The sequence below is a fragment of the Coralloluteibacterium stylophorae genome (genome assembly GCF_018122625.2).
Taxonomy (GTDB): domain Bacteria; phylum Pseudomonadota; class Gammaproteobacteria; order Xanthomonadales; family Xanthomonadaceae; genus Coralloluteibacterium; species Coralloluteibacterium stylophorae.
On the sequence record NZ_JAGQFT020000010.1, the window covers coordinates 111,640 to 167,954 of the forward strand.

Below are 56,315 nucleotides of genomic sequence, written 5' to 3' on the forward strand. Positions count from 1 at the left end.
GGCGGCGCGGCGGCGATCAGAGATCGCCGAGCGTCGTGGCCAGGCCGTTCTCGTCGACCTCGAGCAGGCGCAGCGTGTTGGTCGCGCCGAGCAGGCCCATGTGGTCGCCATTGGTGAAGACCAGGCGGTCGCCGACCTCCAGCAGCCCGGCCTGGTGCAGCTGGCCGACGGCGGCGCGCGCGGCCTCGCGGATGCGCATGCCGCGCGACTCGAAGGCGATCGGGAACACGTCGCGCATCATCGCCATGCGCCGGCGCGCCGGCGCCTCGTGGGTCATGGCGTAGACCGGCGCGGTCGAGCGGAAGCGTGACAGGAAGCGCGCGGTGCCGCCGGACTCGGTCAGCGCCACGATGGCGCGGACGTTGATGTGCTCGGCGAGGAACATCGCCGCCATCGCGATCGCCTGGTCGGCGCGCTCGAGGTTGCGCGGCGCGGCCTCGAAGTCGGTGTCGCGCTTGAACTGGCGCTCGGCGCCGAGACAGATGCGGACCATCGCCTCCACCGCGCGCACCGGGTACTGGCCCGCGGCGGTCTCGGCCGAGAGCATCACCGTGTCGGTGCCGTCGATGACCGCATTGGCGACGTCCAGCACCTCGGCGCGCGTCGGGATCGGGTTGTCGACCATCGACTGCAGCATCTGCGTCGCGGTGATCACGATGCGGTTGCGCTCCACCGCGTTGCGGATGATGGTCTTCTGCAGGCCCGGCAGCTCGGCGTCGCCGATCTCCACGCCGAGATCGCCGCGGGCGACCATCACCACGTCGGACGCCTCGATGATCTCGATCAGGTTCTCGATCGCCTCGGCGCGCTCGATCTTGGCCACCAGCCACGGCGAGCCGCCGGCCTCGTGCGCGAGCCGGCGCGCCTCCTCGATGTCGGCAGCGGTGCGGCAGAACGAGACCGCCAGGAAGTCGACGTCCAGGTCCGCCGCGACCTTGATGTGCGTGCGGTCCTCGTCGGTCAGCGCGCCCAGCGAGAGGCCGCCGCCGAGCTTGTTCAGGCCCTTGCGGTTGGACAGCGCGCCGTCGGTCAGCACGCGGGTGCGGATGCGCTCGCCCTCGATCGCCTGCACCTCGAGGGTGACCAGGCCGTCGTCGAGCAGCAGCGTGTCGCCGGGCACGACGTCGTTGACCAGTCCGAGGTAGCTCACCCCGACCTGGGTCTCGTCGCCGGCGGGCGCGTCGGCACGGGCGATGAGGTCGAACTGCTGGCCGGCCTTGAGCGCGACCTTGCCGGCGGCGAACTTCTCGATGCGGATCTTCGGCCCCTGCAGGTCGGCGAGGATGCCGACCTCGCGCCCGACGGCGGCGGCGGTCTCGCGGATCAGGCGTACGCGCTCGGCGTGCTGCTCGGGGGTACCGTGGGAGAAATTCAGGCGCACCACGTCGACGCCGGCGCGGAGGATGCCCTCGAGCACGCCGGGGGCATCGGTGGCCGGGCCGAGGGTGGCGAGGATCTTGGTACGACGCAACGCGAGACTCATCCGTCAGGAATCCGTGAAATCGATCGCATCGGACGCTAGCACAGCATCCGGCAATGCGGCACCGTACGGGACGTACCTTGTGCGGAAAGGCGCACCGATGGCGCGGCCTTCAGGGCTCCAGGAGCATGCGCCGGAGCGCCTGCGGCGATTCGGCGATCGCATCGGCACCCGCGTCCTCCAGCTCGACGCGGTCGCCGAAGCCCCAGAGCACGCCGATGCCACGCAGGCCGTGCGCCCTGGCACCGAGGATGTCGTACCGGCGGTCGCCGATCATGACGGCGTCCGCGGCCTGCGCGCCGAGCCTGCGCAGCGCCTCGGCGACGAGGTCGGGCTTGGCCCGCCGGCTGCCGTCGGCGCTGGTCCCGCAGATCGTCCCGAAGCGCCCGCCGAACGGCAGGCTGGCCAGCACCTTCTGCGCGAAGGCCTCGCCCTTGGAGGTCACCACCGCCATGCGGTGGCCGGCGTCGGCCAGCGCCGCGAGCAGTTCCGGGATGCCCTCGTAGACGTGGAACATGCACCAGCCCTCGCGGTCGTAGAGGTCGCGATAGGCGGCGAGCGCGGCGGCGGCGCGTCCTGCGTCCGCCTCGAAGTGCAGGTGGAAGGTGTCGCGCAGCGGCGGGCCGATCCAGCTGCGCAGCACCCCGGTGTCGGGCACCTCGGCGCCGACGCTCTCCATCGCATGCCGCGCGCAGGCGTAGATGCCCTCGGCGGAATCGATCAGGGTGCCGTCGAGGTCGAAGAACAGCGTCGCCGCCATCAGCCGCGCGCGTCCAGCGCGGCCACCGCGGGAAGGGTCTTGCCCTCGAGGAACTCGAGGAAGGCACCGCCGCCGGTGGAGATGTAGGACACCTGGCCGGCGATGCCGTACTTGTCGACCGCGGCCAGGGTGTCGCCGCCGCCGGCGATGGAGAACGCCTTCGAACCGGCGATCGCCCGCGCCAGCGCCTCGGTGCCCGCGCCGAAGGCGTCGAACTCGAACACGCCGACCGGCCCGTTCCACACCACCGTGCCCGCGCCGGCGATCAGCGCGGCATAACGCTTCGCCGTCTCCGGGCCGATGTCGAGGATCATGTCGCCCTCGCCGACCTCGTCCACCGCCTTCACCGTCGCCGGCGCGTCGGCGCTGAATTCCGGCGCGACCACCACGTCCACCGGCAGCGGGATCGCGGCGCCGCGCGCCTCCGCGTCGGCGACGATCTTCTTCGCGGTGTCGACCAGGTCGGCCTCGACCAGGGACCTGCCGACCGGCTTGCCGGCCGCGAGCAGGAAGGTGTTGGCGATGCCGCCGCCGACGATGAGCTGGTCGACCCGGGAGACCAGGTTGCCCAGCAGCTCCAGCTTGGTGGAGACCTTGGAACCGGCGACGATGGCCAGCAGCGGGCGCTCGGGGTTCTCCAGCGCCTTGGCCAGCGCGTCGAGCTCGGCCATCAGCAGCGGCCCGCCGGCGGCGACCTTCGCCGCGCGGATCACGCCGTGGGTCGAGGCCTGGGCGCGGTGCGCGGTGCCGAAGGCGTCCATGACGAACACGTCGCACAGCGCCGCATACTTCTGCGCCAGCGCGGCATCGTCCTGCTTCTCGCCGGGGTTCATGCGGCAGTTCTCGAGCAGCTTGATCTCGCCCGGAGCGACGTCGACGCCGTCGACCCAGTCGCGCACCAGCGGCACCTCGCGACCCAGCAGCTCCGCCAGCCGCGCCGCCACCGGCGCCAGCGAATCGGCTTCGCTCCACTCGCCCTCGGTGGGCCGGCCCAGGTGCGACATCACCAGCACCGCGGCGCCCTTCTCCAGCGCCAGCCTGAGCGTCGGCAGCGCCGCGGCGATGCGCTGCTCGGAGGTCACGCGCCCGTTCTTGACCGGCACGTTGAGATCCTCGCGGATCAGCACCCGCTTGCCGGCGAGGTCGAGGTCGGTCATGCGGAGCAGGCTCATGGGCGGCGGTTCCTCGTGTGATGGAGCGTGGCGTGGGACCGGCATTGTCCCGGCTGCCCGTCACTTTGCAAAACGCCGCGCGCGCCTTCAGTCGAAGCGCGGCGGGCCCTGACGCAGCAGGTGCACGGCGAACACGATGACCACCAGCGCGCCGGCGACCAGCACGCTCCACAGGATCCATGCGGTCCAGTCGCGCGGCCGCTGCAGCGCCCGCGCGCCGGCGAGCTCCCGGTACGGACCGGGCTCGGCCACGGCGGGCTGCCAGTCCGCGCCCTCGCGCTGGCGCAGCTCGGCGATCAGGCGCGGCAGCGGCGTATCCGCGCGCATCGCGGTCGCGCTTCCTGCCGCCAGCGCGAACGGCGCTGGCCCCTGCGCCAGGAACACCAGCACCTCCGGCCGGTAGCCCAGGCGCAGCTGCGGCGTGCCGCTCACCGGCCCGCGCGCGCGCAGCCGCCAGTAGCGATCGCGCACGACCCCGTTGATCGCCTGCGCCCCCGACGCCTGCGCATCGCCGGCGCGCGCGTTCAGGCGGTAGGCCACCCACGGCGCCAGGCGCTGACGCCAGCTCGCGTCCTCGCCGTCGCGGCTCTCCAGCGTCCACTCCACCGCCGAATTGCCCGGCAGCAGCACGTCGGCGCGATCCACCGGGAAGCGACCGCCGAGTTCGAAGTCGAAGGTCGCCGCGTCCGGGTCGCTGCGCGCGGCGTCGAGCGTCTCCCACTCCCGCGCCTCGGCGACCGGTTCCGGGGCCAGCCCGGCGCTGATCGTGGTCGGCGCGAAGCCGGTGCCGAGCGCGGCGGGGGTCAGGCGCAGGTAGCGCGTGCGCACCGGCTCCAGCTCGAGCCGGCGCTGCACGAGGTTGCGCCCGGCCCGCACCGCCTCGACCAGGCGTCCGTGCACGCTGACCGGATCCCAGTGCTCGAGGTCCTCGCTCGCCTCCACCCGCATGCCGAGATCCAGCGCCGCCTCGCGCGGCGGCCAGTCGATCTCGAGCGCGGTGATCGGGGCGCGGGTGCGGCTGGCATCGACCAGGTAGACCACCGCCTCGCCGCGGCCGAGGCGGCCGCCGCCGCGCGTCTCCACCCGGCGCAGGCGGCCGTCGGCATCGACTTCGCCGACCACGGCCCAGGCATCGCCGTCGCGCGCGTCGGGCGCGGGCAGCGTGAACCACGGCAGTTCCAGCTCGCGCGCGGGCCGCGCCAGCGGCGCCTGCGGCGGGAAGACCTCGGCGGCGACCGCCTCGTCGGCGGCGTTGAACACCACCAGGTCGCGCAGCCGCGGGTCGCTGGCCTGGGCATAGACCTCGCGGGCAAGGGTGACGCGGTAGGCGCCGCCGTCGGCGTCCTGCAGCACCAGCGGCCATTCGCCGACGAAGGCGTCGCGCGGCGCGGCGGCCGGCGCGGGCGTCGCCGAGGCGACGAGGACGAGCAGCAGGGCGAAGCGCAGCATGCCGCTCATTGTGCCGCCCCCGCCGCCCCGGCGTCCGCCGCAGCGGCCCGCGGCGGCGCCGGAGCGAAGAAACCGACCGCCGTGCACAGCACGCCGAAGCCGATGAAGGACACGATCCCGAGCAGGTTGCCCAGGTGCTGGCGGTCGACGAGCACCAGCTTCAGCAGCACCACGCCCATCAGCAGCGCGCCGGCCAGCCACACCGTGCGCAGGCCGCGGCGCGAGCCCACGATCCAGCCGGCCACGCCGAGCACGCTCCACAGCAGGGTCAGCGCGGTCTGCACCAGGCTGGTGGAGAACATCGACGTCGACCAGATCACGCCGGCCCAGTGGTGCAGGCTGCGCAGCAGGCTGGCGTTGGCGAGCGCGAAGGCACCGAAGGCCAGCACCGGCACGCGCCACCGCCCCAGGCGCGGCGTCGTCGCCGCCAGGTGCACGGCGAGCGCGAGGATCGCCGCCTGCATCAGGTCGAGCGGATTGAGCAGCGGCAGCCACGGCAGCGGCGCCGGGGCGCCGGCGGCGAACAGGGCCGGCAGCCAGCCCGCGACCAGCACCGCCATGTAGCTCGCCAGCAGCGCCCGTCGCCATGCGCCGAAGCCGGCGGCCAGCGGTACCGCCAGCCATGCCGGCCGGGCGGCGGCGAGCAGTGCCGCGATCCACCACGGCAGCAGGACCGCCACGTGGCGCCAGCCGGTGCCGACATCGGGGCCTGCCAGCAGCCCGTGCAGTCCCAGCGACGTGGCCAGCGGCCATGTCCACAGCCATGCCGCGTGGGCGGCCACGACCGCCCGCGACGCCGGTCCGCGCAGGGCGACGAGGCTGCGTGCACCGAAGGCGGCGAACGCCAGCCACGCCCAGCCGGCCGGCAGCGCGAACGGCTGGTCGACGCGCCACGCCTGCACCAGCGCGAACGCCACGCCGGCGGCCAGTCCCGCCGCGGTGGTCCAGGCCAGTGCGACGGCCGGGCGCCGGCGCGCGACCTCGGCGGCGAGCCAGCCGCTGGCGACGGCGAAGACGAATGCGGCCGCCGGCTGCAGGTGCGGCGCGACGAAGTCGGCGATCTCGTTGAGGGCGATGCCGGCCCACCAGGCCAGGCCCCACACGTACCAGGCCAGTGCCGCCCGTGGGCGGGCAGCCGCGGCGTAGCTCCAGGCGCTGGCGAAGCCGGCGAGCGCGACCAGCAGCCCGCTCGTGCAGGTGGGATTGACGAGCGGCGTGTGCTCGGGGCCGGAGAACAGGACGCCGAGCGCGAACGCGCAGGCCGCCAGCGCCTGCAGCGCGGTGCCGCTGACCTGCGGCAGCAGGCGCGCCTGGCGCAGGCCGAGCCAGACCAGCGCGGCGCCCTCGAGGGCGAAGGCGCTGGCGGTGGCCTGCGCCGACAGCGCGAGCGGGATCGCCAGGGTCGCGAAGCCCACCGCCAGCAGCGCATGCGACTGCGCCAGCAGTGCGCGCCGTTCGCGTCCGCGCAGCGTCCAGGCGAGCGCGGCGTAGAGCGCGGCGAGGCCGAGCGCGCACAGCGCCAGCGGCATGCGGGCGCCGTCGAGCAGGGCGGCCTGCAGCGCGAAGGCGACCAGCGGCGTGCCGAACACGAGGCTGCCGTCGACGAGGTCGCGCCCGCCCGCGCGCCGCCGCGCGTACAGGACCGGGATCGCAAGGTAGAACGCGAAGAACAGCAGCAGGAACGGCTCGGTGCTGGCGAAGTCCGTGGGGGTATACGCGAGCACGCCCCAGGCGGTGCCGATGCCGAAGGTGAACACGAAGCCCAGCAGGTTCAGCAGCCGCCACGCGCGCCACCAGGCGATCGCGAACACGCCCGCGTTCAGCAGCGCGTAGTAGGAGAACAGGGCGACGTGGCTGCCGCCGCCGGTCGACAGCCACAGCGGCGCGAGGAAGCCGGCGAGGATGCCGAACACGGCCAAGGCCAGGGCATCCTGCAGTACCGCCAGCACGCAGGCACCGGCGACCAGCACCACGCTCAGCGCGAATGCCATCCCCGGCGGCAGCAGGCCGTAGAGCCGGAACGCGCCGAACACCGTCAGCAGCAGCACGCCGACGGCGCCTCCCTGCAGGCTGAGCGCGAAGGCGCGCCGCCGCAGCCGCTGGCGCCAGGCGAAGACCAGCGTCGCGGTCGCCGCCGCGGCGATGCCCGCCAGGCGCAGCTCGACCGGCACCCGCAGCAGGCCCTGGTCGCTGGCGTACTTCAGCAGCGCGGCGACGCCGGCCAGCAGCACGAGCACGCCGATCTTGACCGGCACGTTGCCCTCGGTGAACCAGCCCCGGATCGCGGCGACCCCGCGCTCGACGGTACCGGGCCCGCGCGGCGGCGACGGGGGCAGCGGCACGGTCGCAGGCCGCGGTGCAGGCGCGGCAGGCGGCGGCACCGCAGCGGCCGGTGGCGGCGCGGACTCGACGAAGGCAGCTTGCGCGGGGCCCTCCTGCGCGGCCGCGCCGGCACGTGGCGCGGACGCGGGCGCATCCGCGCGACGCACGCGAAGTGCCTGCACGTCGCGTTCGAGGTCCGCGACCCGCCGCCGCAGGCCGGCGACCATCACCAGCGCCACGACGATGGCCACCGGCAGCGCGAGCAGCACGAGTGCGACGAGCACGAGCAATGACGACATCGGTTCCGCATCCCCTTTCGATGTGGCGCGCACTCTGGCGGCAAGTGCGCGCGAGCGCCAGCAGGGCGCGGTACATCCACCTGAACCGCACTCGCGCTCCGACACTTCGTTTGCGAACGCTTGAGGCCGTCTTAACGGGGCGGCGACCAGCATCGACCCCGTATCCGACGCAGTGGATGCACGCCCCCCACAGGAGTAAGACCGATGACCAAGACCACCCTCAAGGCCACCGTTTTCGCCGCCGCGTTCGCCGTCGCCGGGTTCGCCGGCGCCCAGACCGCACCCGAGACCGCGCCGCCGGCCGATCCCGCCACCGACACCATGTCGGCACCGAGCAACCCGGCCCCGGCCGCCGCCCCGTCCTCGCAGCAGCTCGAGACCGCGCTCAACACCGCCGGCTACAGCGACGTCGCCGACCTGTCGCAGAACGGCGAGGTGTGGACCGCGCAGGCCACCAATCCGCAGGGCGCTGCGGTCATGATCGAGGTGGATCCGACCGCCGGCACCGTGCAGGAGACCCCGGTCGAGACCGAGGAAGCCGAGTAAGCGACCTCCGCCCGCACGTTCCGGAGCGCCCCGGCCCATGCCGGGGCGCTTTCGTTTTCCGACGTGGTGAAACGACGACGCCCGGCCGAAGCCGGGCGTCGGGTGCAGCGGACGGCGCGCTTACTTCGCCGCCATCAGCGCCCTGGTGGTGTCGAGCATGCGGTTGGAGAAGCCCCACTCGTTGTCGTACCACGACAGCACCTTGACCAGGGTGCCGCCCATGACGCGGGTCTGGGTCGCGTCGTAGATCGAGCTGCGCGGGTCGTGGTTGAAGTCGATCGATACCAGCGGCTGCGTGTTGACGCCGAGAATTCCCTTCAGGGGGCCCTCGCTGGCCTCGCGGATCGCGGCGTCGATTTCCTCCTTGGAGGTCTCGCGCGCGGCGACGAAGGAGAGGTCGACCACCGAAACGTTGATCGTCGGCACGCGCATCGCGAAGCCGTCGAGCTTGCCGTTGAGCTCCGGCAGCACCAGGCCGACCGCGGCGGCAGCGCCGGTCTTGGTCGGGATCTGCGAATGCGTGGCCGAACGCGCGCGGCGCAGGTCGGAGTGGTAGACGTCGGTCAGCACCTGGTCGTTGGTGTAGGCGTGGATCGTCGTCATCAGACCGTGGACGATGCCGATGCGGTCGTTGAGGACCTTGGCGATCGGTGCCAGGCAGTTGGTCGTGCACGAGGCGTTGGAGATCACCTCGTCGCTGGCCTTGAGGGCGCCGTGGTTGACGCCGTAGACGACGGTGGCGTCGACGTCCTTGCCGCCCGGCGCGGAGATGATCACCTTCTTGGCGCCGCCGGCCAGGTGCGCCTTGGCCTTCTCCTTGGAAGTGAAGAAGCCGGTGCACTCGAGCACCACGTCCACGCCGATCTCGCCCCACGGCAGCTTGGCCGGGTCGCGCTCGGCGAACACCTTGATGCGGTCGCCGTTGACGACGAGATCGCCGCCCTCGACCGCCACCTCGCCCGGGAACCTGCCGTGCGCGGTGTCGTGGCGGGTCAGGTGCGCATTGGTCTCGGCGTCGCCCAGATCGTTGACCGCCACCACCTGGATGTCGCCGGTGCGGTTCGACTCGTACAGCGCGCGCAGGACGTTGCGGCCGATGCGGCCGTACCCGTTGATCGCGACCTTGATCGCCATGTGCTCGACTCCTCGTGGACGGTGGTGGACTGCGGTGCGGGGCCCGCAGAGACCGCGTATCTTAGCCGGTCCCCCGTAGCGGCTTCATCACGGCACCGGCCTTGGCACGTCTCGTCCTCTTCCTGGCGACGGTTCTCGTCGCGCTTCCCCGTCCGGCCGCCGCCTGGAACGAACTCGGCCACCGCCTGGTGGGCGAACTCGCGCAGCGGCAGCTGTCGCCCGCCGCGCAGGCCGAGGTCGGGCGCCTGCTCGAGGGCGAGCCCGAACCCACCCTCGCCGGCGTCGCCGCCTGGGCGGACGAGCTGCGCGGCAGCGACGAGGCCGCCTACCGGCGCACCGGCGGCTGGCACTACGTGAACTTCCCGCGCGGCGACTGCCACTACGTCGCCGCCCGCGACTGCCCGGACGGCGACTGCGTGGTCGGCGCGATCCAGGCCCAGCTCCGGCTCCTCGCCGACCGCAGCCGACCGCAGCCGGTGCGCCGCGACGCGCTGAAGTTCGTCGTGCACTTCGTCGGCGACGTGCACCAGCCGCTGCACGCCGGCGACCGCGCCGACCGCGGCGGCAACGACTACCAGATCAGCCTCGCCACCGACCTCGCCCCCGCTGCGTACGCGCGGATGGCCTACAACCCGGTGACGCAGGTGCAGGGCACGAACCTGCATGCGGTGTGGGACGGTTACGTACTGCGCTCGCGCAGGCTCGACGTGGATGCCTACGCGGACGCGCTGGCCGATGCGGTCCCGCCGGCCGATGCCGCCATTCCCGGTCCGGAGCGCTGGGCCGAGCAGTCGTGCGCGCTGCTGGACAGCGCGGCGATCTATCCGGCCGGACACAGGCTCGACCACGACTATCTCGAACGCATGCGCCCGCTCGCGGAGGCCCAGATCGAGGCGGCCGCGGCGCGCCTCGCCGCGGCGCTGGAGCAGGCCCTGGTCGCCACACCGGAATCCGCCGCGGCGCATTGATCGCCGTCAATGCCCGCGCGCCGCCGCGCGCGCAGCCTGTCTCCACCCTCCAAGGAGACAGAGCATGTTCCGCCCCACCCCGCGCCACCTGGCCCTCGTCCTCGCCGTCCTCTGCGCCGCTCCCGCCGCCCAGGCGGCCGAATGGTCGCTGCGCGCCGGCCCCACCCACGTGTCGCCGAAGTCCGACAACGGCAGCCTCGCCGGAGGGGCCCTGGCCGCCGACATCGACGACGAGACCCAGCTCGGGCTGACGCTCAACGCGCGCTTCACTCCGCACTTCGCGCTCGAACTGCTCGCGGCCACGCCGTTCCACCAGATGGCCAGGCTCAACGGCGCCGAGGCGGTCGACTTCCGCCACCTGCCGCCGACCCTGACCGCGCAGTGGCACTTCCTGCCCGGGTCCAGCGTCAGCCCCTTCGTCGGGGCCGGCGTGACCTACACCTGGATCTACGACGAGAAGGAGATGGGCCCGGTCGCCGGCGCCGACGTCAAGATCGACAACACCTGGGGCGCCTCGGCGCAGGCCGGCCTGGTGTTCCGGCTCAACGACCGCCTCGACCTGGTCGCCGACGCGCGCTGGATGGACATCAGCCCGGACGTGCGCGTCGACGGCGCCGACGTCGGCTCGGTCGACGTCGACCCGCTGGTCTACAGCGTGATGCTGGGCTGGCGTTTCTGACCACGCCGGGGAAGGCGCTGCGCGCGCCTTCCCTCTTCCGGAGATCGCACCATGTGGTCGCTGGTCAACCTCCTGCACGCCGGGCTCGCGCTCGGTGCGGCGCTCCTGATCCTGGGCTTCGGCCTGCGCAGCCGCAATCTGGGCGCGATGCTCATGGGCATCGGCTTCCTCTGCGCCCTCGTCGCCGGCTCGCTCAGGCTCTACGCCGCGCTCTACTGAGCGGCCGCCACGCGGCCGCCGCTATGCTGGCGCGGAGCCCGCCGCCGCCAGCCCCCATGTCCGCGCCCCGCATCAAGCTGCGCCTCGTCCTCGACGACGACCTCGTGCTCGGTCCGGGCAAGGCCGACCTGCTCGACGCGATCGCCCGCACCGGCTCGATCTCGGCGGCCGGGCGCGAGCTCGGGATGAGCTACCGCCGCGCCTGGGCCCTGATCGAGGCGATGAACGCCGGCTTCGCCACGGCCGTGGTCGAGACCGCGACCGGTGGTCGCGGCGGCGGCGGCGCACGCCTGACCGCCACCGGCGCCGAACTCCTGCGCCTGTACCGGCGCATGCTGGACCGCTGTACCGCCGCGGCCGGCGACGAGATCGCGGCGATCGCCCGGCTGCGGTGCATCGCCTGAGTGGCCGCGTTTGCCGGCCGGGCCGCGCTTCGTTATGTTTCTTCGGACATAACGAAGGAGAAGCCATGGGACCGCCCCGGTCGCGCGCGACGCGTCTGCTCGCGTTGCTGTTCGCCGCCTGGCTCGCGACGGCACCGGCGGCGGCAGCGCCGCCCACGGTCGATGTGGTGGGCTTCGGCGCCCACACCCGGCTGACCGCGGCCGAGCTCGCCGCCCTGCCGCGAAGCAGCGTCGTCGCCGAGGACCACGGCGCCCGCGGCCGCTGGGAGGGGGTGGCGGTGACCACCCTGCTCGCGCGGCTCGGAGCGGCCCAGGGCGAGTCGCTGCGCGGGCCGCGCCTGGGCGACGTGCTGCTGGTGACCGCACGCGACGGCTATCGCGTCGCCTACGCCCTGGCCGAGTTCGATCCGGATCTGGGCGGCGCCCGCGCCGTGCTGGCCGACACCCGCGACGGCCAGCCGCTGGACGCGCACGAGGGCCCGTTCCGCCTCGTACTGCCCGACGAGGCACGGCCGGCGCGCTGGATCCGCGGGATCGAGCGCATCGAACTGCACCGTCTCGCCGCACCGACCGCGCCATGAGCACGGATCGCGATCCTGCGGGCTATGCTGCCGCGCCGCCTGCTCGAGCCGAGCCCCCGATGCGTCCCCGTTCCCGACTCCGCCGCCTCCTGCTGGGCAGCCTGCTTGCGCTGTGCACGGTGGCGCCGGCGTGGGCGCAGGACGATGCGCCGATCACCGCGTTCGCCGCGGCCAGCCTGCGCGGCGCGCTCGACGAGGTCGCCGCGGCCTGGCAGGCCCAGGGCGGAGCGCCCGTCCGCATCTCCTATGCGGGCTCGTCGACCCTGGCGCGGCAGATCGAGGCCGGCGCGCCGGCCGACGTCTTCATCTCCGCCGACGTCGACTGGATGGACCGGGTCGAGGCGCAGGCCGGCCTGCAGCCGGGCTCGCGCCGCGACCTGCTCGGCAACAGCCTGGTCGTGATCGCACCGCGCGGACGTGGCACGGGAGAGGTGCTGGAGTCCGCCGGGGCCATGCGCGAAGCGCTCGGCGCCGATGGCCGCCTGGCGATGGCGCGGACCGCCTCGGTGCCCGCGGGCAAGTACGGGCGCCAGGCGCTGGAATCGCTGGGCTACTGGGACGCGATCCAGCCGCGCGTGGTCGAAGCCGACGACGTGCGCGCGGCACTGATGCTGGTGGCCCGCGGCGAGGCGCCGCTCGGCGTGGTGTACGGCAGCGACGCCGCGGCGGAGCCGAGGGTGCGGGTGGTCGCCACCTTCCCCGACGCCAGCCACGCGCCGATCGTCTACCCGGCAGCCGCGCTGCAGCGGGCCGATGCGCATGCGCAGGCGCGTGCCTTCGTCGACTGGCTGGCACGGCCGGACTCGCTGGCGGTGTTCGAGCGCCACGGGTTCGTCGCCCGCCGATGAGGCCCCCGGACCTTCGTCCCATGCCCGTCCTGACCCCGTCGGAAGTCACCGCCGTTGCGCTGAGCCTGAAAGTGGCGGCGACGGCCGCCTGCGCCAGCCTGCCCTTCGGCATCGCCGTGGCCTGGCTGCTGGCGCGGGTCGACTTCCCGGGCAAGGTGCTGGTCGACGCGCTGGTCTACCTGCCGCTGGTGCTGCCGCCGGTGGTCACCGGCTACGTGCTGCTGGTGCTGTTCGGGACCCAGGGACCGCTGGGCGGCCTCCTGCAGGAGCAGTTCGGCATCGTGCTGGCATTCCGCTGGACCGGCGCGGCGCTGGCGAGCGCGGTGATGGCGTTTCCGCTGATGGTGCGGTCGATCCGGCTGGCGATCGAGAACGTCGACCGCCGCATCGAGCAGGCCGCGGCCACGCTCGGTGCGTCGCCGTGGCGGGTGTTCCTCGACGTCACCCTGCCGCTGGCGTGGCCGGGCGTGGTGGCCGGCCTGGTGGTCGCCTTCGCCAAGGCGCTGGGCGAATTCGGCGCGACCATCACCTTCGTCTCCGCCATTCCCGGCGAGACCGAGACGCTGTCGGCGGCGATCGACGGCCTGCTGCAGGTGCCCGGCGGCGAAGCCGGCATCTGGCGACTGGCCGCAGTGTCGGCCGTGCTCGCCTTCGGCGCCGTGCTGCTTTCGGAGTGGCTGGTGCGGCGGCCGCGGAGGACGCGGTGAGCATCGACATCGACGTCGAACTGCGCCGCGGCGCATGGCAGCGCCGGGTCCGCCTCGCCGCCGACGCCCGCACGCTGGCGCTGACCGGGCCCTCCGGCATCGGCAAGACCTCGCTGCTGTACGCGGTCGCGGGCCTGCTGCGGCCGGAGGCCGGGCACATCGAGATCGGCGGGCAGCGTCTGTTCGACCGCGCACGCGGCATCGACCTGCCGCCGCACCGGCGCCGCATCGGCTACGTGTTCCAGGACGCGCGCCTGTTCCCGCACCGTGACGTGCGCGCCAACCTGCTCTACGGGCAGCGCCGGCGCGGCGGCAGGCCGGCCCCGGGCGACGAGGTCTTCGACCTGGACGAGGTCGTCGCCCTGCTCGGCATCGGCGAGCTCCTCGCCCGCCGCCCGGCCGGGCTCTCCGGCGGCGAGGCGCAGCGCGTGGCGATCGGCCGCGCCCTGCTCTCGCAGCCGCACGTGCTGCTGTTCGACGAGCCGCTCTCGGCGCTCGACCGCGCCCGCCGCGCCGAGCTCCTGCCCTGGCTGCGCCGGGTCCGCGACGAGACCCGCATCCCGATCGTCTACGTCAGCCATGCGCCGGAGGAGATCGCCGAACTGACCACCGAGATCCACCGCCTCGACGACCCGCCCTCGGCCTAGGCGCGGAGGATCGACCCGAGCGTCATCGCGGCGCCGCCACACTGGGCGGTGCAAGTCCACGGAGAAGCGGATGCAGCAGGTCACCACGCTCGACGCCGCGGTCGAGGCCATCCTCGCCCACGCAGGCCCCGCGCTGCGCATCGGCGCACCGCTGGGGATCGGCAAGCCGCACCGGCTGCTCAACGCGCTGTACGCGCGGGTCAGGGACGATCCGACGCTGTCGCTGCACGTCATGACCGCGCTGTCGCTGTCGCCGCCGAAGCCCGCCCCGGGACTCGAGAGGCGCTTCCTCGCTCCGTTCCTCGACCGCCATTTCGGCGCCGACTTCCCCGCGCTCGACTACGTCGCCGACCGCGCCCGCGATGCGCTGCCGGCCAACGTCGAGATCGAGGAGTTCTACATGCAGTCCGGCGGCCTGCTCGGGTCCGCCCAGGCCCAGGCCGACTACGCCAGCCTCAACTACACCCATGTCGCGCGCGACGTCGCCAGCCGCCGCCCGAACGTGGTGGTGCAGAAGGTCGCGCGCGAACCCGGCGGCACGCGCCTGTCGGCCAGCAGCAACCCCGACCTGAGCTTCGACCTGCTCGACGAGATCGCGCGCCGCGGCCTGCCGCGGCCGCTGCTGGTGGCCGAGGTCGACCCGGCGCTGCCGTGGCTGGACGGCGACTGCGTGATCGAGGCCGCCTTCGCCGACCTGGTCGTCGAGCTGCCCGGGCCGGCGCCGAAGCTGTTTGCCCTGCCGCGCCAGCCTGTCTCCGATGCCGACTACGCCATCGGTCTCTACGCCAGCGCCCTGGTGCGCGACGGCGGCACGCTGCAGATCGGGATCGGCGCGCTCGCCGACGCGCTCGCCCATGCGCTGGTGCTGCGGCACACGCGCAACGACGAGTATCGCGCGCTGCTGGACGCATTCGCGCCGGGGCTTGCGGATTCGGAGCTGGTGCGCGGCACCGGCGGCACCGCCCCGTTCGAGCACGGCCTCTACGGCGCCAGCGAGATGGTCAACGACGGCTTCCGGGTGCTGGCCGAGGCCGGCGTGCTGACCCGCAGGGTCGTCGACGACGAGCGCGCGATGCGCCGCATCAACCGCGACGAGGCCACCCATGAGGACCGGCTCGCGCTCGAGCGCGAGGGCCGCTGGCTCGACGGCGCCTTCTACTTCGGCTCGAGCGAGCTCTACGACTGGCTGCGCACCCTGCCGCCGGAACGCGCGCGCGGCCTGCGCATGACCCGCGTATCGCAGGTCAACCAGCTCTACGGCCGCCACGAACTGCTCGAGCGCGAGCAGCGTCGCCATGCGCGCTTCTTCAACACCTGCATGATCGCCACGGCGCTGGGCGCGGTGGCCTCGGACGCGCTGGAGGACGGGCGCGTGGTGTCGGGCGTCGGCGGCCAGTACAACTTCGTGGCGATGGCGCACGCGCTCGACGACGCGCGCTCGGTGCTGATGCTGCGCGCCACCCACGGCGGCGGCGGCAGGCTCACCTCCTCGGTGCGCTGGAACTACGGCCACACCACCATCCCGCGGCACCTGCGCGACATCGTGGTGACCGAATACGGCATCGCCGACCTGCGCGGCGCGCGCGACGCCGACTGCGTGGCGGCGATGCTGGCGATCACCGACGCTCGCTTCGGCGAACCCATCGTCGAAGCCGCGCGTGCGGCCAGGAAGCTGCGTCCGGGCATGACGCTGCCCGACATCCGCGGCAACACGCCCGGGCGCCTGCGCGACCGGCTTGCGCCGTACCGCGGTTCGGGACTGCTGCCGGACTATCCCGTCGGCAGCGACTTCACGCCGGTCGAGCAGCGCCTGCTGAAGGCCCTCGCCTGGCTGCGCGGCGAGACCGCGACGCGCGCGGGCAAGGCGCGTGCGGTGCTCGCGGCGCTCGGCAACCGCGCTGGTGCCGATGCCGAGGCGATGGCGCGAATGGGGCTGGAGCACCCGCAGGGTCTGCGCGGGAAGCTCGAGGCCGCCCTGCTGCGCCTGGCCCTGGTGCGCACCGCGCCGCGCCGGTAGGCGCGGCTGTGACTCCTGCCCCCGCTCCGCACCCGTAGCCCTCGCGGCCGGAGCCGCTCCTGCGGGACACCGCTGCCCCGGGCGCGCGGCCTGCGGGTCCCGGGTCCCGGGTCCCGCATTACCACCATCGCCTCATGCCACCGTCGGTCGCGGCTGAAGCCGCTCCTACAAGGGGCACCGGGCAGCGGGCGCAGTCGTCCTGCGGATCAGCCCAGCGCCTTCGCCGTCTCGACGATGCGCTCGACGCCGAAACCGAAGTGCTCGAACAGCTGGTTGGCCGGACCGGAGGCGCCGAAGCCGTCCATGCCGATCACCGCGCCATCGAGGCCGACGTATTTGCGCCAGAAGTCGGCGGTGGCGGCCTCGATCGCGATCCGCCTGCGGCACCACGACGGCAGCACGCCCTCGCGCCACTCCGGCGGCTGGCGGTCGAACACGTCGGTCGACGGCATCGACACCACGCGCACCCTGGTGCCCTGCTGGTCGAGCGCGCGCGCGGCCTGCATCGCCAGCTCCACCTCGGAACCGGTGGCGATCAGGATCACCTCGAAGGTCGCCTCCGGCGGGTCCAGCAGCACGTAGCCGCCGCGGGCGACGTCGGCGAGCTGCTGCGCGTCGCGCTGCTGGTGCTGCAGGTTCTGGCGCGAGAACACCAGGCAGCTCGGACCGTCGCGGCGCTCGATCGCCGCGCGCCAGGCCACCGCCGTCTCCACCGCGTCGCAGGGACGCCAGACGTCGTTGTTCGGGATGTGGCGCAGGCTCGCCAGGTGCTCGACCGGCTGGTGGGTCGGGCCGTCCTCGCCGAGGCCGATGGAGTCGTGGGTGTAGACGTGGATCGCGTGCGCCGGGATCAGCGCGCTCATGCGGACCGCGTTGCGCGCGTAGTCGGAGAACACCAGGAAGGTCGCGTCGAACGGCAGGAAGCCGCCGTGCAGGGCGAGGCCGTTGGAGATCGCGGTCATGGCGAACTCGCGCACGCCGTAGAACACGTAGTTGGCGTCGCGGTCGGCGCCGGCGACAGACTTGCTGGCCTTCCACAGGGTCAGGTTGGAGTGCGCGAGGTCGGCGGAGCCGCCGACCATCTCCGGCAGCAGCGGCGCGTAGGTCTCGATCGCCAGCTGCGAGGCCTTGCGCGTGGCGATGGTGTGGCCCTCCTCCTGCATGCGCTGCACGTAGGCGTCGGCGGCGTCGGAGAAGCCGGCCGGCAGCTCGCCGTGGGAGCGCCGCACCAGCTCGGCCGCCTCCGCCGGGAACTGCGCGGCGTAGGCGTCGTAGAGCCGGTTCCAGTTCTCCTCGCGGACGATGCCGGCGTTGATCGCGCGCCAGCCGTCCTGGATCCCCGCCGGGATCTCGAACGGCCCGTGCGCCCAGCCGAGCTGCTCGCGCATCAGCGCGATCTCGTCCTTGCCCAGCGGCGCGCCGTGGCTGGATTCCTTGCCCGCCTTGTTCGGCGAACCGAAGCCGATGGTGGTGCGGCAGCAGATCAGGGTCGGCCTGTCGCCGGCCTTGAGCGCGGTGTCGATCGCGGTCTTGATCTCGCGCGCGTCGTGGCCGTCGACGTTGCGGATCACCTGCCAGCCGTAGGCCTCGAAGCGTGCGGCGGTGTCGTCGGTGAACCAGCCCTCGACCTTGCCGTCGATGGAGATGCCGTTGTCGTCCCAGAACGCGACCAGCTTGCCCAGCCGCCAGGTGCCGGCGAGCGAGGCGGCCTCGTGCGAAATGCCCTCCATCAGGCAGCCGTCGCCCATGAACACCCAGGTGCGGTGGTCGACGATCTCGAACTCCGGCCGGTTGAAGCGCTGCGCGAGCAGCTTCTCGGCCAGCGCGAAGCCGACCGCGTTGGCGAAGCCCTGGCCCAGCGGCCCGGTGGTGGTCTCCACCCCCGGGGTGTGGTGCGCCTCGGGATGGCCGGCGGTCAACGAATGCAGCTGGCGGAACTTCTTCAGCTCGTCCAGCGGCAGGTCGTAGCCGGCCAGGTGCAGCAGCGCGTACTGCAGCATGGAGCCATGGCCGTTGGACAACACGAAGCGGTCGCGGTTGAACCACTTCGGGTTCTTCGGGCTGTGGCTGAGGTAGTCGTTCCAGAGCACCTCGGCGATGTCGGCCATGCCCATCGGCATGCCGGGATGGCCGGACTTGGCGGCCTCCACCGCGTCGGCGGCGAGGAAGCGGATGGCGTTGGCGAGTTCGCGGCGGGAAGGCGTGGTCATCGGGATTCCGGAGGAGGCGGGCGGCGGCGCCGTCGTCACGACGGCATCGACACATTGTCGCCGACCCGGTGGCGGCGGCCAAACCCGCAACCTGCCGTGCCGCTCACACGCGGTCGGGCGTCGCCGGCGGCGCCTCGGCGTGCCCGCCGGCGATCTCGCTGCGGCCGATCACCACCGCGCCGGCCATGTCGCCGGTGACGTTGACCGTGGTGCGACACATGTCGAGCAGGCGGTCGACGCCGAGGATCAGGCCGATGCCCTCCGGCGGGATGCCGAACATGGCCAGGATCATCGCGATCACCGGCAGCGAGCCGCCGGGAACGCCGGCGGCGCCGACGCTGCCGAAGATGCACAGCGCCAGGATCATCACCTGCTGCGCGATCGTCAGGTCCACGCCGTAGAACTGCGCCAGGAACAGCACGGTGATGCCCTCGAACAGGGCGGTGCCGTTCATGTTGGCGGTGGCGCCGAGCGTACACACGAAACGTGCCACCGAGCGCGGCACGCCGAGCGCCTCCTCGCTGACCTTCAGCGTCGTGGGCAGCGTCGCCGACGACGAGGAGGTCGAGAACGAGGTCAGGATCGCCGGCTGCGCGCCGCGGAAGAAGGCCAGCGGCGACATCCGCCCGAACACCCACAGCAGCAGCGGGAACACCACGAAGAAGTGGATGCCCAGCGCCAGCAGCACCGTGCCCACGAAGCGCGCGAGCTGCAGCAGCACGTCCACGCCCAGCCGTGCGGTGACGGTGAACAGCAGCGCCGCCACCGCGTACGGGGCCAGCCGGATCACCCAGCCGATCAGCGCCAGGCAGATGTCGTACATGCCCTGGCAGGCGCCGACGAAGGTGCGCGTCCCGTCGGTGCGGACCACGGTCGCGGCGATGCCGACGAACAGCGCGAACACCATCACCGCGATCAGGTCGCCACTGGCCGCCGCCGCGACCGGGTTGCGGGGCACCAGGTTGAGCAGCACCTGGATCCCCGACACGCCCTCGCGCTGCGCGGCGATCTCGCCGCCGCGCTCGCCGGCCTGCGCCATCAGCGCGGCGCGCGCGGCCTCGTCGAGGCCGGCGCCGGGCTGCAGCAGGTTGACCAGGACCAGGCCGAGCGTCACCGCCACCGCGGTCACCGCGACGATCCACAGCAGCGTCTTGAAGCCGATGCGGCCGAGCGAGTGCGGCTCGCCGATCTCGACCACGCCCAGCACCAGCGCGGTGAACACCAGCGGGATCACCAGCATGAACAGCAGGCGCAGGAAGATCTGCCCGATCGGATCGGTGATGTAGGTGGTGACGACGTCGACCCAGCCGGCGTCGGCGGCGAACGCGTTGACCAGCAGGCCGGCGGCCACGCCGACGACGAAGCCGATCAGCATCTTGGTGTGCAGCGCGAGGCCACCGGACGAGCTCATGCAGACTCCTGGCAGGGCGCCACCCGCGCGGCGCCGGAACGGAACAAAGCTGCGCAGCCTACCGCAGCGCCGGCACGCGGGGGCGCTTCAGCGCCGCGGATACAGCGCCGGCAGGACCCCTTCGTTGACTGCCGGCGACGCGCGCCAGCGCGGGCCGCCGCGGAACGCCGCGCGCAGCGCCTCGCGCGCCGCGGCCGGGTCGCCCCGCCCCCACAACGCGCGCGCCAGCGCGTCGACGGCGTCGCGCTGCGCGGGGTCGTCCAGGCGCGCGGCGACCTGCTCGAGGTTGCCGTGCGCGCCGGCGCCGACGCCCACCGAGGCGGCGAGCGCCGCGGCCACCGCCTGCAGGTCGCCCTCGCGCAGCGCCCGATCGAGCGCGACGCGCGGCGCCGCCGGGGCCGCCGTCGGGGCGGCTCCCGCAGCGCGCGTCCGCCCGTTGTCCGCGGTCGCACCGCGGCGCCACCCCCACGCGCCGAGCGCGAGGCAGCACAGCGCGAGCACGGCCGTCGCCAGTTGCCAGGGCCATGCCGATGCCATCGGCATGGCGCCTGCGCGGTCCGCGGCCACCGGCGCGGCGACCGGTGCCGCCGGGACGCCCGCGCCGGCAGCCACCTCCAGGTGGAATCCCGGGACCTCGGCGCTCCGCGCGCGGTCGGCGCCGGTGTCCCACCAGCCGACCTGCAGCGCCGGCACCTCGAGCGGGCCCGGGCGCTGGGGGACGATCGCGAAGCGGCGGGTCAGCGTCGACTGCACCCGCCCGTCCTGCCACTGCTCGCGCGTCTCCGGGGGTTCCGGGAACACCTTCGCGCCCTCCACCTCCGGGTACTGGAGGTCGGGCAGCTGCGAGGCGGTGGCGCCATCGACGCGGAGCGTGACCGAGACCAGCGCCGGCTCGCCGGAGCGCCCCTCCTCCGGCGGCGCCTCCGCGCTGATCTCCAGGCCGCGCGCGGGCAGCCACGGCTGCGGCGCACCGGTCGGCTGCGGGCGCACCTGCAGGGTCTGCGGCGAGCCCGCGGTCACGGTCACGCCGCCATTGCCCATCAGCGAATCGAAGCCGCCGGACAGGGTGCGGCCGCGGAAACGCGGCGCCGGTACCGCGATCTCGCCGCTGCGCTCGGGGGTGAGCAGGAAACGCCGCTCGACCACGTTGTAGCGGCGCCCGGCGACGCTGCGCTGGTAGGTCACGTCCTCGCCGATGCGCTGCAGGGCGACGTCGTCCGGCGTCGGCGTCTCCAGCTGGCCGTCGAGCAGGGTCACCGCGTAGTACAGGCGCACGGTGTAGGCCACGCTCTGCTGCACGTAGGGGCTGTCGGTCTCCAGCTCGCCCTCGATGAACACCGGGTCGCCGGCACGCGCGCTGTCGATCCTCTCGGGCACCACGGTGAGCGCCAGCGGGTCGGTGGTCTCGTCGCCGACGGTGAGCCGCGGGATGCTGATGACGCCCTCGCGGCGCGGTTCCAGGGCAACGCCGTAGAGCGTGCGCGAGGTGACCTCGCCGTTGATGATCGAGGTCTGGCTGCTGTTGGTGACGCCGCGACGGATGAAGTCGGCGTCCAGCGGCGACAGGTCCGGCGCGCCACCGTTGCGGTCGGTCTCGATCGTCAGGGTCACCGTCTCGCCCATCGCGATGCGGTCGCGATCCAGCGAGGCCCGCGGCGCCGCGAGCGCCGCTCCCGCGCCCAACCCCAGCCATGCGGCCGCGATCAGCAGCCAGCCCGTCCACCGCTTCATTCGTTCTCTCCCGACTGCTGCCGGCGCCGGTACTCCAGCTCGAACTTGCGCCGCAGCAGGCCGCCCGGATCGTCCGGCACGCGCCGCAGCCACTGTTCCAGCGCCTGCCGTTCCTCGCGCTCGCGGCGCGTGTCCTCGTCGATGGCCGCGGCCTGGCGGTCACCGGCCTCGCCGCCGACGCCCTGCCGTTGCTGCAGGGCGCGCTCCATCTGCTGGCGCGCGGCCTCCTCCGCCGCGCGCTGCGCCTCGGCGTCCGCCTGCGGATCCTGCGGCCCCTCGCCCTCGTGCTCCTCCGGCTCGCGCGATCCGGGCTCGCCGCCGGGGTCCTGGCTGGCGGGATCCTGCGGGGACTGCTGCGGCCGGCCTTCGCCCGGCTCCTGCTGTCCGTCCTGCGGGTCCGCGCCAGGGCGGGATTGCTGCTCGTCCCCGTCCTGCGGGTCGCGCTGGTCCTGGCCGCCGTCCTGCTGCCGGGGAGGCTGCTGCGCCAGCCAGTCGGCGACGGCCTTGCGGTTGGCGGCGGCGTCGGCGTGCCCGGGCTCGGCCTGCAGCGCCTGGTCGTAGGCGGCCAGCGCGTCCTCGTAGCGGCCGGCGGCGGCGAGCGCGTTGCCGCGGTTGTAGTCGGCCTCCGCGCCCGGCAGGCCCGACCAGGTCTCGGCTGCGGTCGCGTAGTCGCCGGACCGGTAGGCCGCGGCCGCGGCCAGCGCCGGATCCTGCGCGAGGGCCCGGGCGCGCTCGGCATCGCCGGCGTCGAGCGCCCGCCGCGCGCGCTGGTCGGCGCGCAGGAAGGCCCCGTCCAGTCCCTGCGCCAGCGCTGGCCCCGTCGCCGGCAGCAGCATCACGCATCCCAGCGCCAGCAGCCAGCCGCGCCGGAAGCCGAGGAGCGCCAGCGGCAGCAGCACCAGGACCAGCCAGATGCCGTCGTCGCTGCGCGAGGCAGCGGCGGCGGCGTCGCGCGCGAGTGCGGCCTCGCCCTGCGGATCGAGCACGCCCAGCGCCTCCAGGTCGCCACGGTCGCCGCTCATTCCCGCGTAGCGGCCGCCTCCCTGGGCGGCCAGCCGCCGCAGCGAGCCGGCATCGAGCCGCGGCATCCGCAGCCCGCCGCCGGCATCGGCGATGAAGCCGCCGCGGTCGGCGACGGGCGCGCCGTGGGCGGTGCCGATGCCGAGCGCGGAGACCCGGAAGCCTGCTTCCCGCGCTGCTGCGGCGGCGGCCTGCGCATCGGCGTCGGCGCTGTCGGTGATGAGCAGGATGTCGCCGGCGCCGAAGCCCGCGTTCTGCAGCAGCTCGACCGCGCGGCGGACGGCCAGGTCGGCGCGCTGGCCATCCGCCGGCATGACGTCGGGGGCCAGCGCATCCACGAACGCGCGCACGGTGGCCGCATCCTCGGTCAGCGGAGCTACCACGAAGGCGTCGCCGGCGAACGCCAGCAGCGCCACCTGGCCGCCGCGGCGCGATGCCAGCAGCTCGCTGACCTTGTAGCGCGCACGGGCGATGCGCGAAGGAGCGACGTCCGCGGCCAGCATCGACGAGGACAGGTCCAGCGCCACCACCAGCGGCGCCTGCGGCCGGTACAGCGGCTGCGGGTCGCGATGCAGGCTCGGCCCCGCCAGGGCGATGGCGGCCACGGCGATGGCCAGCGCGGCGAGCACGGGGGCGCCACGCTCGGCGCGCGCGCCGCCCGCTTCGAGCAGGTGCGGCAGCAGGTGCGGATCGACCGCCGTGCGCCATGCGCTGGCTGCGCGGCGGCGCCGGTGCCACAGCCAGGGCACGACCGGGACCAGCAGCAACAGCCAGAGCCAGTGCGGGCGCAGGAACTGGATATCGGCGATGGCATCCGCGAATGTCATGCCCGCTCCTGGCGCTGGCGGCCACCGGCGACCGACCCCGGGTTCCAGCCCCGCGACAGCAGCGCGGTCGCGAGGCCCAGCAGCATGCACAGTGCCGCCGCAGCCAGCGGGACGACGTACAGCTCGCGCCGCGGCCGCTGCACTTCGCCGGCGCGCTCGACCGGCTCGATCCGGTCCAGCTCGGCATAGATCCCGGCCAGCTCGGCGGTATCGCGCGCGCGGAAGTAGCGCCCGCCCGTTTCCGCGGCCACCGCCTGCAGCGTGGCCTCGTCGATCTCGTCGCCCCCGGCGCCGGCGCCGGGCACGCGCATGCCGAACAGGCTGGCCAGGCCGCTGCCGTCGCCGCCGAAACCGATGGTGTGCACGCGCACGCCGGCGGCCGCCGCCAGCTCGCCGGCCTTGCGCGGCTCGAGCGCGCCGACGTTGTTGACGCCGTCGGTGAGCAGGACCAGCACGCGCTGTCCCTCGGGCTGTTCGCGCAGGCGCTTGACCGCGAGCCCGATGGCGTCGCCGATCGCGGTCTCGCGGCCGGCCAGGCCGACGACGGTGTCGTCGAGCTGCTGGCGGATGGTCTCGCGGTCGAGCGTCAGCGGCGCCACCGCGTAGGCGCGCTGGCCGAACAGGATCAGGCCGACGCGGTCGCCCTCGCGCCGATCCAGGAAGTCGCCAAGGACCGCCTTCGCCGCGGTGAGGCGTTCGACCGGGCGGCCGCCGAGCTGCATGTCGGGTTCGGCCATGCTGCCGGACAGGTCGACGGCAAGCATCAGGTCGCGGCCGCTCTGCGGCGGCTGCACCACCTCGCCCAGCGTCTGCGGCCGCGATGCGGCCAGGCACAGCAGCGCCCAGGCCAGCAGCGGCAGCCAGCGCCAGCGCGCGCCGTGCGCGGGACCGGCATCGTCCAGCGCCGCCAGCTGCCGGGCGAACGGCACGCGCAGCGCCGCCGAGGTGTCCGGCGCAGGCGGCAGCAGGCGCGCCGCGAGCCAGGGCAGTGGCAGGGCCAGCAGCAGCCACGGCCAGGCCAGGCTCAGCCCGCCGAGCGCGCTCATGGGTCCTCCAGCAGATCGAGGAAGCGGCGCCGGACCAGGGGCAGCGCAAGCTCGACCTCGGTCGCATCGATGCCGCGCCGGTACGGGCCGCTGTCGAGGATGCGCCCCGGGCCGGCACTGAAGGGACGGCTCGCCTCGTTCGCATCGAGGAATTGCAGCCATGCCTCGCCGCCCAGCACCGCGGCCTCGGGATGGGCGCGGCGGGCGGCGCGACGCAGCAGCTCCGACATCCGCCGAAGCCGCTCCGCCGGCGCCACGTCCGCGGCCTGCACCGCATCGAACTCGGCACGCAGCCGCCGCTGCCGCCGCCGGCGCGCGGCCGTGCGCCGGACCAGCACGAACAGCACCGCGAGCACCGACAGCGCCAGCGCCGCGACCACCCACCAGCCCCACGCCGGCGGCCACCACTCGGGCGGTGGCGGCAGGTGGATGTCGCGCAGCTGCGGTCCCTGGGCGGCGGCTGGGGTCATGCCGCCTCCGGTGCGCCGGCGAGCAGCAGCGGGAGGATGGCTTCGGGCGACTCGTCGGTCCGCAGCACGCGCGCGATCGCGCCCAGCCGCACCAGGCGCGCCCGTGCGGCTTCGATGGTGTCGCCGAAGCGCGCCTGCCAGCGCTGCCGCCCGCTGGCGCCCGCCAGGTCCAGCAGGTGGCGTTCACCGCCTGCGGAGAACGCCAGCCGCGCCGCCGGCGGCGCGAGCTCCAGCGGGTCGGCCAGCAGCAGGACGATCAGGTCGTGGTGCGCGGCCAGCAGGCTGAGACGCGCATCCGAGACGGCTTCGAGGCTGGCGGCATCGGCCGTGAGCACCACCCGCGAACCGGGATGCAGCAGGCGCCCGGCGGCCGCCAGGGCCGGGTCGAGGCCGGCGTCGTCCGCGGGCCTGACGGCATAGAAGCGGGCGAAGGCGTCGAGCGCGCGCAGTGCGCCGCGGCTGCCGCCGGCGGGACGCACGGGCGGCTCGCTGCCGCCACGCAGCACCGCGATGCGGTCGCCGCTGCGCTGCGCCGCCCAGGCCACGAGCGCCGCGGCACGCGCCGCCTGCACCGACTTGAAGCAGACCCGGGTGCCGAAGTACATGGCCGGTGCGGTATCGCAGACGACCAGCGTCACCCGCTCGCGCTCGGCGTGGAAGATCTTGGTGTGCGCCCGCCCGCTGCGCGCGGTCAGGCGCCAGTCGATATGGCGCGCGTCGTCGCCGGCCGCATACGGCCTCGACTCCGCGTAGTCCATGCCGCGTCCGCGCACGCGCGAGGTGGTGCCGGTCGCGCCGCGGGCACCGCGGCCCGCCGGCGGCCATGCCCGTACGCGCGCGCGCAGCGCGATGAGCTCGGTCAGGTCCGGGCGGATGCCCGCGTCCGTGCCGCGCGCGGAACCGGGATCGCCCGCAGTCGCGCTCACGGCAGCGGGACGTGCCCGATCAGCGCCGCCACCAGCCGTTCGCCGTCCCAGCCTTCGGCGGTGGCCTCGTAGCTCGGCAGCACGCGGTGGCGCAGGACGTCGGGGGCGATCGCCTGCACGTCCTCGGGCGTCACGTAGTCGCGCCCGGCGAGCCAGGCGCGCGCACGCGCGCAGCGCTCCAGCGCGATCGAGCCGCGCGGGCTCGCGCCCCAGGCGATGCGCCTGGCGAGGCCGGCGTCGTAGGGCGACGCATCGCGTGTCGCCAGCACCAGCTCGATGATGTAGCGCTCGAGCTGCGGCGCCACATGGAGATCGAGCACGGCGGCGCGGGCGGCGAACACCTCCGCCTGGCTGACCCGGCGCGCCGGCGCGGGCCGCGCCTGCAGTGCAGTGCGCGAGCGCTGCCGCGCGAGCGCGAGGATTGCGGCTTCCGCGTCGGCCTCCGGATAGCCGATGCGCACGTGCATGAGGAAGCGGTCCAGCTGCGCCTCGGGCAGCGGATAGGTGCCCTCCTGCTCGATCGGGTTCTGCGTCGCCATCACCAGGAACAGCGACGGCAGCGCATAGGTCGTGCGGCCGACGGTGATCTGCTGCTCGCCCATGGCTTCCAGCAGCGCCGACTGGACCTTGGCGGGAGCGCGGTTCACCTCGTCGGCCAGCAGCAGGTTGTGGAACAGCGGCCCGGCCTGGAATTCGAAGCGGCTTTCCTGCGGCCGCCAGATCTCGGTCCCGGTGAGGTCCGCCGGCAGCAGGTCCGGGGTGAACTGCACGCGGTGGAAGTCCGCCTCCAGGCGCGCCGCCAGTTCCTTGATCGCCGTGGTCTTGGCCAGCCCCGGGGCGCCTTCCACCAGCAGGTGTCCATCGGCCAGGAGCGCGATCAGCAGCCGCTCGATCAGCGCCGCCTGCCCGACGATGGCACCGGCGAGGTCCTCGCGCAGGCCGGCGAAGGCCGCGTGCAGCGCGGACGGATCGATGGGCGAAGCGGCGACGGACGGAACGGCTTCCATGGAGATCCTGCTCGGGTTCGGTTGCGCCTTCGACAGGCGGAGGCGGATTTGGTTCGCGCGATCACGCGTCGGCTGCGGCGCGGAGGCGACGGTTCAGCCTTCCACTGTAGCGCGCGACCGCGCCGGCGCGGCACGCGCGCCGGAAACGACACGGGGCCGCAGATGCGGCCCCGTGATGATGCGATCGAAGCTGCCGGCTCAGCGACGGCCGTCGGCGATGTCCAGGATCTTCGGCGTGACGAAGATCAGCAGCTCGGCCTTGTCGTTGGACCTGTTCTTGTTGCGGAACAGCGCGCCGAGGAAGGGCAGGTCGCCCAGCCACGGCACCTTGTTCACGTCCTCGCGGGTCGAGAACTCGTACACGCCGCCGATCGACACCGTCTGCCCGTTGTTGACCAGGACCGCCGTGTTGACCTCGCGGGTCGAGATGTTGGGCACGCTGTAGAGCGGCGTGGTGGTGAAGCCGGTCAGCTCGTCCTTCCTGACGTTCATCTTCAGGAAGACGCGGCCGTCCTGGGTGATCGTCGGCGTCACGCGCAACTCCAGCACGACCTCCTTGAACTCGACCGTGAAGTTGCCGGTACCCGAACCGCTCTGCTGCAGGGTCACATAGCCGACCTCATCGCCCTGCTTGATCACAGCCTCCTGCTGGTTGCTGGTGATCACGCGCGGGTTGGAGATCACTTCGCCGCGCCCCTCTTCCTGCATGGCCGACAGCTCGAGGTCGAGGATGCCGCCACCGGTGAGGACGGAGAAGGCAAGCGATCCAGCCGCGCTGGTGACCGGCAGGTTCACGTTGTAGCCGGTGTCTCCCACCAGCCAAGTGCCGACCGGGGCAAGCCCCTCCTGATCGCCCTCGAGGTATTCCTCCTGGGCTTCGCGCAGGGTGTTGTTGTAGTTGGTGATGCTGTCCAGCGAGCCGGCAGTCTGCCAGTCGCCGTCGTCCTTCCTGAAGCCGAGCCGGGTGCCGAGCTCCCGCGAGAAGCTCTCGGTCGCGATCACGATCCGCGCCTCGATCAGCACCTGGTCCACGGCGCGGTCAAGGAGATCGACCATGGCGCGGATCTCCTCGATCTTCTTCGGGATATCCACCACCAGCAGCGTGTTGGTGCGGCGGTCGAAGCTCACGCTGCCCCGCGGAGAAAGGAAGCCGCGCTCGCCCTGGTTGCCGCCGCCACCCGCCGATCCGCCGGTGGAGCCCTGTGCCGTCTTGCTCTCGTCGGTGAGGAGCTTGGCGATGTCCTCGGCGTTGCCGTAGTTGATCGAGATGTACTCGGTCACCAGCTCGGCGCGTTCCTCGAGCGCGATGCGCGCGTCCTCGCGGGCCTGTTCGTAGGCAGCCAGCTCGGACTGCGGCCCGACCCAGATGACGTTGCCGTCCTTGCGCTTGTCGAGCGACTTGGCGCGCAGGACGATGTCGAGCGCCTGGTCCCACGGCACGTTGATCAGGCGCAGGGTCACGTTGCCCGACACCGAGTCGGACGCGACGATGTTGAGCCCGGACTCCTCCGCGATCAGCTGCAGCACGGTGCGGACCGGGATGTCCTGGAAGTTGAAGGTCACCGGGCGCCCGGTGTACTCCGGCTCGCGGTTCGCCGTGGCGCGCGGGTCCACCGCCTGCTCGGCCGACGCCTCGGGCGCGACCTCGACGACGTACTCGTTGCCGGTCTGGTAGGCGAGCGACTCGTAGCCGCCGACGGTGCTGATGACCAGCTCGGTGCCGCCGTTGCGCGAGCGCGGCTCGATGGTCTTGACCGGGGTGGCGAAGTCGGTGACGTCCAGGCGCTTGCGCAGCGTCTCCGGCAGGCTGGCGTTGGCCACGTCGATGACGACCTGCTGGTCCTCGTTGCGCAGGTCCGGAGCCGCGCCGTCGCCGCTGAACTTCAGGATCAGCCGGCCCGACCCGTCCTCGCCGCGCCGGAAGTCGATGTTGGACACCGCGACCGCGGCAGGCACGCGCTTGCCAGGATCCGCCGGGTTGGCCAGCGCCGGCGCCGTCGAATTCGCGGCGCTGCCGGCGACCGAGACGATGAGGTCGTTGCCCTCGACGCGGGTCTCGTAGCTCGCCGGGCGGAACAGGTCCACCACCACGCGGGTGCGGCCGTTGGCCTCCGCCGTGGAGACCGCGCTGGTCGCCCCGCTGCCCACGGCGAGGCGGCGCTGGGCGAAGCCGTTGGTCGTCTCCGGCAGGTCGATCGCGATGCGCGGCGGGTTGTCGGTGGTGAACGCCTGCACCTCGGCCGGCGCCTCGTCGAAGCTCAGCACGACGTCGACATCACCGCCGGCGCCGGGCCTGTAGTTGACGTCCTTGAGCGTGCCGGCGAGCGCCGGCAGCGCTGTGGCGAAAGCCATGGCCGCGACCAGCGCGCAGCGCGCCATGCCGCGGGCGGCGCCCGCCTGAAGATCCGTGTTCGATGCGCTCATCGTGTTTTCCCCAATCATTGATCTTCAAGGGCGATGGAAGCCGGCCGCTCGAGCCAGCCCCCCGCGCCGTCCGGCACCAGTTCGACGATGTCGATGCGGTCCTCGTGGACCTCGGTGATGCGCCCGTCGCTCTGCCCCAGGTAGTTCCCTTCGCGCACGCGGTAGACCACGTTGTCGGGCGCGGTCACCAGCCCCAGCATCGAAGCGCCCGAACCGATGGTCCCGGCCATCTCCAGCGAGTCCAGCGGGAAGGCCTCGAGCAGTTCCTTGCGACGCTCCGGATCCGGACGCGGCCCCGAGCCGCTGCCGGCGCGCTCGTTGACCGGCGCGGTGAAGGGGTCGCGCATGTTCTGCGCGTCGTAGCTGAAGGTCTCGAACTGCTGCATCACCGGCAACGGATCCAGCGGCGGGGCCGGCCGCGACTTGACCTCCGCGACCCAGCCCTGCAGGTCGTCGCCGGCGCCGCCGCAGGCGCCGAGCAGCAGCACCGTTCCCGCGAGGGCGATCCGCCGCGCCCATGTATTGTGCATCCTGGCGTTCATGTCACTGCGCCCCGTTCGCGGTGGTGTCGGTAGCGGTCTGCGCAGCCGCCTCTTCCTCGTCGAGATAGCGGTAGGTCTTGACCGTGCCCTCGAGCACCAGGTTGTCGCTGCGGATGCCGCCGTTGGTCTCGCGCGGCTTCAGCGAGATGTCGTGCATCGTCATGATCACCACTCGCGGGAGCGAAGCCACGCCGCTGACGAAGGCACCGAACTGGTGGTAGCCGCCGACCATGCGCAGCGAGATGGGCTTCTCCGCGTAGAACTCCTTCGGGATCTCGGCTTGCGGCTGGAACAGCTCGTTGTTGATGCCCGAGGCCAGCGCGGTCTGCGAGATGTCGACGATCAGGTCCGGCATCTCCGTGCGGCTGGGGAGCTGGCGCAGCATCTGCTGCAGCATCTGCTCCATCTGCGCGAGCTGGAGCTTGAGCGGCTCCAGGTTCGCGGCCCGGCCCTGCTTGGTCTCGAACTCGGTGCGCCTCTCCTGCTCCTGGCGCTCCAGCGACTCCAGCATGTCCTGCTTGTCGCGGATGAAGAACCACCAGGTGCCGGCGAGGACGAGCACCACGATCAGGCCGCAGAAGAACGCCTTGACCGACTTCGGCCAGGCGCCGGCATTGTTGAAGTCGAGGTTGTTGAGGCTGAAGGACTGCTGGCTCATTGCGCGTCTCCCGCGGGGGCGGTGGCGTCCACGGTCTCGCCTGCGGCGAGGCCCGCGGCTTCCGCCTTCTTCTGCGGGCTGGTGATCTTGACCTGCAGCGTGAACTCGTAGGGCAGCGCCGGGTTGCCTTCCTTGGCCTCGATGACCTGGAGGTCCGGAGCGGTCATCCAGCCGGAGGACTCGAGGTTGCGCATGTAGGCGCTGACCCGCGCGTTCGACTGCGAGCTGCCCTGCAGCGTCAGATCGGTGCCGGCCTGCTTGATCGAGGTGAGCTGCACGCCATCGGGAATCGTGCGCACGAGCTGGTCGAACAGGTGGACCATCTGCGAGCGGTTCGCCTGCAGGTCCTCGATCACCTGCTTGCGCGCCAGCAGGCGCGCCTTCTGCCGGTCGAGGGTCTCGATCTCCTTGATCTGCACGTCGAGCTGCGAGATCTCGTTCTGGAGGTAGGCGATGCGCTCCTCGCGCGCCTCGATGCGACCGTTGTAGACGCTGACCAGGAGGAACCCGGCGAGCAGCGAGGCGGCGAAGGTCGCGCCGAGGATCGCCATGTACTGGTTCTGGCGCCGCTTGCGGCGCTCGGCGCGCCACGGCAGGAGGTTGATCCGTGCCATCAGTCGAAGCTCCTGAGCGCCAGGCCCGCGGCGATCATCAGTGCCGGGGCGTCGTTGGCGAGCGCGTGCGGCTGGACGCGCGAGCCGAGCGACATGTCGGCGAGCGGATTGGCGACCGCCGTCGGCACGCCGAGCTGCTCCTCGACCATCTCGGCGATCCCGTCGATGGAGGCGCAGCCGCCGGCGAGCACCACCTGGTCGACGCGATTGAACTCGCTGCCCGCATAGAAGAACTGGAGCAGGCGGCTGACCTGCTGGACCATCGCCTCCTTGAACGGCTCCAGCACCTCGATGCCGTAGCTCTCGGGCAGGCCGCCCTGGCGCTTGGCAAGACCCGCCTCCTCGTAGGAGAGGCCGTAGCGGCGCATGACCTCGTCGGTCAGCTGCTTGCCGCCGAAGACCTGCTCGCGGGTGTAGATGCTGCGCTGGTTGCGCAGCACGTTGAGCGTGGTCATGGTCGCGCCGACGTCGACCAGGGCGACGATCGCGTCCTTCTGCACGGAGAGCTGGTCGGCGATGAGCCGGAACGCGTTCTCCATGGCGAAGGCCTCGACGTCCATGACGCGCGCGGCGAGCCCGCCGAGCTCGAGCGCGGAGGAACGGACCTCGACGTTCTCCGAACGCGACGCGGCCAGCAGCACCTGCGCCATCTCGGGATTGTTCGGCACGGGGCCCAGGACCTCGAAGTCGAGGCTTACTTCCTCGATCGGGTACGGGATGTAGTTCGCGGCCTCGAGCTGGATCTGGGCCTCGAGCTCGTCCTCGTCGAGGTTGCCGGGCATCGGGATCAGCTTGGTGATCACCGCCGAACCCGCCACCGCGGCGGCGGCGTGCTTCACCTTGGAGCCGGAGCGCGCCAGCGCACGCTTGATCGCCTCGCCCACCGCCTCGACCTCGACGATGTTCTTCTCGACGACCGCGTTGGGCGGCAACGGCTCGACCGCGTAGTGCTCGACGCGGTAACGACCGCCCGACTGACTGAGCTGCAGCAATTTTACCGCAGTCGAACTGATGTCCACCCCGATCAAGGGCGGCTCACTGGACCCGAACAATGCCACGGTCATTCCCCTCGCGCGCTGCGCAATTCCCCTAGGCATCACCCGCGCTTACGGCAGATTGATGCCCGGGGACATTAAATAACGCTTCTTTACCCTTTCGCAACAACCCGGCTGTTCGGATGCCGCGTCCCCATGGCAAGCAAGCCGCATGCCGGCGCGCATTACGCGCGATTTGCGCCCGCGCCTGCCGTGCGCCGGGTCGCACTTCCGGCGGCGGCCGCGGCGCGCGTCACGGCGGCGGCCGGGGCGGCCCGCCGCTATACTCCGGCGCGATGTGCCCGGCAGACATGGTTGCGAGTTGATGGCGTCCCGAATCGTTCGATGGCTGCGCAGGGCAGCCGTGGCCGGCATTGCGCTGGCGTTGGCCGGCGTCGTCACGCTCGGCGTCGTCTACTGGCTGGTCGCACCGCGCATCCCGGATGTCGAGGCGCTGCGCGACGTCCAGCTGCAGGTGCCGATGAGCGTGTACGCGCGCGACGGCGAGCTCATCGCCGTGTTCGGCGAGTTCCGGCGCTACCCGGTGCGCATCGCCGAGGTGCCGGACCAGGTCAAGAACGCCTTCATCGCCATCGAGGACGCGCGCTTCTACGAGCACCAGGGCCTCGACTGGCGCGGCATCTTCCGCGCCGTATGGCTGCTGGCCACCACCGACGACCGCCGCGTGCCCGGCGGCAGCACGATCACCCAGCAGGTCGCGCGCCAGTTCTTCCTGAGCTCGGAGTACAGCTACAGCCGCAAGTTCATGGAGATGCTGACGGCGCTGAAGATGGAGCGCGAACTCAGCAAGGACGAGATCTTCGAGCTGTACCTCAACAAGGGCTTCTTCGGCAATCGCGCCTACGGCGTCGCCGCGGCGGCCGAGTTCTACTACGGCAAGACGCTCGGCGAGCTGACCCTGGCCGAGGCCGCCACCCTCGCCTCGATCCCGAAGTTCCCGTCGAGCGGCAACCCGATCAGCAATCCCGAGCGCGCGCGCATCCGCCGCGACTACGTGATGCAGCGCATGCATGAGCTCGGCTTCATCGACGAGGCCGCGATGGTGGCGGGACAGGCGGAGCCGATGCACGCCTCGCCGCACGAGCCGCCGGTCAATGTCGAGGCGCCCTACGTCGCCGAGATGGTGCGCCAGGCCATGGTCGAGCGCTACGGCGGCGATGCCCTGAACCAGGGCCTGCACGTGTTCACCACCATCGACGCCACCGCCCAGAACGCGGCCAACCTCGCGGTGCGGGCGGGGCTGCTCGACTACGACCGCCGCCACGGCTGGCGCGGCGCCGAGGACGAGGTCGACATCGGCACCGAGACCGACCCTGCCGCGCTCGCCGCGCATCTCGATGGCGCGATGGCGGTCGGCGGACTGCTGCCGGCGTTGGTCGTCTCGGCGGACGCGCAGAAGGCGACGGTGGTGCTCCGTGGCGGCGAAGAGGTCGAGCTGGCCGGCGATGCCGTGCGCTGGACCCGCAAGACGCCGGCGCAGCTGTTCGAGCGCGGCGATATCGTCCGCCTGCAGCCGGGCAGCGAGGACGGCACCTACGTGCTGGCCCAGATCCCGCAGGCGCAGGCGGCGCTGGTCTCGCTGCGGCCCGAGGACGGCGCCCTGCATGCGCTGGTCGGCGGCTTCAGCTTCGCGGCGAACAAGTTCAACCGCGCCACCCAGGCGCAGCGGCAGCCGGGCTCGAGCTTCAAGCCCTTCGTCTACGCCGCGGCCTTCGACCGCGGTTTCACGCCGGCCTCGATCGTGCTCGACGCACCGGTCGTGTTCAACGACCGCTGGACCGGCAAGACCTGGAGCCCGCAGAACGACGACGGCAAGTTCCGCGGCCCGATGCGCCTGCGCGAGGCGCTGGTGCAGTCGCGCAACCTGGTCTCGGTGCGCCTGCTGGATGCGCTGGGCATCGACTTCACCCGGCAGTACATCAGCCGCTTCGGCTTCCCGGAGCAGGGCCTGCCGCCGAATCTCACCATGGCCATCGGCACCACCTCGGTGCCGCCGCTCACCATCGCCCGCGGCTATACCGCGTTCACCAACGGTGGCTTCCTGGTCGAGCCCTACTTCATCGACCGCGTCGTCGATCGCGAAGGCGTGCTGATCGCCAGCACCCACCCGTGGCGCGCCTGCGCCGACTGCCCGGAGCGGCGCCTGCGCGAGACCCAGCAGACGACGATCGTGGACGGCTTCGACCTCGGTCCCGCGCTCGGCGGCAACGACGCCGGGGCGGTGGACGGCTTCGACCTGGATGCCGCGCCGGCGACGACGGAGCGCGCATTCGACCTCGGCGACGGCAGCACCCCGCAGGACGTCGCCGCGGCGGCTCCGCAGGCGCCGATCACCGACCAGGAGCGCCTGGCCGCCGCGAACTTCGTTGGTCCGCCGGAGATCATGCTCGCGCCGCGCGCGGTGGACGCGCGCACGGCCTTCCAGGTCAACTCGCTGATGCGCGACGTCGTCCAGCGCGGCACCGGCACGGCGGCGAAGGTCCTGGAACGCCCCGACATCGGCGGCAAGACCGGCTCCACCAACGAGCACCGCGATGCCTGGTTCTCGGGCTTCGGCGGCGCCCTGGTCACCACCGTCTGGGTCGGCAACGACGACTTCACCTCGCTCGGCTACAAGGAATACGGCGGTCGCGCGGCGTTGCCGATCTGGATCGACTACATGCGCGTGGCGCTCGAGGACATGCCGGTCGAGGAACCGACGCTGCCGCCCGGCCTGGTGGTCGCGCACGTCGACCGCGGCACCGGCTATCCGGTCGGGCCCGACACGCCGGGCGCGCTGCGCGAGTTCTTCAAGGTCGAGGATCTCGATCGTCTCGCCAACAGTGGCTACGGCAGCGAACCGGCGACCTCGAGCCAGGAGGCGTTCGACATCTTCTGAGCGTCCGGCTACGGTGCAGGAAGCCGTCGCCCTCCTGCACGCCTCCGTGGCGTGCCGCGGGGGACGCTGGCGGCGCACCACCACTGCGAGGAGAGCGCGATGCAGCACGCACGAACGCACGCCGAGACCCGCACCCGCGAACGCCGCCATCGCCTCGCCGTGGAGGCCGCCCGGCTCATGGCCGAGAGCGGCATCCGCGACTTCCGCCAGGCCAAGCGCAAGGCCGCGCAGCGCCTGGGCATCCACGACGACCTGTCGCTGCCCCGCAACAGCGAGATCGAGGACGCGCTGCGCACCCACCAGCGGCTCTTCCAGGGCGACGACCAGCCCGGCCTGCTCCGCCACCGCCGCGAAGCCGCCGCACGCGCCATGCGCTTCTTCGCCGGCTTTTCGCCGCGCCTGGTCGGTGCCGTCCTCGACGGCACCGCCGACGGCAACAGCGCGGTGTGCCTGCAGCTCTTCAGCGACGACCCGGACGAGATTCCGCGCTTCCTCGCCGAGCACGGGATCCCCGCGGAGTCGCGCAGCCGGCGACTGCGGCTCGACCGCCAGCGGGTCGCCGACGCGCCGGTGTGGCTGTTCGCGGCCGAGGACCTGCCCTTCGACCTGACCGTCCTGCCGCGCGACCTGCTGCGGCAGGCGCCGCTCGACCGCATCGACGAGCGCCCGATGCGCCGCGCCTCGCTGTCGGCGCTGGAGCGGCTCCTGGCCGACGAGGACATCGCCGAGTACGAGCGCCGGGCCTGAAACCTCGGCCCTGACGCATCGACCCGCGCGAAAAAACGCCCCGGCATGCCGGGGCGTTCTTCGTTGCAGCCTCGCCGGACGCTCAGCCCTTGGCGGGGTAGTCGCGGCTGTCGGCGCCGGTGTAGATCTGGCGCGGACGGCCGATCTTGTTCTCCGGGTCGTTCTGCTGCTCGAGCCAGTGCGAGACCCAGCCGGCGGTGCGCGCGATGGCGAACATCACCGTGAACATCTCGGTGGGGATGCCGAGCGCCTTGTAGATGATGCCGGAGTAGAAATCGACGTTCGGGTAGAGCTTGCGCTGGACGAAGTACTCGTCCTTGAGCGCCGCCTCTTCCAGGCGCATCGCGACTTCCAGCAGCGGATCGTCGACGTTGAGGTCCTTGAGCACCTGATGGCAGGTCTCGCGGATGATCGTCGCGCGCGGGTCGAAATTCTTGTAGACGCGGTGGCCGAAGCCCATCAGGCGGAAGCTGTCGTCCTTGTCCTTGGCGCGGGCCACGGCCTTGGCGACATCCTCCGGACGCCCGATCTCCTCGAGCATCTTCAGCACCGCCTCGTTGGCGCCGCCGTGCGCCGGACCCCACAGCGCGGTGATGCCGGCCGCGACGCAGGCATAGGGGTTGGCGCCGGTCGAGCCGACCAGGCGCACGGTCGAGGTCGAGGCGTTCTGCTCGTGGTCGGCGTGCAGGATGAACAGCAGGTCGAGCGCCTTGGCGGCGACCGGCGGCAGCTCCAGCGGCTCCGACGGCACCTCGAACATCATGTGCAGGAAACGGTCGACGTATTCGAGGTTGTTGCGCGGGTAGCGCATCGGCCAACCGATCGAATAGCGGTAGGCGGCCGCGGCGATGGTCGGCATCTTCGCCAGCAGGCGGATCGCGGCCAGGCGGCGCTGCGCGGGATCCTCGATGTCCAGGCCGTCGTGATAGAAGCCCGACAGCGAGGAGATCACGCCGGCCAGCATCGCCATCGGATGCGCGTCGTGGCGGAAGCCCTGCAGGAAGCTCTTCAGGGCCTCGTGGATCATCGTGTGGTGGGTGACTTCGTGCTCGAAGTCCGAGAACTGCTTGGCGTCCGGCAGCTCGCCGTGCATCAGCAGATAGGAGACCTCGAGGAAGTTCGAGTGCTTGGCCAGCTGCTCGATCGGATAGCCGCGATACAGCAGCACGCCGTTGTCGCCGTCGATGTAGGTGATCGCGCTGCGGCAGCTCGCGGTCGCGGTGAACCCGGGATCGTAGGTGAAGTTGCCGGTTTCCTTCGGCAGCTTGGCGATGCCGACGCACGGGGCGCCGAGGGTGCCGCTGAAGACGGGAAGTTCGACGTTCTTGCCGGTGGTATCGGTGAGCACCACGCTCTGCTGATCTGCCACGGAAGGTCTCCTGGTGCAGGGTCCGGCGGATGCTCGGGCAGGCGACGCGGCCGGCCGCGCCCGCTACGGACCGTGGAAAGACGCACCCGGACGGGCCGGGCGAACCGCGAAATTATCGCATACGCATGCGTCCGGCGTCGCCCCGGCACGCTCCGTTGCGGCCGGCGGCAGCAACGAAAACGCCCCGCTCGAGGGCGGGGCGTTCGGTCGCGACGGGGGCCCGGAATCAGCCCTTGGCGTAGCGCTTGCGGAACCGGTCGACGCGGCCGCCGGTGTCCATGATCTTCTGCTTGCCGGTGTAGAACGGGTGCGAGTGCGAGGTGACGTCGAGCTTGATCACCGGATACTCGTTGCCGTCTTCCCACTTGACCGTGTCCTTGCTGGTCAGGGTGGAACGGGTGAGGAAGGAGAAGTCGGAGGACGCGTCCTGGAAGACGACGTTCCGGTACTCGGGATGGATATCGGCCTTCATGACGGGGCGCCCTGGAACGAGAAAAGACGACTATGTTAGCCGCCGGCGGCGGCGGCGCGCAAGCGTCGCCGGCGGGTCGGTCCAGCCACGGATGCCGGACCGCGCGTATCCTCGCGGACTTTGCGCCGGCACGTCACCGCATGCCTTCGAACGCTCCGCTCCGCCGCCTCCCGGCGGTCGCCCTGCAGCACCTCGCGCTCGCGCTGGCCCTCGTTGCGTCCGCGCTCGGCGGCGCGGCCCCTGCCGCCGCCCTCGCCGCACCCGGCGGCGCCGCGCTCGACGCCCTGGCCACGCGACTGGAGGACGGCGCGGTTTCCGCCGAGGCGCGCCCGCCGCTGCAGGACGCCCTGCAGCAGGCGCGCGAGGACGCCGCCGCCGCCGAGAGCGCGCTCGCGGCGGCCGATGCGCTGCGCGAGGAAGCCGACCGCGCCGGGCGCGAGGTCGAGGATCTCGAGGCGCGCCTGGCGCGCGATACGGACGCCGAGCTCGCCGCCTGGCGGCGCCGCCAGCCGTCCACCACCTCGGTGGCCGCGATCGAGCGCCGGCGCGCGCAGGTCCAGGCCGAGTACGAGCGGCTGCGCGGCGACCTGGAGCAGACCGCCGCGGCACTCGGCCGGATCCTGACCAGCCCCTCGACCCTGGATCCCGCCCTGGTCGAGCAGGAGGCGGCACTGCGCGACGCCGCGGCCAATGCCCGCGCCGCCTCCGAACGCGATCCCGAGGATCCCGCCGCCGGCGTCGCCGCCGCGGCGGCCGACGCGGCCTGGCGCCGCGCCGCGAACGAGCGCGTGCGGGCCGAGGCCGAGATCGCCACGCTGCCGGTCCGGCAGCAGCTCTACGAGGCGCGCCAGCGCGTGCAGGAGCGCGCGGTCGCGCTGGCGCGCCGCAAGCTGGAGCTCCTGCTCGCGCAGCTGGCCGATCTGCGCGAGGCGCAGGTCGCCGCGCTGCAGGAGCGGGTCCGTGCGCAGGCCGAGGCGGCGCTCGCCGACGGCGGGCCTGCCGCGGCGGACTTCGCTCGCGCCAACATCGACCACGCCGGCCGCCTGGCGCAGCGCGAGACCGACCTCGCTGCGGCCCGCTCGGACGCCATCGCGGCGGCACGCGACGCCGCGCGCACCGACGACGTGCTGCGCGCGACCGAGGCACGCCTGGCCCTGGGCGGACGCGACGATGCCGTCGCCCTGACCCTGCTGCGCGAGCGCGCCCGGCTCGACGAGGCCGCGGCGCTGGCCGAGCGGCGGGCGCAGGTGCGCCGTCGCCTCGACAGCGCCCGGCTCAGGCTGATCGACCTGGACGAGGCGCGCGAGGCGCTGGACGATGCGGAGGTCGATCCCGACGACGGCACCCTCCGCGCCCTGCGCGACGCGCAGCGCGAGCTGATCGACGAACTCGCCGAATCCAACCGCCAACTCGTGTCCGCGCTGTCGGCGACCGAGGTCGCCCTGCAGACCCAGGCGGCGCGCCTGCAGCGCCTGGACGAGTTGCTCAGCCGGCGGCTGCTGTGGACCCCCGGCCACGCGCCGGTCGACCGCGCATGGCTGGCGCGCCATGGCGAGGGCTGGCGTTCGGCCCTTCGCGCCGCCGACCCCGGCCCGGCCCTGGTCGCGCTGGGCACGCGCGACCTCGGCGTGCTCGCCATCCTCGCCAGCGGCCTCGCCCTGGCCGTCGTCGGCCTGGTCGCGCGGCTGCGCCTCGGCGCGCGTCTGGCCCACCTGGCGGCGCCGCTGCAACGGGTCCGCACCGACACCTACGCCGCCACCTTGGCCGCGGCCGCGGCGACCGCGATCGCCGCGCTGCCGGCGGCGGCCCTCGCGACCGCGGCCGGACTGGCCCTCCTGCTGGCGCCGGAGAGCCGCGGCGACCGTGCGGTGGCGGCGTTCAGCGCCGCGTTCCTCGGCAGCGCCCCCCTGCTCTACCTCGTCGCCCTGTTCCCGGCGCTGGCCAGGGACGGCGGGCTGGGCGACCTGCACCTGCGCTGGACCGCGCAGCGGCGGCGCGCGCTGCGGACGCTGCGCGGCTGGCTGCTTGCCCTGCTGCCACTGCAGTTCGGCCTGGTCCTGCTGTTCCGCGCGCAGCAGGAACCGGCGCTGGACATCGTCGCGCGCGACCTGCTCCTCGGCTGGTGTCTGGTGGTCGGCCTGGCGCTGTGGCGGCTGCTGGCGCCGGAGGCGGTCTGGCACTCGCGGCGGATGACACCCGAACCGTCGGCCGCGCGCCGGCTGCTGCGCGTGGTCCTGCCGGTCGGTGCGGTCCTGCTGATGGTCCTCACCCTGCTCGGCTACACCGTCACCGTCGGCGCGATGCTCCTCACGTTCTGGCAGTCCTGCCTCGCCCTGACCGCGATCGCGATCGTGCGCGGCCTGATCGAGCGCTGGTTCCTGCTCGGCGAACGGCGCATCGCGCTGCGCCGCTACGAGGAACGGCGCGAGGCCGCCCGCGCCAGCGACGAGGGCGACGGCGGTGGCGAGTTCGCGGTCGAGGTCGATCCGGACAACCTGCCGCTGGAACGTGTCAGCGCGCAGCGCCGGCGCCTCCTGCGCGCGCTCACCCTCGGCCTGCTGGTCATGGCGGCCCTGCTGATCTGGGGCCCGCTGCTGCCGGCGCTGGAGCGGCTCGACGACATCCGCCCGTGGGCGTCGGAGACCAGTCTGCGTTCGGTGCTGTACGGCGCCGTCGTACTGCTGGCCACGGCGGTCGCGGCGCGCAACCTCCCGGGCCTGTTCGAGGTCGGGCTGCAGTCGCGCACCCACCTCGACGCCTCCACGCGCTATGCCATCACCAGCATCTCGCGCTACCTGATCGTGATCGGCGGCGTGGTCGGCGGCTTCGCCCTGCTCGGGGTGCGCTGGGGCAACCTGCAGTGGATGGCCGCGGCGCTGACCGTGGGCCTGGGCTTCGGGCTGCAGGAGATCTTCGCCAACTTCGTCTCCGGCATCATCCTGCTGATCGAGCGGCCGGTACGCATCGGCGACCTGATCACCATCGGCGAGTTCACCGGCACGGTCACCAAGGTGCGTACGCGCGCGACCACCATCCTCGACTGGGACAACCGCGAGGTGGTGGTACCGAACAAGACCTTCATCACCGACCGCCTGATCAACTGGACCCTCACCGACACCCACACCCGCCTCAACGTCGCGGTGACCGTGGCGCGCGACAGCGACGCCGAGACCGTGCACCGCATCCTGATGGACGCCGCGCGCGCGACGCCGACGGTGATGGACGAACCGGCGCCGTGGACGCATTTCGCCGGGATCGGCCCGAACGGCCTGAACTTCGCGCTCTACGTGCACGTGCGCGCGCTCAACGAACGCATCGAGACGCAGAACGCGCTCAACGCGCGGATCGTGCGCGGGCTCGCCGACGCCGGCATCGAGATCGCCTTCACCCGCATGGACGTCCAGCTCAGCCGCGCGCTGGCGCAGCGGATGCCGGCCGACCCGGGCGCCGCGGGCGAGGGAGCGACCTCGCCCGCCTGAGGCGATCAGGCGCCGAGTGCGCGGCGCAGGCGCTCGTGGAAGCGCGCGCGGTCGTAGCGCAGCAGGATGCGGGCGCGTGCCGGCGCGCCGCTGCGGTCGAGCCAGTCGACCACGGTGGCGCCGCGCGTGTGCGCACCGGTGAGCTCCATCGCGACCGCATGCCGCTCCGCCTCGAGCACGCCCTCGGGCTCGAGCGCCATCGCCATCGCCAGCGGGTCGGCCGACGCCCAGTCGCGGCGACCGCGCTGCTTCGAACCCTCCCGGCTCTGCCGCGAGATCGCGGCGTAGAAGCGCGCACGCGGCGTGTCGGCGGCCAGCCAGGCATCGAGCGCCTCGTGCGGGAGCGCATGCGCGAGGGTCGCCTCCCAGTCGGCGAGGTCGAAGCGCTCGAAGGCCTCGAACACCACGTGCGCGGCCTCCGGGTCGAACATCAGGTTGAACTCCGACGGCACCGAGGTGTTGCCGCGCCCGTTCACGGCGCCGCCCATGACCACCAGGCGGCCGACGTGGCGGGGCAGCTCCGGGTCGAGGCGCAGCGCGAGCGCGAGGTTGGTCAGCGGGCCGAGGGTGACCAGCAGCAGGCGCCCGGAATGTTCGCGGGCGAGGCGGCTGATCGCCAGCGCCGCGTGCTCGGTCCCGGCGCGCCCGGCGGGGGCGTCCAGACCGGCGTCGCCGAAGCCGTCGCTGCCGTGCACGTACGAGGCGTCCTCGGCAGCGTGCAGCAGCGGCACCGGACAACCGGCGTACACCGGCACGTCGACGCCCGCCACCTCGGCCACCTTCAGCGCATTGCGCACGGTGTGCGCGAGGCCGACGTTGCCGGCGGCGACGGTCAGGCCGACCAGCTCGTGCGCCGGGTCGTCCATCGCCATCAGCAGGGCCAGGGCGTCGTCGATGCCGGGATCGGTGTCGATGAGGAGGGGGATGGGGCTGGGCATGGGCATGGGGACCGGGAGTCGGGAACGGGGAACGGGGAACGGAGAACGGGGAACGGGGAACGGGGAACGGGGAATGGGGAATGGGGAATGGGGAATGGGGCATCGTGCCGGGCGTGGCGGTGGGGGCCAAGATCCGGCGGCGCTGAACGCGGGTGCAGCGTGCGCGGGCTCAGGCGCCGGCGTAGCGGGCGGCGCCGCCGACCCAGCGCGCGACCAGACGGTCGGCCCGCGCCGGATCCTCGGCCAGGAGCACGTCGGCGCAGTCGCGGACCGCGGGCAGCAGCGCCGCGTCGCGGGCGAGATCGGCGATGCGGAAGCCGGCCAGCCCGGTCTGGCGCGCGCCCAGGAGTTCGCCGGGCCCGCGCAGGGCGAGGTCCTTCTCGGCGATGACGAAGCCGTCGTTGCTCGCGCGCATGGCCTCGATCCGCTCGCGCGCCATCGCCGACAGCGGCGGCTGGTACAGCAGCACGCAGGTCGAGGCCGCGGCGCCGCGCCCGACCCGCCCGCGCAGCTGGTGCAGCTGGGCGAGGCCGAGGCGCTCGGCGTTCTCGATCAGCATCAGCGAGGCGTTGGGCACGTCGACGCCGACCTCGATCACCGTGGTCGCCACCAGCACGTCGAACTCGCGCGCCTTGAACGCACGCATGGTCTCCTGCTTCTGCGCCGCCTTGAGGCGCCCGTGCACGAGCCCGATGCGCAGCCCGGGCAACTGCGCCATGAGCTGGTCGAAGGTGCTCTGCGCGGCCTGCGCCTCGACCTCGGCGCTGTCCTCGATCAGGGTGCACACCCAGTAGGCCTGGCGGCCATCCGAGCAGGCGCCACGGATGCGTTCGACCACCTCCGCGCGGCGCTCGGCGCTGACCGCGACGGTCTGCACTGGCGTCCGCCCGGGCGGCAGCTCGTCGATGACCGACACGTCCAGGTCGGCGTAGGCGGTCATCGCCAGGGTGCGCGGGATCGGGGTGGCGGTCATCACCAGTTGGTGCGGCACGCAGCGTCCGTCCGCGCCCTTGTCGCGAAGCGCCAGGCGCTGGTGCACGCCGAAGCGGTGCTGCTCGTCGACGATGGCCAGGGCCAGGTCGTGGAAGGCCACGTGCTCCTGCATCAACGCGTGGGTCCCGATCACCACCTGCGCGCTGCCGTCGGCGATCGCGGCCAGCGCCTGGGTCCGGGCGCGCGTCCCGAGCTTGCCGGCCAGCCACACCACGCGCACGCCCAGCGGCTCCAGCCACGCGGCGAAGTTCGCCAGGTGCTGCTCGGCGAGGAGCTCGGTCGGTGCCATCAGCGCGACCTGGCGCCCGGCCTCCACCGCCAGCAGCGCCGCCAGCGCCGCGACCACGGTCTTGCCCGAGCCCACGTCGCCCTGCACCAGGCGCAGCATCGGCGAGGCCTGGGCGAGGTCGTGCCGACAGGCGGCGAACACCCGCTCCTGCGCGGAGGTCAGCGAGAACGGCAGCGCCGCGCGCAGGCGCGCGGCGAGTTCACCGCCACTTGCGATCGCGCGCGCGCCCTCGCGCTTCATCGCGATGCGCTGGCGGCGCAGGCTGATGTGGTGCGCCAGCAGTTCCTCGAACACCAGGCGCTGCAGCGCCGGGTGCCGACCCTCGGCGAGCGCGGCGAGGTCGGTGCCGGCCGGCGGGCGGTGGGCGAGCGCGAGCGCCTCGCACAGGGTCGGCAGGCCGAGGCGCGTCCGCCACGCCGCGGGCAGCAGCTCCAGCGCCTCGCCCGGCGGCAGGCGACGCATCGCCTCGGCCACGAGGCGGGCAACGCTCGCCGCGCCGATGCCCTCGATGGCCGGATACACCGGATCCAGCGCGCCCGACAGCACGCCCGGATCGGCCTCGTCCAGCAGGCGGTAGCTCGGGTGCACGATCTCCGGGCCATGCGCTCCGAAGCGCGCCTCGCCGTACACGCGGATGCGCCGGCCGATGCCGAACGACGCGACCTGCGTCCTGTGGAAGTGGAAGAAGCGCAGCAGCAGGGTGGCGCCGGACTCGTCCTCGACCGCCACCTTGAGCTGCGGGCGGAAGCGGAAGCCGCTCTCCACCGCCGTGATCCGCCCTTCCACCTGCGCCGGCCCGCCCGCCAGCGCCCGGATCGGCACGACCCGCGTGCGGTCCTCGTAGCGCAGGGGCAGGTGCAGCCACAGGTCCTGCAGGGTGAGTACGCCGCGGGCGGCGAGCTTCTCCAGCGTGCGCGGGCCGCAGCCCGGCAGGTCGCCGAGCGGCGCCGCGGCCGGATCGACCGGCGGCGTCAGCGGCGTGTCCACGCGTGCGCCCACCGCGTTCAGTCGAGCACCAGCACCGCGTCGACCTCGACCTGTGCCCCCTTGGGCAGCGCGGAGACCTCGATCGTCGAGCGCGCCGGATAGGGCTGCGCGAAGTAGTCGGCCATCACCGCGTTGACCGCGGCGAACTGCGACAGGTCGGTGAGATAGATGCCGACGCGGGCGATGCGGTCGAGGCTGGCGCCGGCCGCCTGGCAGACCGCCATCAGGTTCTCGAACACCTGCCGCGCCTGCGCGGCGACGTCGCCCTCCACCAGCTCCATGGTCGTGGGGTCGAGAGGGATCTGCCCCGAGAGGTAAACGGTGTTGCCGATGCGCGCGGCCTGCGAGTAGGGACCGATCGCGGCCGGCGCGTGCTCGGTGTGGATGGCCTGTCGGGACATGCGCGCGTTCCTCTGGAAGAAAGCGCGCATGGTAAGTCGCGCACCGCCGCGGCGCGATGTGGCGCCGCGCGCCGGGCGCGTAGGAAAACGGCTAGAGGCGCTGCACGCCGCTGACCACGCGCAGGCGGCGGATGCGGCGGATGACGTCGGCCAGGTGGCGCCGGCCCTTGACCTCGATCCCGAACTCCATCACCGAGGCGTTCACGTCGCGGTCGAGGTATTCGACGCTGTCGATGTTGGACTCGCTGTCGGCCACGGCGGCGGCCACCTGGGCCAGCACGCCCGGCTTGTTCAGGACCTCGATGCGCAGGTTCACGCGGTAGTCGCCCTGCACCTCGCGGTCCCAGTCGATCGCCACCCAGCGCTCGGGCGACTTGCGGAACTCGACGATGTTCGGGCATTCCAGCCGGTGCACCACCACGCCCTTGCCGGCGCTGTGGTAGCCCATGATCTCGTCTCCCGGGATCGGCCGGCAGCAGGCGGCGAAGCTCACCACCGCGCGCTCGCGGCCGGTGATCAGGATCTTCTCGCGCGGAGCGTGGCCGGGATCGCTGCGTCCGTCCTCGCTGAGCGCCTGCGCGACCTGCGCCGGCACCCGGTTGCCGAGCGCGATGTCGGCCAGCAGCGCCTCGATCCGCTCGTAGCGCTGCTCGGCGAGGAACTGCTCGATCCGCGCCGGCGGCACGCGGTCGAAGGACTGGTCGAGCGCCTCCAGCGCGCGGTCGAGCATGCGGTGGCCCAGCTCGACCGCGTCCTCGTGCTCGAGCTGCTTGAGCTGGGCGCGGATCGCGGTGCGCGCCTTGCTCGAGGCAACGAACTCGAGCCACCCCGGCTGCGGCGCGGCCGAGGGCGCGGTGATGATCTCGATGGTCTGCCCCGACACCATCGCCGAGCGCAGCGGCGCCAGCTTGCGGTCGATGCGCGCCGCCACGGCGTGGTTGCCGACGTCGGTGTGCACCGCGTAGGCGAAGTCCAGGGCGGTCGAGTTGCGCGGCAGCGCGAAGATGTCGCCGCGCGGGCTGAACAGGTAGACCTCGTCGGGGAAGAGGTCCACGCGCACGTTGTCGAGGAACTCCAGCGACGAACCCGCCGCCTGCTGCGCCTCGATCAGCCCGGTGACCCAGGCGTGCGCGCGACTCTGCGCGCTGTTGGGCCCCTCGCTGCCGTCCTTGTAGGCCCAGTGCGCGGCGATGCCGCGTTCGGCGATCAGGTCCATCTCCTCGGTGCGCACCTGCACCTCGATCGGCGCGCCGTAGGGCCCGAACAGCACCGTGTGCAGGGACTGGTAGCCGTTGGCCTTGGGGATCGCGATGAAGTCGCGGAAACGCCCGTCCAGCGGCTTGTACAGCGCGTGCGCGGCGCCGAGCGCGTGGTAGCACTGGGGCACGGTCTGGACCACGACGCGGAAGCCGATGACGTCCATGACCTGGGCGAAGCTCTTGTTCTCCTGGCGCATCTTCGTATAGATGCTCCAGGGCGCCTTGACCCGCCCCACCAGGCGGTGCGGCAGGCCCTCGTCGGTGAGCTGCTGCGCGAGCTGGGCCTCGATCTTGGTCATCGCCTCGCGGCGCATCACCGGCTGCGCGCGGATGCGCTTGGCGATCACCGCGTAGCGATAGGGATAGAGGGCGCGGAAGCCCAGGTCCTGCAGCTCGCTGCGGACCCGGTTCATGCCCAGGCGCTGGGCAATCGGCGCATAGATCTCCAGCGTCTCGCGGGCGATCCGGCGGCGCGCCTCGACCGCCATCGAATCCAGCGTGCGCATGTTGTGCAGCCGGTCGGAGAGCTTGATCAGGATCACGCGCAGGTCGCGCGCCATCGCCATCAGCATCTTGCGGAAGCTCTCGGCCGCGGCTTCCTGGCGGTCGCGGAACTTCAGCTTGTCGAGCTTGGTGACGCCGTCGACGAGCTCGCCGACCGCGGCGCCGAACTCGGCCTCGATCGTCTCGCGCGGCAGCGCGGTGTCCTCGAGGGCGTCGTGCAGGATCGCCGCGCACAGCGCCTCGGCGTCCATGCGCAGGTCGGCGAGGATGCCGGCGACGGCGACCGGATGGGTGATGTAGGGCTCGCCCGACTTGCGGGTCTGGCCCGCGTGCGCGGCATCGGCGACGCGGAAGGCACGCCGCACCAGGGCGACCTGGGCGGGTTCGAGGTAGAGGGCGAGCTTGTCTTCGAGCGCGGCGACGTAGTCGGGTACCGGAAGCAGGTCGGTACTCGCGCCGGGAGTCTCGGTGGGGGCGGACGCAGACGGCATGTCCGCAGCGTACGGGGGGCCGCGGACGCCGGCAACGCCGGCGCCGCGCGCGCCGTCAGAGGTCGTCGTTGGCCTTGTCGTCGTCGGCCACTTCGGCCGCCGCCCACTCCAGCGCCTCGCGCTCGGCGCGCTCGCGCTGGGCCTTCTCGACCTCGTCGATCAGCGCCTGGTCGACCTGGCGGGCGGCGATCTCGCGCAGCGCGAGCACGGTCGGCTTGTCGTCGCTCTCGGCGTTGTCGATGGTCGGATCCACGCCCTTGGACAGCTGGCGGGCGCGCTTGGACGCCATCATGACCAGTTCGAAGCGGTTGTTGACCACTTCCAGGCAGTCTTCGACGGTGATACGGGCCATGCGGATCTCCTGGCGCGTCCGCGCGGAGGGCGGGCACGCCGAATCGGTGCGTTACGGGACCGCGCATTCTAGCCGGCCGCGCGATGCCTGCGCAAATCCGGCGCAGCGCGTCAGAACAGGCCGTCGCGGCCGCTCGGCTCCCCGGTCAGGAGCGTGGTCAGCAGGCGCTGGTGGCGGGCGACCTGGACGTCGCGACGCAGGCGGCTGGCGGTGAAGATCGCGCAGACCTCGCCGACGGCGGTGTCGAAGTCCTCGTTGACCACGACGTAGTCGAACTCGCCGTAGTGCGACATCTCCTCGCGCGCGGCGGCCAGGCGCCGGGCGATGGTTTCCTCGCTGTCCTGGCCGCGGCTGCGCATGCGCTCCTCGAGCGCCTTGCGCGACGGCGGCAGGATGAACACGCCGACGGCGTCGGGCATCTTCTGGCGCACCTGGCGCGCGCCCTGCCAGTCGATCTCCAGCAGCACGTCGCGCCCCTGCGCAAGGAACGGCTCCACCGACTGCCGCGCCGTGCCCTTCCAGTCGCCGTGCACGTGGGCGTACTCGAAGAAGTCGCCGGCGGCGATCATCTCCAGGAAGGTCTCGGCCGAGACGAAGTGGTAGTGCTCGGCGTGGCGCTCGCCCGGCCGCGGCTGCCGCGAGGTGAACGAGATCGACAGCGAGATCGAGCGATCGCGCGCCAGCACCGCGTTGACGATGCTCGATTTGCCGGCGCCCGAGGGCGCCGCGACGATGAACAGGGTGCCGCGCATGGGTTCTGGGATCCCTCCGACGGAGCTGACGGTCGCGCCGCGCGCGGCGCGCCGGGTCACTCGATGTTCTGCACCTGCTCGCGGATCTGCTCGATCAGGACCTTGAGGTCGACCGAAGCCTTCGACGTGCGCGTGTCGACCGACTTCGAACCGAGCGTATTGGCCTCGCGGTTGAACTCCTGCAGCAGGAAGTCCAGCCGCCGCCCCACCGCCTCGCGCAGCGCGAAGCTGCGCCGGGCTTCGGCGACGTGGCTGTCGAGGCGGTCGAGCTCCTCGTCGACGTCGAGCTTCTGCAGGCCGAGCACGAGCTCCTGCTCCATGCGCCCGGGCTCGATGGGCGCGTCGAGCTCGGCGAGCCGCGCCTCGAGCTTCTGGCGCAGGCCGCCGCGGATGTCGGGCAGCCAGCCGCGCACCTGGGCGACCAGGGCGGCGATGCCGTCGACGCGCTCGACCATCGCCGCAAGCAGCTTCTCGCCCTCGCGCTCGCGCGCCGCGACGAACTCGGCGACGACCTCCTCGGCCAGCGCCAGCGCCTCGGCCTGCAGGCCGCCGAGGTCCGGCGCCTGCTCGACGACCACGCCGGGGAAACGCAGCAGGTCCATGAACTCCACGCGCTGGCCGGGGAACTTCGCCGAGGTCTTCAGGCAGATCTCGGCCAGTCGGTCGACCAGCGGCTCGTCGATGGCGAGGGTGGCGTCGTGGCCGGCGGCCGCGCGCAGGCGCAGGGTGAGGTCGACCTTCCCGCGGCTCACCCGCGCGCCGACCCGCTCGCGCAGCGCCGGTTCCAGCGCGCGCAGTTCCTCGGGCAGGCGCACGCCGAGCTCGAGGAAGCGGTGGTTCACCGCGCGCAGCTCGCAGCCGAGCGTCCCCCAGGCGGTGGCGCGCTCGCCCGAGGCGAAGGCGGTCATGCTGCGGATCATGGGCGCGGCCGGTGTGAGGGGCGGCGAATGGTAATCTACGCGGCCCGTTTTTTCCCCGAGCACGCCCACCATGACCGTCGCCCGCCCCAGCGGTCGCGCGCCCGACGCGCTGCGCCCCGTCCGCATCGAGCGCCACTACACCCGCCATGCGGAGGGCTCGGTGCTGGTGTCCTTCGGCGACACCCGCGTGCTGTGCACGGCCAGCGTCGACAACCGCGCGCCGGGCTTCCTGCGCGGCAAGGGCGAAGGCTGGGTGACCGCCGAATACGGAATGCTCCCGCGCGCGACCAACAGCCGCAACGACCGCGAGGCCGCGCGCGGCAAGCAGGGCGGGCGCACGCTCGAGATCCAGCGCCTGATCGGGCGCAGCCTGCGCGCCTGCGTCGACCGCGGCGCGCTGGGCGAGCGCACGATCACGCTGGACTGCGACGTGCTGCAGGCCGACGGCGGCACCCGCACCGCGGCGATCACCGGCGCCTACGTGGCGCTGGTCGATGCGGTCGCCTGGCTGAAGAAGCGCGGCGCCATCACCCGCGACCCGATCCACGGCGCCGTCGCCGCGGTGTCGGTCGGCATCTTCCAGGGCGTGCCGGTGCTGGACTTGGACTATGCCGAGGATTCCGCCTGCGACACCGACATGAACGTGGTCATGAACGACGGCGGCGGCTTCATCGAACTGCAGGGCACCGCCGAGGGCCATGCCTTCCGCCGCGACGAGCTCGACGCGATGAGCGCACTCGCCGAGAAGGGCATCGCCGAACTGATCGCCCTGCAGCGCGCGGCCCTCGCGGCATGACCGCGCACGGGACCCGCCCTGCGGCTCCGCCGATGCGCATGCGCAGAGCTGCGCGGCCGGTCCGCGCGCGCCTCCCGTTCCCGGTTTCCCGTTCCCGCTTCATCCCGCCCGTCCCATGAAGATCGTCCTCGCCTCCGGCAACCGCGGCAAGCTCGCCGAACTCGGCGCCCTGCTCGCCGGCTGCGGCCACGACCTGGTGCCGCAGTCCGAGCTCGGTGTCGGCGACGTGCCCGAGACCGGGCTCACCTTCGTCGAGAACGCGCTGATCAAGGCGCGCCACGCGGCCGAGGCCACCGGCCTGCCGGCGCTGGCCGACGACTCCGGGCTCATCGTCGATGCGCTCGACGGCGCGCCGGGGCTCTACAGCGCACGCTACGCCGGATCGCCGACCGACGACGCGGCCAACAACGCCAAGCTCATCGCCGCTCTGCAGGGTGTGCCGGCGGAGCGGCGCAGCGCGCGCTTCCATGCGGTCATCGTGCTGCTGCGCCACGCCGCCGATCCGCAGCCGCTGGTCGCCGAGGGCAGCTGGGAGGGCAGGATCCTCGAGGCGCCGCGCGGCAGCCACGGCTTCGGCTACAACCCGGTCTTCCTCGATCCCGCGCACGGGCTCACCGCCGCCGAGATGGAGCCCGCGCTCAAGAACCGCATCAGCCACCGCGCGCGCGCGCTGGAGCGGCTGCGCACGGCGCTCGCCGCGCTGCGCTGAGCCAGGCGCGGGCCGCACCCGCACGCCATGTCCGCCGTCGCCCTGATCCCGCCGCCGCTCTCGCTGTACGTCCACATCCCGTGGTGCGTGCGCAAATGCCCCTACTGCGACTTCAACTCGCACGGGCAGAAGGGGGCGCTGCCGGTGGATGCCTACGTCGACGCGCTCGTCGCCGACCTCGAGCAGGACCTGCCGCTGGTCTGGGGCCGCACCGTGCACAGCGTGTTCTTCGGCGGCGGCACGCCGAGCCTGTTCCCGCCCGAGGCCATCGGCCGCATCCTCGATGCCGCCGCGGCGCGGCTGCGCTTCGCGCCCGCCGCCGAGATCACGCTGGAGACCAATCCGGGCACCGCCGAGCACGGCCGCTTCGAGGGCTACCGCGCCGCCGGGGTGAACCGGCTGTCCTTCGGTATCCAGAGCTTCGACGACGGCTGCCTGGCCCGGCTCGGCCGCATCCACGACAGCGCCGAGGCGGAGGCCGCGGTGCGCCTGGCGCAGGCGGCGGGCTTCGACGACATCAACCTCGACCTGATGTACGCCCTGCCCGGCCAGGACCTGACCATGGCCGGGCGCGACCTCGAACGCGCCTTCGCGCTGGAGCCGGCGCACATCAGCCATTACCAGCTCACGCTGGAGCCCAACACGCTGTTCTTCGCCAGGCCGCCGGCCGGCATCCCCGAGGACGACGCCGCCTGGGCGATGCAGGAGCACTGCCAGGCGCTGCTGGCCGCGCACGGCTACGTGCAGTACGAGACCTCGGCCTACGCCCGCGCCGGGCGGCAGTGCGCGCACAACCTCAACTACTGGCGCTACGGCGACTACCTCGGCATCGGCGCCGGCGCCCACGGCAAGATCAGCCAGGGCAGCGACGGCAGCATCCTGCGGCGCTGGAAGCACCGGCATCCGTCCACCTACCTGCGCGACGCCGCCTCGCCGGCGCGCATCGGCGGCGACGAGGCGATCGCGCCGGAAGCGCGTCCGTTCGAGTACGTGCTCAACGCGCTGCGCCTGGTCGAGGGCTTCGACCTGGGCGACTTCGAGCGGCGCACCGGCCTGTCGCGCGCGGCGATCGCCGCGCCGCTGGCGGCGGCGCTGGCGCGGGGCTACGTGGAGCGCGACGGCGGGCGCATCCGTCCGACCGAGCTCGGTCGTCGCTTCAGCAACGACGCGATGACCCTGTTCCTCTGAGGCCGCCGGCTCAGGCCAGTTCCGCGGCGGCGACCGCGATGCCGTTGGCGTCGGCGTAGATCCATTCGCCGGGCGCGATGTGCACGCCGGCGAAGGCCAGCGGCACGTCGACCTCGCCGAGCCCCTTCTTCTCCGTCTTCATCGGATGCGCCGCCAGCGCGCGCACGCCGAGGTCGAGCGTGGCCAGCACCTCCACGTCGCGCACGCAGCCGTGGATCACCAGGCCGCTCCAGCCATTGGCCAGCGCCTGCTGCGCGAGCTGGTCGCCGAGCAGGGCGCGACGCAGCGAGCCCGCGCCGTCCACCGCCAGCACGCGGCCCAGGCCCGGCCGGGCGACGAGGTCGCGGATGCGGGAGTTGTCCTCGAAGCAGGCCACCGTGACCGCACGGCCGTGGAACGCGCGGCGCCCGCCGAAGTCGCGGAACACCGGATCCATGACGCGCACGGCGTCGGCGTGGGCGTCGCAGAGATCGGGCAGGGTGAAGGCCATGGCGGCTCCTGGATGCGGCGGCGCCCCCTGTCTAGCACGCCCCGGTCGCGCCGGTCGTACTCTTCGCCGCGTCCCCCGCGCGGAGCCCCGCCATGTTCCAACGCCTGACCCGCCTCTCGGTGCGCATGGTGGAGCGCTGGCTGCCGGACTCCTACGTGTTCGTGCTGGTGTTCACCGCGCTCGCCGCGCTCGGCGCCCTCGTCGTGAAGGGCACGCCGCCGCTCGCGCTGGTGCGGATCTGGGGCGGTGGATTCTGGGCGCTGCTCGGGTTCTCGATGCAGATGGTGCTGGTGCTGGTGACCGGCTTCATCCTCGCCAGGACCCCGCCCATGGCGCGCCTGCTGCGCTGGCTGGGCACGCGCTGCAGCACGCCGCGCGGCGCGGTGGTGCTGGTCACCCTGGTCTCGATCGCCGCGAACTGGATCAACTGGGGCTTCGGCCTGGTGGTCGGCGCCCTGCTGGCGCGCGAGGTCGCACGTGCGGTGCGGGTCGACTACCGGCTGCTGGTCGCCTCGGCCTACGGCGGCTTCATCGTCTGGCACGGCGGGCTGTCGGGCTCGATCCCGCTGACCGTGGCCACCCCGGGCCATCCCTTCGAGCCGGCGATCGGGCTGATGCCGGCCTCGGCCACCCTCTTCTCCACCTTCAACATCGCCATCGTGCTGGCGCTGGCCGTGGTCGTGCCGCTGCTGACCCGTGCGATGACGCCGAAGCCGGAGGACACGGTGCCGTTCGTACCGCCCGCGGAGGCCGAGCCGGAAGCCCGCGCGGACGCCACGGCGTCCTCGCCCGCCGACCGTCTCGAACGCCACTGGCTGCTGTCGATGCTGGTCGGCGTCCCCGGCCTGGTCTTCCTCGGCCTGCACTTCGCCGGCGGCGGCGGGCTCAACCTCGACATCGTGAACTTCGCCTTCCTGATGCTGGGCATCGTCGGGCACCGCACCCCTGCGCGCCTGCTCGCGGCGCTCAGGGAGGCGATCCCGGGCGCGGCCGGCATCGTCGTGCAGTTCCCGTTCTATGCCGGAATCATGGCGATCCTGGTGCAGTCCGGTCTCGCGACCACGATCTCGCAGGGCTTCGCCTCCTTCGCCACGGCGCAGAGCCTGCCGTTCTGGACCTTCCTCTCCGCCGGGCTGGTGAACATGTTCATCCCCTCCGGCGGCGGCCAGTGGGCGGTGCAGGCACCGGTGATGATCCCGGCCGCGCAGGCGCTCGGCGCGGACCTGCCGCACGTGGTGATGGCGATCGCCTGGGGCGATGCCTGGACCAACCTGCTGCAGCCCTTCTTCGCCCTGCCGCTGCTGGCGATCGCCGGCCTGCGCATCCGCGACATCATGGGCTACTGCCTGATGCTGCTGCTGGCCACCGGCGCGGTCATCGCGCTCGGCCTGACCTTCGTGTGACACGTTCCGCCGACGCGGCGGCGACGCGCCGCCGGTCAGGCTGGCGCGCATGATCGAAAGCCTGCACCTGCGCTGCCCGTACTGCGGCGAGCGCTTCGAGACGCTCGTCGACGCCAGCGCCGGCGACGCCGACTACGTCGAGGACTGCCCGGTGTGCTGCCGCCCCATCGAGATGCACCTGGCGGCCGGCGCAGACGGCGCGCAGATGGAGGTGGGGCGCGACGACTGAGGCCGCGCCACGCCGCGTGATGACGCGGACTGATGCGCCGCAACAATACGTTTCCGCGGGCGCTGCATAGACTTTCCGGCCCGTCGCGACCGCCCGCGCGGCGACGACGACGACGAGCCTTCCGGCGCTTCGCGCCGCGTGCCGTCCCCCATCCCCGCGTGCGAACCCCTCCCCGCGCACGCCTGCAACCGGAGACGCAGATCCCATGACCGATTCCCGCCAGGCCGACGTGCCGACCGTCAAGCTGCTGATCGACGGCGACTTCGTCGAGTCCACGAGCAGCGAGTGGCGCGAGGTGATCAACCCCGCCACGCAGGAAGTGCTGGCGCGGGTGCCGTTCGCCACCGCCGCCGAGGTCGACGCCGCCGTCGCCAGCGCCAAGGCCGCGTTCGCCTCCTGGCGCAGGACCCCGATTGGCGCGCGCGCGCGCATCTTCCTCAAGTACCAGCAGCTGATCCGCGAGCACATGCAGGAACTCGCCGCGATCCTCACCGCCGAGCAGGGCAAGACCCTGCCCGACGCAGAGGGCGACGTGTTCCGTGGGCTGGAGGTCGTCGAGCACGCCGCCAACATCGGCACCCTGCAGCTCGGCGAGATGGCCAACAACGTCGCCGGCGGCGTCGATACCTACACGATCATGCAGCCGCTGGGCGTCTGCGCCGGCATCACCCCGTTCAACTTCCCGGCGATGATCCCGCTGTGGATGTTCCCGATGGCCATCGCCACCGGCAACACCTTCGTGCTCAAGCCGTCCGAGCAGGACCCGATGGTGACCATGCGCCTGGTCGAGCTCGCGATCGAGGCGGGAATCCCGAAGGGCGTGCTCAACGTGGTGCACGGCGGGCCGGACGTGGTCAACGCGATCTGCGACCACCCCGACATCAAGGCCGTGTCCTTCGTCGGCTCGACCCGGGTCGGCACCCACGTCTACAACCGCGCGACCCTCGCCGGCAAGCGCGCGCAGTGCATGATGGGCGCCAAGAATCACGCGGTGATCCTGCCCGACGCCAACAAGGAACAGTCGCTCAACGCCATGGTCGGCGCGGCCTTCGGCGCCGCCGGCCAGCGCTGCATGGCCGCTTCCACGCTGGTGATGGTCGGCGAGGCGCAGGCGTGGATTCCCGAGCTCGTGGAGAAGGCGAAGACGCTCAGGGTCAACGCCGGCACCGAGCCCGGCACCGACGTCGGCCCGCTGATCTCCTGCGCCGCGCACGAGCGGGTCAAGGGCCTGATCGAGGCCGGCACCCGCGAGGGCGCCAGGCTCGAGCTCGACGGTCGCGAGGTGCGCGTGCCGGGCTTCGAGCGCGGCAACTTCGTCGGCCCGACCATCTTCTCCGGCGTCAGGCCGGGCATGCGCATCTACGACGAGGAGATCTTCGGGCCGGTGCTGGTGATCCTGGCCGCCGACTCGCTCGACGAGGCGATCGCCATCATCAACGCCAACCCCAACGGCAACGGGACCGCGATCTTCACCCAGTCCGGCGCCGCCGCGCGCCGCTTCCAGGAGGAGATCGACGTCGGCCAGGTCGGCATCAACCTGCCGATCCCGGTGCCGGTGCCGCTGTTCTCGTTCACCGGTTCGCGCGGCTCCAAGCTGGGCGACCTCGGCCCCTACGGCAAGCAGGTGGTCACCTTCTACACCCAGACCAAGACGGTCACCGCACGCTGGTTCGACGACGAGACGCTGGCGCACGGCGTCAACACCACGATCAGCCTGAAGTAGGAGCGCGCCTTGGATTTCGAACTCAACGACGAGCAGCGCGCCTTCCAGGAGGCCGCCCGCGACTACGCCCGGGCCGAGCTCGCGCCGCATGCGGCGAAGTGGGATGCCGAGGGCATCTTCCCGGTCGAGGCGATCAGGAAGTCCGGCGAGCTGGGCTTCTGCGGCCTGTACGCGGCCGAGGACGTCGGCGGCCTGGGCCTGCCGCGGCTGGACGCGGCGCTGGTATTCGAGGAGATGGCGGCGGTCGATCCGTCCACCGCCGCCTTCATCACCATCCACAACATGGCCACCTGGATGATCGGCAAGTGGGCGACGCAGCCCGTGCGCGAGCACTGGGGCCCGCCGCTCACCGCCGGCGAGAAGCTCGCCTCCTACTGCCTGACCGAGCCGGGTTCGGGCTCGGACGCCGCATCGCTGAAGACGCGCGCGGACCGGGACGGCGAGCACTGGGTCCTCAACGGGTCCAAGGCCTTCATCTCCGGCGCCGGCGCGACCGACGTGCTGGTGGTCATGGCCCGCACCGGCACCGCCGGCGCCAACGGCATCAGCGCCTTCGTGGTCCCGGCCGACGCGGAGGGCATCACCTACGGACGCAAGGAAGAGAAGATGGGCTGGAACTCGCAGCCCACCCGCGGCATCACCTTCGAGAACGTGCGCGTCCCGCTGGAGAACCTGCTGGGCGAGGAAGGCGACGGCTTCAAGATCGCGATGAAGGGCCTGGACGGCGGCCGCATCAACATCGCCACCTGCTCGGTCGGCGCCGCGCAGGGCGC

At 72.7% G+C, this 56,315-nt stretch carries 49 protein-coding genes (1 of these 49 running past the window's edge); 20 read left to right on the top strand and 29 right to left on the bottom strand.

From position 1 onward, the window contains the following. Window positions 1-16: 16 nt before the first annotated feature. The 5 genes from pyk to KB893_RS14630 form a co-directional block, all read right to left on the bottom strand. The gene (gene pyk / locus KB893_RS14610) at window positions 17-1,483 is read right to left on the bottom strand and encodes a pyruvate kinase (RefSeq protein ID WP_213173814.1); all 1,467 of its coding nucleotides are present in this window, start codon (window positions 1,481-1,483) and stop codon (window positions 17-19) included. Between the two features lie 109 nt (window positions 1,484-1,592). Then, a complete protein-coding gene (locus KB893_RS14615; RefSeq protein WP_213173833.1) occupies window positions 1,593-2,243 on the bottom strand; it encodes an HAD-IA family hydrolase in 651 nt (216 codons plus the stop codon). Continuing rightward, entirely contained in the window at window positions 2,240-3,412 is a 1,173-nt protein-coding gene (locus KB893_RS14620) for a phosphoglycerate kinase (RefSeq protein WP_211927608.1), read from the bottom strand. Before KB893_RS14620 ends, KB893_RS14615 begins: the two co-directional genes overlap by 4 nt. Before the next feature lie 87 nt (window positions 3,413-3,499). Next, window positions 3,500-4,861 (bottom strand): DUF3999 domain-containing protein, encoded by a 1,362-nt coding sequence (locus tag KB893_RS14625; protein ID WP_211927607.1) that lies wholly within the window; start codon window positions 4,859-4,861, stop codon window positions 3,500-3,502. Window positions 4,862-4,866: 5 nt separating this feature from the next. Continuing rightward, a complete protein-coding gene (locus KB893_RS14630; RefSeq protein ID WP_211927606.1) occupies window positions 4,867-7,482 on the bottom strand; it encodes a DUF2339 domain-containing protein in 2,616 nt (871 codons plus the stop codon). A gap of 204 nt (window positions 7,483-7,686) precedes the next feature. Between KB893_RS14630 and KB893_RS14635 the strand changes: the two genes are divergently transcribed. Continuing rightward, on the top strand, window positions 7,687-8,028 hold the full coding sequence (locus tag KB893_RS14635; protein ID WP_211927605.1) for a hypothetical protein: 342 nt from the start codon (window positions 7,687-7,689) through the stop codon (window positions 8,026-8,028). Between the two features lie 120 nt (window positions 8,029-8,148). Here KB893_RS14635 and gap read toward each other — a convergent pair whose 3' ends face one another. After that, complete coding sequence (gene gap, locus KB893_RS14640; protein WP_211927604.1) at window positions 8,149-9,162, bottom strand: type I glyceraldehyde-3-phosphate dehydrogenase; 1,014 nt, start codon at window positions 9,160-9,162, stop codon at window positions 8,149-8,151. A gap of 101 nt (window positions 9,163-9,263) precedes the next feature. On the opposite strand from gap, the gene KB893_RS14645 reads away from it, so the two are divergent. The 9 genes from KB893_RS14645 to KB893_RS14685 all read left to right on the top strand — a co-directional run bounded on the left by KB893_RS14645 (window position 9,264) and on the right by KB893_RS14685 (window position 16,232). Then, window positions 9,264-10,130, top strand: a complete 867-nt coding sequence (locus KB893_RS14645) for a S1/P1 nuclease (protein WP_246505678.1) — start codon at window positions 9,264-9,266, stop codon at window positions 10,128-10,130. A 64-nt stretch (window positions 10,131-10,194) separates the two neighbouring features. Then, window positions 10,195-10,809: an OmpW/AlkL family protein gene (locus tag KB893_RS14650; RefSeq protein ID WP_211928225.1), complete on the top strand. Its 615-nt coding sequence runs from the start codon at window positions 10,195-10,197 to the stop codon at window positions 10,807-10,809. A 51-nt stretch (window positions 10,810-10,860) separates the two neighbouring features. Continuing rightward, on the top strand, window positions 10,861-11,028 hold the full coding sequence (locus tag KB893_RS14655) for a hypothetical protein (RefSeq protein ID WP_211928226.1): 168 nt from the start codon (window positions 10,861-10,863) through the stop codon (window positions 11,026-11,028). 56 nt (window positions 11,029-11,084) lie between these two features. Next, entirely contained in the window at window positions 11,085-11,432 is a 348-nt protein-coding gene (locus tag KB893_RS14660) for a winged helix-turn-helix domain-containing protein (protein WP_211928227.1), read from the top strand. 65 nt (window positions 11,433-11,497) lie between these two features. Continuing rightward, window positions 11,498-12,013 carry a molybdopterin-binding protein gene (locus KB893_RS14665; protein ID WP_213173815.1) on the top strand — a complete coding sequence of 172 codons (516 nt, stop codon included), beginning with the start codon at window positions 11,498-11,500 and terminating at the stop codon, window positions 12,011-12,013. 59 nt (window positions 12,014-12,072) lie between these two features. Further along, window positions 12,073-12,861 (top strand): molybdate ABC transporter substrate-binding protein, encoded by a 789-nt coding sequence (gene modA, locus KB893_RS14670; protein WP_211928049.1) that lies wholly within the window; start codon window positions 12,073-12,075, stop codon window positions 12,859-12,861. 20 nt (window positions 12,862-12,881) lie between these two features. Continuing rightward, window positions 12,882-13,568, top strand: a complete 687-nt coding sequence (gene modB, locus KB893_RS14675; protein ID WP_211928050.1) for a molybdate ABC transporter permease subunit — start codon at window positions 12,882-12,884, stop codon at window positions 13,566-13,568. A gap of 2 nt (window positions 13,569-13,570) precedes the next feature. Then, window positions 13,571-14,215, top strand: coding sequence for an ATP-binding cassette domain-containing protein (locus KB893_RS14680; protein WP_211928052.1), 645 nt, complete (start codon window positions 13,571-13,573; stop codon window positions 14,213-14,215). A 70-nt stretch (window positions 14,216-14,285) separates the two neighbouring features. Then, window positions 14,286-16,232: an acetyl-CoA hydrolase/transferase C-terminal domain-containing protein gene (locus KB893_RS14685; RefSeq protein ID WP_213173816.1), complete on the top strand. Its 1,947-nt coding sequence runs from the start codon at window positions 14,286-14,288 to the stop codon at window positions 16,230-16,232. Window positions 16,233-16,438: 206 nt separating this feature from the next. On the opposite strand, the gene tkt is transcribed toward KB893_RS14685, so the two are convergent. From tkt to KB893_RS14750, 13 genes are all read right to left on the bottom strand, one after another. Next, a complete protein-coding gene (gene tkt / locus KB893_RS14690; RefSeq protein WP_213173817.1) occupies window positions 16,439-18,442 on the bottom strand; it encodes a transketolase in 2,004 nt (667 codons plus the stop codon). A gap of 103 nt (window positions 18,443-18,545) precedes the next feature. Continuing rightward, complete coding sequence (locus KB893_RS14695) at window positions 18,546-19,853, bottom strand: dicarboxylate/amino acid:cation symporter (RefSeq protein ID WP_213173818.1); 1,308 nt, start codon at window positions 19,851-19,853, stop codon at window positions 18,546-18,548. Between the two features lie 87 nt (window positions 19,854-19,940). After that, complete coding sequence (locus KB893_RS14700; protein WP_211926619.1) at window positions 19,941-21,584, bottom strand: BatD family protein; 1,644 nt, start codon at window positions 21,582-21,584, stop codon at window positions 19,941-19,943. Then, window positions 21,581-23,431, bottom strand: a complete 1,851-nt coding sequence (locus KB893_RS14705) for a VWA domain-containing protein (RefSeq protein ID WP_211926620.1) — start codon at window positions 23,429-23,431, stop codon at window positions 21,581-21,583. The genes KB893_RS14700 and KB893_RS14705 overlap by 4 nt, the downstream gene beginning before the upstream one ends. Continuing rightward, on the bottom strand, window positions 23,428-24,477 hold the full coding sequence (locus KB893_RS14710; protein ID WP_211926621.1) for a vWA domain-containing protein: 1,050 nt from the start codon (window positions 24,475-24,477) through the stop codon (window positions 23,428-23,430). Before KB893_RS14710 ends, KB893_RS14705 begins: the two co-directional genes overlap by 4 nt. After that, a complete protein-coding gene (locus KB893_RS14715; RefSeq protein WP_211926622.1) occupies window positions 24,474-24,947 on the bottom strand; it encodes a DUF4381 domain-containing protein in 474 nt (157 codons plus the stop codon). The genes KB893_RS14710 and KB893_RS14715 overlap by 4 nt, the downstream gene beginning before the upstream one ends. Continuing rightward, window positions 24,944-25,873, bottom strand: a complete 930-nt coding sequence (locus tag KB893_RS14720; RefSeq protein ID WP_338026969.1) for a DUF58 domain-containing protein — start codon at window positions 25,871-25,873, stop codon at window positions 24,944-24,946. The genes KB893_RS14715 and KB893_RS14720 overlap by 4 nt, the downstream gene beginning before the upstream one ends. Continuing rightward, window positions 25,870-26,880, bottom strand: a complete 1,011-nt coding sequence (locus KB893_RS14725; protein WP_213173819.1) for an AAA family ATPase — start codon at window positions 26,878-26,880, stop codon at window positions 25,870-25,872. The genes KB893_RS14720 and KB893_RS14725 overlap by 4 nt, the downstream gene beginning before the upstream one ends. A gap of 198 nt (window positions 26,881-27,078) precedes the next feature. Next, entirely contained in the window at window positions 27,079-29,304 is a 2,226-nt protein-coding gene (locus tag KB893_RS14730) for a type IV pilus secretin PilQ (protein ID WP_246505679.1), read from the bottom strand. A gap of 14 nt (window positions 29,305-29,318) precedes the next feature. Next, on the bottom strand, window positions 29,319-29,834 hold the full coding sequence (locus tag KB893_RS14735; RefSeq protein WP_211926630.1) for a pilus assembly protein PilP: 516 nt from the start codon (window positions 29,832-29,834) through the stop codon (window positions 29,319-29,321). Window positions 29,835-29,847: 13 nt separating this feature from the next. Beyond that, entirely contained in the window at window positions 29,848-30,504 is a 657-nt protein-coding gene (locus KB893_RS14740) for a type IV pilus inner membrane component PilO (protein ID WP_211926624.1), read from the bottom strand. Beyond that, the gene (locus KB893_RS14745) at window positions 30,501-31,118 is read right to left on the bottom strand and encodes a PilN domain-containing protein (RefSeq protein WP_211926625.1); all 618 of its coding nucleotides are present in this window, start codon (window positions 31,116-31,118) and stop codon (window positions 30,501-30,503) included. Before KB893_RS14745 ends, KB893_RS14740 begins: the two co-directional genes overlap by 4 nt. Continuing rightward, a complete protein-coding gene (locus KB893_RS14750; RefSeq protein WP_246505680.1) occupies window positions 31,118-32,182 on the bottom strand; it encodes a pilus assembly protein PilM in 1,065 nt (354 codons plus the stop codon). The genes KB893_RS14745 and KB893_RS14750 overlap by 1 nt, the downstream gene beginning before the upstream one ends. Window positions 32,183-32,477: 295 nt before the next feature. On the opposite strand from KB893_RS14750, the gene KB893_RS14755 reads away from it, so the two are divergent. Together KB893_RS14755 and KB893_RS14760 are read left to right on the top strand one after the other, a co-directional pair. Beyond that, entirely contained in the window at window positions 32,478-35,051 is a 2,574-nt protein-coding gene (locus tag KB893_RS14755) for a penicillin-binding protein 1A (RefSeq protein ID WP_211926627.1), read from the top strand. 99 nt (window positions 35,052-35,150) lie between these two features. After that, on the top strand, window positions 35,151-35,798 hold the full coding sequence (locus KB893_RS14760) for a hypothetical protein (protein ID WP_213173820.1): 648 nt from the start codon (window positions 35,151-35,153) through the stop codon (window positions 35,796-35,798). Window positions 35,799-35,880: 82 nt separating this feature from the next. Here the strand turns inward: KB893_RS14760 and KB893_RS14765 are convergent, their stop codons facing one another. After that, a complete protein-coding gene (locus KB893_RS14765; protein ID WP_213173835.1) occupies window positions 35,881-37,149 on the bottom strand; it encodes a citrate synthase in 1,269 nt (422 codons plus the stop codon). Window positions 37,150-37,393: 244 nt separating this feature from the next. Continuing rightward, entirely contained in the window at window positions 37,394-37,639 is a 246-nt protein-coding gene (locus tag KB893_RS14770) for a type B 50S ribosomal protein L31 (RefSeq protein WP_211927883.1), read from the bottom strand. 140 nt (window positions 37,640-37,779) lie between these two features. Between KB893_RS14770 and KB893_RS14775 the strand changes: the two genes are divergently transcribed. After that, window positions 37,780-41,118, top strand: a complete 3,339-nt coding sequence (locus tag KB893_RS14775; protein WP_211927882.1) for a mechanosensitive ion channel domain-containing protein — start codon at window positions 37,780-37,782, stop codon at window positions 41,116-41,118. Window positions 41,119-41,123: 5 nt separating this feature from the next. On the opposite strand, the gene KB893_RS14780 is transcribed toward KB893_RS14775, so the two are convergent. The 7 genes from KB893_RS14780 to KB893_RS14810 all read right to left on the bottom strand — a co-directional run bounded on the left by KB893_RS14780 (window position 41,124) and on the right by KB893_RS14810 (window position 49,004). Then, entirely contained in the window at window positions 41,124-42,056 is a 933-nt protein-coding gene (locus tag KB893_RS14780) for a nucleoside hydrolase (protein ID WP_213173821.1), read from the bottom strand. A gap of 169 nt (window positions 42,057-42,225) precedes the next feature. Beyond that, window positions 42,226-44,325 carry an ATP-dependent DNA helicase RecG gene (recG, locus tag KB893_RS14785; RefSeq protein WP_213173822.1) on the bottom strand — a complete coding sequence of 700 codons (2,100 nt, stop codon included), beginning with the start codon at window positions 44,323-44,325 and terminating at the stop codon, window positions 42,226-42,228. Window positions 44,326-44,342: 17 nt separating this feature from the next. Next, window positions 44,343-44,726, bottom strand: a complete 384-nt coding sequence (locus KB893_RS14790; protein ID WP_213173823.1) for a RidA family protein — start codon at window positions 44,724-44,726, stop codon at window positions 44,343-44,345. A 91-nt stretch (window positions 44,727-44,817) separates the two neighbouring features. Then, on the bottom strand, window positions 44,818-46,980 hold the full coding sequence (locus KB893_RS14795; RefSeq protein ID WP_211927679.1) for a RelA/SpoT family protein: 2,163 nt from the start codon (window positions 46,978-46,980) through the stop codon (window positions 44,818-44,820). A gap of 55 nt (window positions 46,981-47,035) precedes the next feature. Continuing rightward, complete coding sequence (rpoZ, locus tag KB893_RS14800; RefSeq protein ID WP_211927678.1) at window positions 47,036-47,332, bottom strand: DNA-directed RNA polymerase subunit omega; 297 nt, start codon at window positions 47,330-47,332, stop codon at window positions 47,036-47,038. A gap of 110 nt (window positions 47,333-47,442) precedes the next feature. After that, window positions 47,443-48,084 carry a guanylate kinase gene (gene gmk / locus KB893_RS14805; protein ID WP_211927677.1) on the bottom strand — a complete coding sequence of 214 codons (642 nt, stop codon included), beginning with the start codon at window positions 48,082-48,084 and terminating at the stop codon, window positions 47,443-47,445. A 56-nt stretch (window positions 48,085-48,140) separates the two neighbouring features. Further along, window positions 48,141-49,004 carry a YicC/YloC family endoribonuclease gene (locus KB893_RS14810; protein WP_211927676.1) on the bottom strand — a complete coding sequence of 288 codons (864 nt, stop codon included), beginning with the start codon at window positions 49,002-49,004 and terminating at the stop codon, window positions 48,141-48,143. Window positions 49,005-49,074: 70 nt separating this feature from the next. Between KB893_RS14810 and rph the strand changes: the two genes are divergently transcribed. From rph to hemW, 3 genes are all read left to right on the top strand, one after another. Next, window positions 49,075-49,800, top strand: a complete 726-nt coding sequence (gene rph / locus KB893_RS14815; protein ID WP_213173824.1) for a ribonuclease PH — start codon at window positions 49,075-49,077, stop codon at window positions 49,798-49,800. A 115-nt stretch (window positions 49,801-49,915) separates the two neighbouring features. After that, a complete protein-coding gene (gene rdgB, locus KB893_RS14820; RefSeq protein ID WP_211928201.1) occupies window positions 49,916-50,509 on the top strand; it encodes an RdgB/HAM1 family non-canonical purine NTP pyrophosphatase in 594 nt (197 codons plus the stop codon). Window positions 50,510-50,536: 27 nt separating this feature from the next. Then, entirely contained in the window at window positions 50,537-51,697 is a 1,161-nt protein-coding gene (gene hemW / locus KB893_RS14825) for a radical SAM family heme chaperone HemW (RefSeq protein WP_213173825.1), read from the top strand. A gap of 10 nt (window positions 51,698-51,707) precedes the next feature. Here hemW and rraA read toward each other — a convergent pair whose 3' ends face one another. Then, window positions 51,708-52,187: a ribonuclease E activity regulator RraA gene (rraA, locus tag KB893_RS14830; protein ID WP_211928182.1), complete on the bottom strand. Its 480-nt coding sequence runs from the start codon at window positions 52,185-52,187 to the stop codon at window positions 51,708-51,710. 92 nt (window positions 52,188-52,279) lie between these two features. Between rraA and KB893_RS14835 the strand changes: the two genes are divergently transcribed. The 4 genes from KB893_RS14835 to KB893_RS14850 form a co-directional block, all read left to right on the top strand. Next, window positions 52,280-53,590 (top strand): short-chain fatty acid transporter, encoded by a 1,311-nt coding sequence (locus KB893_RS14835; protein ID WP_211928181.1) that lies wholly within the window; start codon window positions 52,280-52,282, stop codon window positions 53,588-53,590. Window positions 53,591-53,639: 49 nt separating this feature from the next. After that, window positions 53,640-53,819 (top strand): CPXCG motif-containing cysteine-rich protein, encoded by a 180-nt coding sequence (locus KB893_RS14840; protein WP_211928180.1) that lies wholly within the window; start codon window positions 53,640-53,642, stop codon window positions 53,817-53,819. A gap of 205 nt (window positions 53,820-54,024) precedes the next feature. Continuing rightward, on the top strand, window positions 54,025-55,542 hold the full coding sequence (locus KB893_RS14845; RefSeq protein ID WP_213173826.1) for a CoA-acylating methylmalonate-semialdehyde dehydrogenase: 1,518 nt from the start codon (window positions 54,025-54,027) through the stop codon (window positions 55,540-55,542). 9 nt (window positions 55,543-55,551) lie between these two features. Next, on the top strand, window positions 55,552-56,315 hold the 5' portion of the coding sequence (locus KB893_RS14850; RefSeq protein ID WP_213173827.1) for an acyl-CoA dehydrogenase family protein. It continues 391 nt past the right edge of the window; 764 of the gene's 1,155 nt are visible here — the first part of the coding sequence; its start codon is at window positions 55,552-55,554; the stop codon falls past the right edge of the window.

Excerpts from the sequence above, each read along its gene's own strand:
- rdgB (WP_211928201.1), top strand. The coding sequence starts at position 49,916 with ATGAAGATCGTCCTCGCCTCCGGCAACCGCGGCAAGCTCGCCGAACTC.
- rraA (WP_211928182.1), bottom strand. The coding sequence starts at position 52,187 with ATGGCCTTCACCCTGCCCGATCTCTGCGACGCCCACGCCGACGCCGTG.
- KB893_RS14760 (WP_213173820.1), top strand. The coding sequence starts at position 35,151 with ATGCAGCACGCACGAACGCACGCCGAGACCCGCACCCGCGAACGCCGC.
- KB893_RS14625 (WP_211927607.1), bottom strand. The coding sequence starts at position 4,861 with ATGCTGCGCTTCGCCCTGCTGCTCGTCCTCGTCGCCTCGGCGACGCCC.
- KB893_RS14725 (WP_213173819.1), bottom strand. The coding sequence starts at position 26,880 with ATGGAAGCCGTTCCGTCCGTCGCCGCTTCGCCCATCGATCCGTCCGCG.
- KB893_RS14695 (WP_213173818.1), bottom strand. The coding sequence starts at position 19,853 with ATGAGCTCGTCCGGTGGCCTCGCGCTGCACACCAAGATGCTGATCGGC.
- KB893_RS14740 (WP_211926624.1), bottom strand. The coding sequence starts at position 30,504 with ATGAGCCAGCAGTCCTTCAGCCTCAACAACCTCGACTTCAACAATGCC.
- KB893_RS14835 (WP_211928181.1), top strand. The coding sequence starts at position 52,280 with ATGTTCCAACGCCTGACCCGCCTCTCGGTGCGCATGGTGGAGCGCTGG.
- KB893_RS14845 (WP_213173826.1), top strand. The coding sequence starts at position 54,025 with ATGACCGATTCCCGCCAGGCCGACGTGCCGACCGTCAAGCTGCTGATC.
- KB893_RS14745 (WP_211926625.1), bottom strand. The coding sequence starts at position 31,118 with ATGGCACGGATCAACCTCCTGCCGTGGCGCGCCGAGCGCCGCAAGCGG.
- modA (WP_211928049.1), top strand. The coding sequence starts at position 12,073 with ATGCGTCCCCGTTCCCGACTCCGCCGCCTCCTGCTGGGCAGCCTGCTT.
- gmk (WP_211927677.1), bottom strand. The coding sequence starts at position 48,084 with ATGCGCGGCACCCTGTTCATCGTCGCGGCGCCCTCGGGCGCCGGCAAA.
- KB893_RS14790 (WP_213173823.1), bottom strand. The coding sequence starts at position 44,726 with ATGTCCCGACAGGCCATCCACACCGAGCACGCGCCGGCCGCGATCGGT.
- KB893_RS14715 (WP_211926622.1), bottom strand. The coding sequence starts at position 24,947 with ATGACCCCAGCCGCCGCCCAGGGACCGCAGCTGCGCGACATCCACCTG.
- KB893_RS14660 (WP_211928227.1), top strand. The coding sequence starts at position 11,085 with ATGTCCGCGCCCCGCATCAAGCTGCGCCTCGTCCTCGACGACGACCTC.
- KB893_RS14730 (WP_246505679.1), bottom strand. The coding sequence starts at position 29,304 with ATGAGCGCATCGAACACGGATCTTCAGGCGGGCGCCGCCCGCGGCATG.
- KB893_RS14780 (WP_213173821.1), bottom strand. The coding sequence starts at position 42,056 with ATGCCCAGCCCCATCCCCCTCCTCATCGACACCGATCCCGGCATCGAC.
- gap (WP_211927604.1), bottom strand. The coding sequence starts at position 9,162 with ATGGCGATCAAGGTCGCGATCAACGGGTACGGCCGCATCGGCCGCAAC.
- KB893_RS14755 (WP_211926627.1), top strand. The coding sequence starts at position 32,478 with ATGGCGTCCCGAATCGTTCGATGGCTGCGCAGGGCAGCCGTGGCCGGC.
- KB893_RS14635 (WP_211927605.1), top strand. The coding sequence starts at position 7,687 with ATGACCAAGACCACCCTCAAGGCCACCGTTTTCGCCGCCGCGTTCGCC.
- KB893_RS14700 (WP_211926619.1), bottom strand. The coding sequence starts at position 21,584 with ATGAAGCGGTGGACGGGCTGGCTGCTGATCGCGGCCGCATGGCTGGGG.
- pyk (WP_213173814.1), bottom strand. The coding sequence starts at position 1,483 with ATGAGTCTCGCGTTGCGTCGTACCAAGATCCTCGCCACCCTCGGCCCG.
- tkt (WP_213173817.1), bottom strand. The coding sequence starts at position 18,442 with ATGACCACGCCTTCCCGCCGCGAACTCGCCAACGCCATCCGCTTCCTC.
- KB893_RS14650 (WP_211928225.1), top strand. The coding sequence starts at position 10,195 with ATGTTCCGCCCCACCCCGCGCCACCTGGCCCTCGTCCTCGCCGTCCTC.
- KB893_RS14810 (WP_211927676.1), bottom strand. The coding sequence starts at position 49,004 with ATGATCCGCAGCATGACCGCCTTCGCCTCGGGCGAGCGCGCCACCGCC.
- KB893_RS14705 (WP_211926620.1), bottom strand. The coding sequence starts at position 23,431 with ATGACATTCGCGGATGCCATCGCCGATATCCAGTTCCTGCGCCCGCAC.
- KB893_RS14630 (WP_211927606.1), bottom strand. The coding sequence starts at position 7,482 with ATGTCGTCATTGCTCGTGCTCGTCGCACTCGTGCTGCTCGCGCTGCCG.
- hemW (WP_213173825.1), top strand. The coding sequence starts at position 50,537 with ATGTCCGCCGTCGCCCTGATCCCGCCGCCGCTCTCGCTGTACGTCCAC.
- rph (WP_213173824.1), top strand. The coding sequence starts at position 49,075 with ATGACCGTCGCCCGCCCCAGCGGTCGCGCGCCCGACGCGCTGCGCCCC.
- KB893_RS14665 (WP_213173815.1), top strand. The coding sequence starts at position 11,498 with ATGGGACCGCCCCGGTCGCGCGCGACGCGTCTGCTCGCGTTGCTGTTC.
- KB893_RS14770 (WP_211927883.1), bottom strand. The coding sequence starts at position 37,639 with ATGAAGGCCGATATCCATCCCGAGTACCGGAACGTCGTCTTCCAGGAC.
- KB893_RS14710 (WP_211926621.1), bottom strand. The coding sequence starts at position 24,477 with ATGAGCGCGCTCGGCGGGCTGAGCCTGGCCTGGCCGTGGCTGCTGCTG.
- KB893_RS14735 (WP_211926630.1), bottom strand. The coding sequence starts at position 29,834 with ATGCACAATACATGGGCGCGGCGGATCGCCCTCGCGGGAACGGTGCTG.
- KB893_RS14840 (WP_211928180.1), top strand. The coding sequence starts at position 53,640 with ATGATCGAAAGCCTGCACCTGCGCTGCCCGTACTGCGGCGAGCGCTTC.
- KB893_RS14775 (WP_211927882.1), top strand. The coding sequence starts at position 37,780 with ATGCCTTCGAACGCTCCGCTCCGCCGCCTCCCGGCGGTCGCCCTGCAG.
- KB893_RS14655 (WP_211928226.1), top strand. The coding sequence starts at position 10,861 with ATGTGGTCGCTGGTCAACCTCCTGCACGCCGGGCTCGCGCTCGGTGCG.
- modB (WP_211928050.1), top strand. The coding sequence starts at position 12,882 with ATGCCCGTCCTGACCCCGTCGGAAGTCACCGCCGTTGCGCTGAGCCTG.
- KB893_RS14750 (WP_246505680.1), bottom strand. The coding sequence starts at position 32,182 with ATGACCGTGGCATTGTTCGGGTCCAGTGAGCCGCCCTTGATCGGGGTG.
- KB893_RS14795 (WP_211927679.1), bottom strand. The coding sequence starts at position 46,980 with ATGCCGTCTGCGTCCGCCCCCACCGAGACTCCCGGCGCGAGTACCGAC.
- KB893_RS14620 (WP_211927608.1), bottom strand. The coding sequence starts at position 3,412 with ATGAGCCTGCTCCGCATGACCGACCTCGACCTCGCCGGCAAGCGGGTG.
- rpoZ (WP_211927678.1), bottom strand. The coding sequence starts at position 47,332 with ATGGCCCGTATCACCGTCGAAGACTGCCTGGAAGTGGTCAACAACCGC.
- KB893_RS14685 (WP_213173816.1), top strand. The coding sequence starts at position 14,286 with ATGCAGCAGGTCACCACGCTCGACGCCGCGGTCGAGGCCATCCTCGCC.